Origin of the sequence: Shouchella rhizosphaerae (assembly GCF_900142675.1) — a bacterium.
GTDB classification, from domain to species: Bacteria; Bacillota; Bacilli; order Bacillales; family Bacillaceae_D; genus Shouchella; species Shouchella rhizosphaerae.
In genome coordinates this window covers 403,345-461,015 of record NZ_FRBS01000005.1, presented here as the reverse complement: position 1 = coordinate 461,015, position 57,671 = coordinate 403,345, and the positions used below count along the sequence as shown (strand labels likewise).

The window sequence follows — 57,671 nt, the reverse complement described above, 5'->3', positions numbered from 1 at the left end:
TTGAAAAATGTTGATCAAAGCAGGCTTTCTTATATTTGTTTTATATAGCAATATGTCCAGAGGGAGAAGAATGACCCCTCAGCCTTGAAGGGGAAGCAGGAATAGCAGAAAGCTAATGTATGCTATTTGTTTAATTGACTCATAGGGAAGGGGTTTTGAAGCAGAGAAGCCTCGGTAAGGAATAGTTAAGTAGAGTCACTTGTCGTCCGTAGGTCTTTAGTAGCATAACAAAAACCGACATAGAGCCTCTTGCAGGAAACAGGGCACACTTATATCCTAACAATAAGAAATATAAAAATAGACAAATAATTTGTGTTTATACATAAGCAAAACCCTGATTCGACAGAAAGGGGAAACGACAGTGAAAAAGTGGCTTACCATAAGTACACTGTGCGCAGTGTTTCTAATTGGAGGGTGCAATACAGCCAATGACCAACAAGAGCCAGAAGAAGTGAACGGAGAAGAGACACAGGAAGATCCCGGTACTGAACAAACGCCAGAAGACGATGACACTGAACAGGAAGGGGAGGACGAAGGAGTGGAGAATAACGAAGATTTTCTAGCGGTTGAAGATGAATTTACAAAAGAGTTTTTAGTGTCCACCGATGTGGAACCAGGTTTTCACCAAATGAGAGGGAAACTTGATGGTTTTGAGATGCTGATTCCGGAAAATGGGATTATTTCCGATCTGCTTCATGATATTGAAAACGATGATGCTGAAACGGTCATTTATACGTTTAATAATTATCGTGAAAAAAAACTATACGATGTTCAAGTTATGTACCAAAGCCATTACCCTGAAGAATTAAAACAAAGTTATTTAAATGTATTTAAACGTGCAAATAATTTCGAAGGAGAATATAAGTATGTGGAAGCAAATGGTTTAGAAATGTATTACGGGAGCTTTGAAGATAAGGATGAGTACGGCCCGTACGTGCAATATTTTAGTTACCTTTTTGCCAAGGATAGGAACCAGGCGATTTCATACTCGTATACGGCGATGTGCCAGGGAGAAGAAGAATGCACTCTTAGTTTTGAAGAGGATATCGCGATGGCGGAGAAGCTAATGCATTCCATTCGTTTGTTAGATCAATAGGAAAGGAGATTTGGGATGAGCAGTGTTTTCGATAATGAAATGGTGCAAATGAGAATTACCAATCTTGAGTATAAATTCCCGAAGATGACCGATGAGGCGATCATTGAAGCAGTTGGACGGATTTACCTGGAGGAAATGGGGGAGCCGCTTGAGGCGAAGATTCACATTGAACGAATGGAGAATTATTCTTTTACCGCAGATGCGAAAGGGACAGCGATTGTCTTGGCAGATAAAGAAGATCCTGATGAAGTGAATGAAGTGGTGTTTATCTCCCGAGGCAGTGTTTCTCCTGAAGATTGGATCGACAATTTGTTTGGTGTTGGTGTCGGCACCGGAGGCGCTCAATATGCAGAAAACACGGAAGCTTTTCTTGAGGAAGTAGGCGAAAAAAATAACATTGATGAAGAGGTCCCCATTTATGCTCTTGCCCATTCCAAAGGCCACAATACCGTATCTGCAATTCAACTTAATAAATCGTACTTCTCAGAAGTGCACACGTTTAATGGCGCACAGGCTAATGCTGTCCAACAAATACGTTATGACAGAGACTTTAGAAGAGCGGTAGAAAGGGAATTTAACCTCTCACGATTAAATGCGGAATCTGTCCACTCCATCCCCGCCGCAGAACTCGAAGCGTTTGCCCAGGAGTATTACAAAGACAAAGGGGTTGATATCCATCAAACTCGCTCCAAGAGTGATTTTTTGTATGCGCTGGATTCCTTTCCAGGGATGTTTGTTGTGGGCAATGTGGCAACGTACCGTACGGACCATGAGAACAAAGGATTCGTCGAAGCTGTGGAAGCGATTCCTCAAGAAGAGTTGCAGGCGTTGCTTCATTTTCTAGCCCCGTATGGCAATGTTTATGGGGAGGAAGGGGTTGCCGGTGTTATGGAAGAGGCGTTTGGTGATGCATTGGCTTATTACAAAGACCACCCAAACGCTGAGCCGCTTGATATTGGGGCGATGAAAACGACAGTTGCTGTACTCGTCGATGAGTTGGGGGAAGCGGGGTATTTGTCTGAGGAAGATGCCCGGCAGCTGAAATGGCATTTGCAAATGGTGCTGACGGAAGTAGGGGCGATCTATGAGCGGATTCATGAAGGAGAAGGACTGTCGATTGGCAGGATGATAGAAGATGGCCTGTTTGCTGGATTATTGTATAAGTTGTCGATGGAGGATCGGATCGCAACGATCAATAAACTGTTTGACGGAATCGCGAAAGCGGCGGAAGAACATCATAGCCTTGAAGCGCTCATGAATGAAATCGCTGAAGGCAAGTCTTATCAAAATGGCGATTTGTATTTGGAAGGTTTTGCTGGTGGGGACGAAATTAAGCTGAATTTGAGCAAAACGTTAGACGCGTATGAAGCCGTAAAAAAGGTTCTTGATCAACAAGATACACTGCTGGAGCGCTATTTGGCAGTGGTTGAGCATGAGTACATGGACTTTTACAATCATAAGAAGAAACAACTGGCTGCCAAAATGAGCGTTATGGAGAGCAACTACCGGGCTTACCAGCATTTGTTGCCTAGTTCTTATGGCGGGCTCATCACCAATTTGCGTTTTCGTGAATCGTTTTTGCCGCTTGAAGGCGCGCCACTTGAAGGCGTTGCTTGGTTGGTCAAGCAAAACCGGGAGTCAATCGGAGAGAAAGCGGAGGCGATGCGCCAAGCAGTAGAAGAGATGTTTGATGTCGAACACAATGTGGCCGGCATGTTTGCTTATTTATCAGGATAAGGGAAGTGGGATTGATGAATACATTTGGTTTTAGCGGAACATATACGCTTGAACAGGCACGAACACACGACGAGAAACGAAACCTCGTGGTGGAATTGTTGCAAACGAAAATGGACATGCTTGGTGAATTGAAGCAGGAAGTGAAAGGCATTCTTGACTCGAGCAAAGGGGAAATCATCTTGGCGTCGATTGAAGCGTTGGAGTCTGAGGCGGTAAAAGGACAGGAACGGCTGCAAACGGCGGTTGATGAATTGATTCGCTTTCATTGGAAGTTTGAAGACGTAATCGATCATGCGAAAACGCAGCCGTTTACGATGACGTATGCAGAAGTTCCTAAGGATTAGCGATTGGCTTTAAATAGCTGTTGGCTTGTTGGGACATCTAGTTTAAGTGCCATTCTTCTATAAAGTTAGCCGCTTTCGTCTTTGAAGACGCATAAAGGAGAAGCGTTTTGCCATTTCCTCGGTACGTCTATTCCTATAGGCTCATTCGTTTGTCCGAGTCCACTGCTCCAAAGACAAAAAGCCTACCCTAACAAGGTGCAGTCTATCACAGGCAGGCCTTGGCCACAGCTTCCAATTCTTTTTCTAACCCCTCCAATATAGCAGCCCGCTCTGTTGGCTTTTGTTCGTCAAACAGCAGTTGTTCAAGAAATTCCCAAATATCTTCGAGCTTCCGTCTGCCTTGATAAAAGGCCAAGCATTCTTGGTCAATGACATAGTCGAGATGGCGCTTGCGATAGTGATCCATAAACGCATTGTTGTAACATTCATCGACGACAAACATCATGTCCGCTTCTACTGGCGCGAGCTTCAGCCCTTCCCAGTCAATCAAAACCAGTTCTCCTTGTGACGTCATCAAGTTCCAATGATGCAAGTCGGTGTGGCATAATGCATAGCGGAGCGGCCGCTGTTTAAGTGTGTTAGCCCGTTTTTCGGTCGACTCAATCAATGACAGAAGCGGTTGTGAAAAAGGCGCAATGGTTGTTTGAATGTCATCAGGCAACGTCGCAAGCTGCTCTGTCAGCAGTTTGTATAAGGAGACGGCAAAAGGCAATGAGAAGTCTTCCTTTAGCTGTGCAGTCGCAATAGGCGCTGTTTCCTCTCCGATGGCATGGAGTGCGGCGATGATTGTAGCCAATTGCTCCACTTGGCCGTTTGTTAGTTGTTGTGGACCGATTGTTTCGCCTTCGATGTGCTCGTAAAGTAGAAAAATGCCTTTGTCGTTTTCGCATTTGCATTGGCCATTTTTGGTAAGGATCGGCACTGGCACTTTGCCGTTTAAATCGTTTTGCTCGTTGAGCCAAATGAGGGCGGGCACGTATTCATCAATGAGTGCTGTCCATTTTGGCGTGGATGTTCTGCTCTTTTCGTACATTTTTAAGAAATAGGTATGTTTCTTTGTTTCGACTCGATACGCAAGTGCTGCCCAGCCGCCCTTTTGCGGAGAAATCGTTTGTGCCTGTAATTGGTACTGTTCCTGCAATAGTTGTTTTAAGCTGTCCATTGGGTACTCCTTGTCACGATTTGACTTTCTTTGTTCATCATAAAAGGAAGTGGCTCGTTGTAGCAAGGCCAGCGGTGCTGAATGCCTACGGTTCAATTCGCACTCTCGTTCCGATCGGGACAGTGGCGGCGAGTTCTTCGACATCTTCATTGTGCATGCGAATGCAGCCATGGGAGACAGACTTGCCGATTGAGGAAGGATCATTTGTGCCATGGATGCCATAATGCAGTTTGGAAAGCGACATCCACATTGTTCCAAATGGACCTCCTGGGTTGGGCGCTTTGTTGACGATGACAAAATTTCCGGTTGGTGTTTGCGTCAGCATTTTTCCGACCGCAATGGGATAGATTTTTACGACAGAGCCATTGTGGAGCAAAGTCAACTGATGCTGGGAAAGGGAGACATGAATTTCATACGGGATCGTGTTTGGATTCGGAAGGCCAGGGATGACAATCGATTGGCCAACGAATAGTTGATTCGGGTTGATCGTTGGATTGGCTTGAATAAGATGGGACAAAGAAATTCGATAGTCAGCGGCAATGGACGATAACGTTTCGCCTTGCTGGACGCTATGAAAAAACATTGCTTATCCTCCAGTCGGTTTTATGTTGCTTCTCTATGAGTGTACGCATTCGATCCTGTCCTCTTGCATGCCCTTGTTTGGTTATGGAAAGGATCACGTTGTTCGTTCGTAAGGAAGGCAGAAATCATTAGAACGGCTGTACACTGTTCGAAAGGAAAAGGTGATGGTTAACAAATTTGCAGATAGACGCCCGGATTGGATAGAACAAATCAATGAGCAACTCATCCCTTTGGATGAAGGGGAATGGAAGCAGTTAGATCGGTTTTTAGAAGGGAAGCAGATCGTATTACTCGGTGAAAATTCACATTGGGTGAGCGAATATTATACAAATAAAATAAAGCTCGTTCAATATTTACATGAGAAGCATGGCTTTCGTGTGCTCGTGCTTGAAAGTGGTCTTGTCGAAGCGAGCACAACTGAATTTTTTGGAAATACAAACCTTGAATCCGCGATGAAAAACGGATTATTGGGGATTTATCATAATGAGGAAATGGCCGCTCTTTTTACGAATGAGGGCTTAAAGGATTTGACGATTGCGGGAATGGATGTACAGCCGATTAGCAACGACTGTTCGCAGCGTATCCTTTCGTATGTGGAAAAAGAAATAGGCGGCCATGTGGCCAATAAACTAAAAGACGTCGAAGCGACGTTCTTTGAATTAGAACCACAAATAAGAAATGAGGTCAAGTTGGCGAAAGACACGAAGAAGCAGCTGAAACAATTGGCCGAGGGGTACGAAGAGGTGATCTCGTTGATGGAGAATGAGATGCAAGCAGGAGTGTACTCTAAAAGGCTGCAATTGATTTATCGGGGGATCGTGAACCGAAAGCAGTGGTTGTTCGTTAACTTAAAAGGACGTTTTCGTTCAGGAAGCTTGAGAGATGTGTTTATGTATGAAAACCTTATGTGGTTGCTTGACTACTATAAAGGCGAGAAAATCATTGTTTGGTCACACAACTATCATATTCGCAAAAACCGATCCCTTTTATTAAAAGGATTGGGAATAAAGACGGTAGGGCATTTGCTTGCGAAACAATATTCTCATGTTCTTCTTTCAATCGGCTTTTATGCGGGCAGCGGTACGTGTTTGTCCCCTTACAAGCAACCATACGACATTTCCGTCAAAAATCAATACCATCTTGAAAAACTGCTAATGGAATTTAATCGCGACGTGCTGTTTTTGCCAGTGAATATTGATGCAATCGGCAAAAAACGTCCTTGGTCCAAACAAAACTGGTGGCTGCTCGAAATGAAATGGCTAGGAATGGCCCCGCTCGTTATCAAGCCATACAAGTTTTATAATGCGATTTTTTTTGTTAAGTGTGTAAATCCACCAAGATATTGGGAGGATCAGGACTAAAGCTTGCTTCCATCTGCTAAAGAGCTGTTTTTCTTTCGCCAGCGTTGATAGAACGCTTGTTTTTATTTTGCTGTGGCTGCTCGTTTTTGTGCATGTTCTTGTTTCATTATCGTGTGAAAACGAGCGATGGAAGCAATTTTGACGTAGTACTAAATTCTTAAGCCATTCGATTCATTTCTGCCTTTTCCCGTCCGATAAGAAAAGAGAACTAGCCATGTATTGGCGTGTAGCTAGCCAATTTTAACAACTTAGGAGGGAACAGGAAATGGAGAGGATTTCTCAACTGTCTTTACGGCACAAATTAGCGATTCCGATTGTCGCTTTAGTCATAATTTGTTTTGTGATTCTGACATGGATGAGCCAAAGTACGTTAAGCGATCAGTTGCACCGCGACTTGGAGCGTGAATTGAGAAGTGTTGGCCTGTTAACAGCATCTTCGCTTGATCCAAGTGACGTAGAGGCGGTTATGGGCGTTACCGATGAGACGGATGAAGCATTTGTCCACTTGCAAAACCAGCTAGAGACGATTATGGAAAAGCAAGGCATTATGTACTGGAGTTACATTTGGCAAATGGAGGGGGACAGCGTTATCCCACTCGGCTTTACGAAAAATCTAGAGGACGTTTATAACGTTGGCGAATCGTTTGATAACTTGGCATCAATTCATATTGAAGGCGGGCATCAAGCGATTGAATCAGGGGAACCTGTCGTCACCGATGTCTTTGAAGATGACTTCGGTACGTGGAGCACTGTCTTTAGCCCAATTGAAAACGAACATGGCGAAACAGTTGCTGTCATTGGCATCGACTACTCAGCTGAGTACATTGACAGCATTCTCGGCGAGCTACAACTTAGCCAATGGTTGACAGCAATTATGGGAACGCTCATCGTTGCCTGTTTCGTTTATTTTGTCGTGAATGGCCTCTTAAAACCATTAAAACAAGTCGTTCAAGTGACAAATAAAGTGGCTGATGGAGACTTGGCTGTTCCATCTTTAGAGGTACGCAGCAAAGACGAAGTGGGGCAAATGGCTACGGCGTTAAACCAAATGGTGCAAAGTTTGCGTGGCTTGATCCAGAATATGGCTTATGCGTCTGAACAAGTAGCAGCGTCATCGCAACAAGTGGCAGCGGCCTCGAACCAAACAGAGCAAGCTGCAAATGAAGTGGTCGCAGTAATGGGCGACATGGCGGAAGGGGCACGGGTTTCCCAGCAAGCAGCAGAAGATACGGCTAAAGCTACGGAAGAAAACGCCCAAGGGATTCAGCGTATCGCTCAATCGTCAGCAGTCGTTGCCGAGTCTGCCCAAAAGACAGCGGCAGAAGCGAGCCAAGGCAATGACATTATCCAAAATGTCGTAAAACAAATGCAGTCTGTCAGTTCGTCGGTCAATCAAGCAGGAAAAGAAGTGCAAGAACTTGGCGAACGGTCTAGTGAAATCGGAAAAATTGTTGAGCTTATTACGAACATCGCCAACCAAACGAATTTGCTTGCACTGAATGCGTCGATTGAAGCAGCGAGAGCAGGAGAGAATGGCCGTGGCTTTGCAGTCGTGGCAGGAGAAGTCGGCAAATTGGCTGAACAATCCGCAGCCTCTGCTAAACAAATTACTGATATTATCGCTGAAATCCAAACGGTCACTGAGCGTTCGGTTGAATCGATGGCTACGGGGACAAAAGATGCGGAAGAAGGGCTTGCCAGCGTTAATGAAGCAGGAGAGGTATTCCAACGGATTTTAGGAGCAGCCCAACAAGTCGCGGCCCAAGTAGAGGAAGTGTCTTCTGTATCTGAACAATTATCGGCTAATTCAGAGGAGGTTGCCGCCTCTGTCCAAGAATTAACCGGATTTGCAGAGGAAACGACCAACCGAACAGACAATGTTACGACCGTTTCTAAGGAACAGCTCGCTGCGATGAAGGAAATCGCCGCAAGTTCTGATTCACTGACACAAATGGCGGAACAACTGCAAGAATCGATGAATCAATTTAAGCTTGAGCAGCAAAAGGACGTGTTGGAATGAACGCCCTAAAAGGCAAAACAGCCGTTGTTACAGGAGCGAGCAAAGGCATTGGCCGGGCTGTGGCGTTGGAGCTGGCTAAAGCTGGTGCGGACGTGCTCGTTAATTTTATTGGCAATCCGGAGGAAGCAGAAGAAGTGTGCGCGATCGCCGCTTCCTATGGCGTACGTGCGATGAAGTGGCACGCAGACGTCAGTGATCCCCAGCAAGTGAGGGATATGTATGCCCTCGTTGATCGGGAATTTGGCAAAATCGACATCCTTGTCAACAATGCAGGAATTGCGGAAGAGGCGCCTATCATAGATATGACGGATGAAGGCTGGGACCGAATGATCCGTGTCCATCTGTATGGGACCTTTCACAATTGCCGCGAAGCCGCAAAACGGATGACGGAAGCGAAAGCTGGAAAGATCATTAACATTTCCTCTGATCTGGGGCATCTAGGTTGTGAAAATTTCTCCCATTATTCAGCGGCAAAGGGAGCCATCAACGCGTTCACAAAATCATTAGCACGTGAATTGGCTCCTCATGTGTTAGTCAATGCTGTGGCCCCTGGCGGCACATGGACCGATATTCTTGCTTCGTTTGGCGACGATTATGCAGAAGAGGAAGCGCAAAAATACCCATTAAAACGGCTTGCGAAACCAGAGGAAATTGCCAAAAGTGTGCTGTTTTTAGCTTCTGATGACGGCAATTTTTACACGGGGCAAATACTTGGGCCAAACGGTGGGGCTGTCATGCCATGATAGGAGAGGACACGCAATGGAAGGAATAATCATTTTTCTCATTTACTTAGTTTTTATTTACTATATGGGCTATAAAGGTTACCAACGTGTGAAAACAGCAGAGGATTTAATCGTCGCTGGTTGGAGTATGCCCCTTTATGTCGTAACCGGCAGCTTAGTCGCAGCTTTGCTCGCTGCCCCATTCTTTTTTGCCGCAGTCGGCTCTGGCTACACAAGCGGCGGCTTCGAGGGAACCGCGACAATGGCTGGTTTAGGGACATGTATGATTCTTGGCGCCCTTATTTGGACGAGACCGCTCAGGCGCTTGCGCGGTTGGACGATTGCAGACTATTATGGTTTGCGGTTTGCCAGCAAAAAACTTGGCGCTTATACAGGCTCCGTTATGGCCGTTGCATTTGGCTTTTTTAATGCAGGCGCACTGACCGTTGGCGGAACATATGTCATTCAAACGATTTTTGCGATCGATTTTATTCCGGCCGCTTGTCTGTTTGTGTTGTTAACCGTTGTTTATTCAGCAATTGGCGGTCTATGGGCCGTTGCTTATACGGAAATTGTGCAAGGGGTTGTCGCCTTAATCGGCATTTTAGGAATTGCAGGCGTGGTCCTGTTTACGCACGGCGATTTAACCTTTCAGCCAGACTGGTGGAATGTAAGCAATTTGTTTGAAAAAGGCGGCGTTGAATTTTGGGCGCTCTATTTGGTGCTCGCCCTCGGAGACATTCCCGCTGCGGACCTTGGCCAACGTGTTGCCGGCGCCAAGAGCCCACGTGTTGCCTACTTGAGCATGATTATTGCTGGAGTGATTGTCATTAGCATCAGTTGGATACCAGGCATGTTAGGCGAAGCCTTTAAAACGATCTTTCCAAACAGCGACAATCCAGAAATGCTCATGATTATGTTCGCTGATGGCTATTTCCCGCCAATCATTTCAGCGATCTTTCTTACATCGTTGGCGGCGATGGGCATGTCAACGCTGGCTGCTTGTTATGTGGCATCGGCTGGTATTTGGACGAAGAACATTTATCTTGATTTAATCAACGACCAGCCTGATCCGAAAAAGTTGCTGCTCTTTTCTCGCATTGCCATTTGTGTGAGTGCGGCGCTGGGGCTTCTACTCGCATTAGGTTTCCAAAAAGTCATTGATCTCGCCTATTTAGCTTGGGATGTCGTGTTTGTGACATTGTTTTGGCCGATTGTCCTTGCGCCATTTTGGGGGCGTGTTAGCACAAAAGCGGTTTGGGCCAGTGTGACGCTTGGGCTCCTTTCTTACGGGGTGACGACGTTTACCGGCGTTCCCGGTCCTGAAGTAGCCTCAACAGGTATTATCGGTCTGTTAGTGGAACTGTGGCATTTGCCAGTCTTTTTCGGTGTTGTCATCTCAGGCTTGACGATCGTTATCACAAGTTTGGTTTCCCCAGCAACACCTGAAGTGCGGAACATGCATGAACTTGAAAAGATACCGACGGCAGATGAGTAGCGGTAATCGCGCCCTACACACTGTCATCAATAGAAGGCTTGTTGCTTTTTTGGCAACAAGCTTATTTTTTCCTATTTAGGTTGTCTCTCCACTCTGCTATTGCCCTCTGACTAAAGGCAGCGCTGCACAATGGATGCCGCCGCCAATTTTGCGGATTTCCGTCGTGTCAATCGTCTTTGTGCGAATGCCTGCCTGTTGTAGTTGTTTAATCGTACCTGGATATTCAGAAGCAATCAAGACATGGCCAGGTGCTAAGGTGAGGCAGTTGGCGGCACGGTCTGGATCATTGGGGTCTGTATAAATCAGGCGATAGCCCCGTGATCGTAGCTCTTTCAAAAACCAATAAGGAAGCCGCTTTGGCTCGACTAGAGCGGTTTTTGTGTCGACAAGCATAAACAGCTCATCTAAGTGGATGCGGTCAGCAGGCAAGTCGACGACGATCAACTCCATTTCTTGCCATGCTAAAATGGTACGGAGCTGGTCAATGCCTGCTTGGTTCACGCGGACCGAGCGGCCAACGACAGCAGATCGTTCATCTAGCATGGTAAAGCTGCCGCCTTCGATAAAACCGTTGCCTTGAATCGTGGCCAAGACTGGCATGCCCAATTTGGCAAAAGTGCGGTAAGCCGCTTGTTCTTCGCCTTGACGGATGCCTAAAGCGAACCTTGGCAAGATGACGCCACCAGGAACAACAAGGCCTAAATCATGAACATAGATTGACTTCGGGTGATTTGGTGAAACAAAATCCAAGTCTATAACTTCTGCACCGCTATCCAGCAAAGCTTGGCGCAACTGATCATGTTGGCGATGCAATAGCGCCACATCAATCGGATCTGTTCCAGTTAAATCGTTGCCGATGACACCTTGATTGTCTTGTAAAATTTGGTCGTCTATATACGTTTCATAGCTTTTGTTGTCTAGTTGTCGCAATTCATTACCGGGACGGTGAATCAGCACTTTTTGAATGGGGCCAACTGGAGAGAAGGCTCCCCATAGGCCGCCCCACACCGCTTGTTGTGCGTCTATGTCGTAAAAGGAATCGACAACCAATCGTTGTCCAGGCAAATGGTTTGAAGGCAATGGCAAGTAACATCTCTCCTTAATGTTTAAGCTTCTTTTCCTAGTGTCGACAAACGAGAATGCAGTAATACGTAAAATAAACGGAAGAGAGATGGCCCAAGCTTGCGCAATTTGGATCAAAAAAAAGAAAAGACGGTTTGCTATGATAAAAGGGCGAGAGGGGGGAGGACGATCGATTACAACAAAAGCATCCAAACGAGCATTGCCTACATTGAGAGCCATTTACAGGACCCCATTTCGGTTGCGGATGTGGCAAAAAAGGCGGGCTATTCGCCGTATCATTTCCACCGTGTTTTTTTACAGGAAGTTGGGCTGAGCTTGTCTGAATATATAAAGCGACGCCGCCTTTGTTTTGCAGCGAAAACGTTATTGCATACAGACACACCTGTTATTGAAGTGGCATTTTCCTGTGGCTTCGAAAGCCAAGAAGCGTTTACACGCGCGTTTAAACGGCTATATGGCTTGCCGCCTGCCCGTTATCGCACTCGATTTCAACCACATCAATTCATTCAGGCAAATGGAGGGAACATGATGGATTTGCAAACATCTCCGATAAAACACTGGTTTTTAAGCGGCAGTCAGCCTGCCGAATACGAGTATGGATTGGACACCGAAACCGTTCACCAAGGCAGCGTATCGGCTTATTTGAAATCGTACGCCCTTCAAGAAGAGGACGATTTTGCAACGCTGATGCAGCAATTCAATGCCAAGAACTATGTAGGCAAACGTGTCCGTTTTTCCGGTTTCGTCAAAACCAAAAATGTCACCAATTATTGTGGCTTATGGATGCGAGTCGATAACAATATGAACGATGCGCTCCAATTCGACAACATGTCAAACCGCAAGATTGTAGGAACGACCAACTGGAACCGCTATGCGATTGTGTTAGATGTCCCTGAAAACAGTGCCGTTATTTCCTTTGGCCTTTTGTTGTCAGGCAAAGGGCAAGCATGGCTCGATAGCTGCTCCTTTGAAGTCGTTGACAAAAAGGTGCCGTCGACAAACATAGAGATGAATTTTACGATGTATGATGAACCATTAAATTTGTCTTTTCAAGAGTAAGGAGTAATAAAAAAGGAGCCTTTGCACACCGCAAAGGCCCCTTTTTCGTGTGTGGAAAAATGGGCATTGACAAAATCGTTATTTTTGTATATATATGATATATACAATATGAACAAAGTATACATTGAGATGTCGGTTATTTCAATGTATCAACGGGTAAAAAAATGGCGGGCGTTGGCACAAGTGCTTATCGGTTGGCCAACGCAAACTCAAGCTAATCGATTTGCGCAGCGGATTGACTATCATCTTACAATCAAGAAGGAGAATGGATATGTCGTTTATTTTAGAAGTAGACCATTTGAGAAAACAATATTCCGATTCGGCTTTTGCCTTAAAGGGTGTGTCTTTTTCGATACCGTACGGCTCGATTGTTGGATTTATCGGAGAAAACGGGGCAGGGAAGTCGACTACGATGGGGTCGATTTTAGGAACACTCCAGAAAGACAGTGGCACCATTCACATTTTTGGAGAAGAGATGGCGCCAGACAAACTACATCTAAAAGAAAATATCGGCGTTGTGTTTGATGACATCAAACTGCCTGGAGACTTAAACATTGTGAAACTAGGAAATGTCTTTCAGCGGATTTACAAGCAATGGAATCAAAAAACGTTTGACCACTATGTTGATTTCTTTTCCTTGCCAAGAAACAAGAAAATTAGAGGGTTTTCACGGGGAATGTCGATGAAACTCTCCGCTGCCGTTGCCTTGTCCCACGATGCCAAATTGTTAATATTGGATGAAGCGACAGCAGGCCTTGACCCGACGGGAAGGGATGAACTGTTAGATGTATTAAAAGGATTTGTTCAAGACGGAAAGCGGGGGATTTTGTTGTCGTCCCATATTACGAGCGACATTGAAAAAATCGCCGACTCTCTCGTTTTCATTAAGAACGGAAAAATTTTGTTAAACGTTAAAAAAGCCGAATTGCGGGAGAAATACGCGATTTTGCAATGCAGGCAAAATGAGTTTGATCTTATTCAGCAAAAGTTGATTCTCACATATAAAAAAAATGAAGACACCGTCGATGTGCTTGTGTCTGATCGGGAACAAGTGCCTTCTTCGATCACGAAAAAAGACTTTACTATTGATGATATGACGCTTTTGTTAATGAGAGGTGAAACAGCATGAAAGGCCTAGTCTTAAATCAATACTACTCTGTAGGAAAAAGCTTCTGGAATTATATCGCGTTAAGTGTGGTCATCACCGCGATTTTGCTGTTTACTCAAAATGAGATGCTGATGCAGTTTGCAGCATGGTTGCCGCTCTTTTTTATGGTTACGCCAGCCCTAGAAGTTTTAAAGCATGAGTCGATGTCAGGCTGGAGCAAATTTGTGCTTACGCTGCCTTTAAAAAGGAGGGAAGTCGTACAAAGCCACTATCTTTTTTACTCAATGATGATTGTCATTGGCATAGTCATAACGGTTGCTCTATTTATGGTTGCCGATTCCTTGATTGGCCAAGTCATGACCGATTCCGCGGTGAATAAGATAATGAATGGTGTCGGCATCGTTCTTATTTCAGGCTTGCTTAACTATCCATTGACGTACCTGCTAGGGACTGAAAAATCGGATGGCATCCTTGTTTTTAGCATCATGGCTGCAGTCGGGTTGTTTTTACTAAGTTCTTGGCTATTTGAAATTTTTCTAGGCGCTGTTTCCTTTGATGCACTACAAGGGATGAATCTAGATAAGCTGTTCTCTGGAAGTTTTTTAGCGGTCACGTTTGTGCTATTCATGGCCTCCTACGTAATTGCACTGCAAGTGTATAAAAGGAAAGAATTCTAAGCGAGTAGGTGCGAACCCCAAGCGCACATGAAATCCCAGGGAGGTTCGCACCAAAATTCACTTTTAATATGTAATAATGTGTGTAAAAATGAATTAATGTGAGTGGGACCACATGGTAAAATAGGAGAGAAAAACGAAATTCACGCTTTTTTGGATGTTTCATTCCATAAATTCGTTGAAATTCGCTGTCGCACTCTTTGTGAGTGCGTGGATTGAAATCTTTCTTTCTCTCCATCACTAGTAAGATCAAAAGTCGCACTCTTTGTGAGTGCGTGGATTGAAATAAGACTGGTTCGAGCGGGTGGGTTGCAACTTCAACGTCGCACTCTTTGTGAGTGCGTGGATATGAATCGCGCTCTTCTCAGCTGCCAAACGTTGGTAGTCGCACTCTTCATGCGTGCACACATGAAGAGAAGAACGCCCGGTTAGACTGAATCACCACCATCTATACAGCAGCCAAAACCCTTATTTTACAGCGTTTTGGTTTGTTTTGTTGGGCTGCTTGACAAGGTATGGCTATGTTCTGTAAAGTAGTTATCACACTAACTACTTAGAGGTGCTGATATGGAAGAGGCAGTCATTCAGGAGCTGCAAAAGCACGGTTTTTCCAAATATGAGTCAAAAGCGTATATTGGGTTATTAAAGGCGCCAGCGATTACAGGTTATGAATTAAGCAAGCGCTCAGGCGTGCCTCGGTCGATGATTTATGAAGTGCTTGGCAAGTTGCTCGATAAAGGGGCTGTGCATACCGTGCCCGCTGACCCAATTGTCTATAAGCCAGTGGATCCGCGGCAGCTATTGACGAAAATGAGGGAAGATCTTGATGCTTCTTTGACCTCATTAGAGGATTCGTTAACCACTTTAGAAAGCGACCAAAAAATCGATGTGGTGACAAGGATTGTCCAGTATGACCATATCATTAGCGAGATGCGCTCCATGATTCGGGCGGCGAAAAAAGAGTTATGGTTGTCAATTTGGTCGCCAACGGTGGCAAGCATTGAGGACGTGTTAAAGGAAAAAGAAACGGACATTCCAATTTTTACCGTGTTGTTTGGCGATGAAAGCAAGTCATTTGGGCATACGTACCACCATAACTATATGGCGCCCAACATTGTCAGTGAACGAATGGGTGGCTATTTGACCATTGTCATTCGTGATGAAGAAGAAGCGTTGATTGCAAAATTTAGCGATAAGGGTTCAGAATGGGCTGTTAAATCAATGGACCCTGCTTTAGTGCTCATTGCTACAGAATACATTCGCCATGACATTATGGTAGAAGAAGTGACCAACGCATTTGGACCAGAGAAGCTCGATGCTTTATGGAGAAAACGTGAAGATTTGATTCACGTTATGACCGGAAAAAGCAGCTTGTGATAAGCGTAATGCTCAAAGCAAGCTGTTTATTTTGGAGGAATTTTTAGTAGTTAGTAGTATAACTTCTAGGAGATGTACGATGAATGCACATGTGAAATTTAGTTTGGCTATGGCGATTTTCGGTTCAATTGGATTGTTTTCCGTAAAGGCTGGTTTACCATCGTTAGAGCTTGTATTTGTTCGCTGTTTGTGTGCGAGTGTGATGCTAGGCGCAGTACTATTGTTAACGAATAGGAAAGGAAGAGAGGAACGGCCGCCGAAAAGCGAGTATGGAAAGGTTTTATTATGTGGCTTGTTTCTTGTGCTTAATTGGCTCTTCTTTTTCCGTTCATTCGAAGTCATGCCGATTACGGTAGCAGTGTCGATCTATCATCTAGCGCCACTTCTTATCTTACTTTTAGGTTCATTGTTGTTTAAAGAAAAGTTGACTTGGGCAGGCATCGCCTCGATTGTGATTTGTTTTGTCGGTGCATTGCTCGTCGGCAAAGCGTATAGCCACGGCCATGTTTCGGACTTTTTGCAGACAGGTATTGGTTGGGCTTTTGCTGCTGCGTTCTTCTATGCATTAACGTCGCTTGCAGGAAAAAGCATCACTGTTTTATCACCAACTAAAACAACACTAATACAAACAATGCTTGGTGCTGTATTATTGGCGCCATTAGTCGATTGGCACTTATTTTCGGGACTTTCCGCCGAGAACTGGCTGTTTATTCTTATAACAGGATTTATCCATACAGGTGTTGTCTTTTATTTTTTCTTTTCCAGTTTAAGAGAATTGCCTGCTTCGACGATTGCTATATTGGTTTTCATCGACCCGATTGTTGCAATTTTGTTAGATGTCGCCGTTCTTCACTATCGCCCCGATATCCTGCAACTTGTAGGGATTTTGCTAATTTTTTTGGCTATGGGGTACCGCCCGAAAAAATACGAACAGAAAAAGGCATGAGCCCCGTTGTTATACTGTGAACTGTACTTTAGTGAATTGAAAATAAAAGGATGGCTAGCTAATAGTGTTGGAGAGCTAAACATCAGTGTAAGTTTCCGAACGAGTTTTTGAATTAGATGGGGGCGTATGAGGGGGAAGCAGGGTTTGCCAAATGAGTTTACGAGCTGAAAAGAGGGCCTGTGATGGCAGGCCCTGTTTATTAGGAAAGGGAACCGATTAAATAAACCCATTTTCAGCTAAACATTCTAGGTAAAACTGATAGTCAGTGTCGGTCATGTCGCCTTCCTTCATGCCCTCAATCCCGATTCGGGCAACTAAGTACGTAACTAGATGATGGGCAAAGCCATATACCTTAAAATTTGTTACGTAATCTGTTTCGTCTTTTTCTAAGACCACAGAAACCCGTTTTCCATGGTTATGCTCATGGATAAGTTGATTATACGATACAGACTGCCCATCATTCTTCGATTTTGTTTGCGAAACGATATAGCTGGCTTTTTCGTAAATTGTAGACAGAAAAGGCTCTTTTATCGCATCGATATCATCCTTATTTTGAATTTGTTTAAGCACTTGTTTATTGGTTATTGTGTAAAGTTTATAGATTCTTTTTTCATCTACTTCTTCATCATTTTCGTAATCTTTACGAGGAATTGTGAATAGGGGCAATTCTTTCGCCTCATATTTCCTCTCTAACGTATGTTCAATCTGAAATCGATTTAATTTTACTGGTTTCAAATGTTTGGATCGTGCATCCAGTTCCTTATAATTCATGGTTATCTATTCCTACCTTTACTGTGCTTGCCCATCAAATGTGTTTATTTTTGGATCTTTTATCGGTTTTTTTAATGGTATTTCCATTAAAGCTTAAGAGAGGTTAAACGTTCAAGCCTAGATTATTCGTAAATATTAAACAGCTACTTGCTAGATAGCGTAATGATTTCTCTAGGTATAGCTTCATACGTTGTCAAATAGACTCATATTCATTGCTTATCTCCATGAACGCGAGCAAACCAAGCAAAAATAGTTGAAAGATCGTTGTTTTTAAAAAGTAGCGCTACCCTTGGCAGAGCAGCGCTTGGCCCGTCTTTTACCGATTGGTATGAATGGCCTCCATTTCTTGATCGTAGGCGGTGCGGCAAATGTCGATGACGCCTGGGCTAATGTTGCAAAAGGCTTGAGCGCCTTGTATGACTTTTTTTACACGGGGCTCTGAAATCACTGAAGCAGGGAAGGCAAGAATTTGTGAAATGGTGATCGCCAAGTTTTGTGTCAGCTTCATGCCGTTGCTTGTCGTCATTTCTCCGTCTACGCCTTCCCAAATCGCTAAGGCAATCGAGAAAGCACAGCTGATCGCCCCTAAAAGCGTTTCGCCTAAATCAAGAAGGAGCTCGTAGGCCAGTTTGGCAATGCCTTTGTTTTTAATCTGGTTGCCCAAAGCGAGTCCGTCTTTAAGGTTAAAACCAATTTGAAACAAAGCATAAAACATTTCAAACCCAAGTCGTTTTTCGTACGGTTTGTACGCCAAATCAAGCGACAATGTCGTAACGGAGGTAGCCGTTCCGACGCTGTAAGACAAAAACACGACAGCGCAACCAATTGTGGTCGTTTCTGTGAAAGACATTGTCGTGCTTGCCGTGCCAGCAATAATTGAGGCGATGCCGCCAATAAAGCCGAATGCATAACTGGCTTTTCTTGCCGCAATGGGAACCTCGGGTTCAGCGGCGGCTTGCAACAGAACAGGGGACTGCTCTTGGTCAAGGGCAAGATGAGGTTGCTTGCCGCCAAGCTTTGCGAGAAAATCGCCATAGGATTGGGAATTGACCAATTGCGTTGTTGTTTCTTCCTCAAAAGGAACGTCGCCAGTTGTGGCTTTATAAAGTACAGTAGCGGGAATTGCTGTTAGCAAACTAATAAAGTCAATTAACGTCAATTTGCTGCCAGGCGCGACTATTTCTTCATAAAGAGGGGTAAGGAGCGGCACATTCCAATGGATATGCAACAAGTCGTCAACCATTTGCGTGATTTGCTCAGCCGCTGTAAACAATCCATCAGCGAGAAGTTTAACCCCCTCTAATACGGCGTCTTCCAACAAGGAGATGATCTTTTGGAACAGAGTTGCAAATGACCATGACTCGAATTGGCTGGCAAGTTCAGTGCCAAATTGCTCAAACTGTTGCTTGACGCTTTCCAGTCCGGCTCCCCATGATTCGTCATAGGCAAGTGTGTCTACTTCAGGTAGGTTTCCGCCAGGTTTCAGCAAATGACCGCTCATAACGTAATTCATCGACCAATTCGCTTCAGGTGCTTCAAATAATAGCTGTTGTCCGTATTCTTGCTCGGTTAAGGTGCGGCTACCAAAGGCACCAATGTTTTCTTGCAAGGCTGGGTCAGCGATGTTCCTTTGGACATGTTCAATCAAACGGTCAACAAACGCCTTCCCTTGATCCAACTTTTGCACGGTTTCTTTTATTCCTAGTTCAACGGTTGTCCGAATAACCTCATGCGTCCGCAAAATGTCTTTCCATTTAAATAAATAGCCGAGCCAACGGACAAAGTCATCCAGCAGAATGTCAATTTCGGCAAACACATATTCGATCACGTCCCACAATTGTTCTGCGTAACGAAGAACAACACGGTACGCTTTTTCGGCGCTGTTAATTACTAGTTCAATGCCTTCTTTTACTTTGCTGAAAACGAAGTGTGTAACGGTGATAAAACCTTGTTTTATTGCATGCCAAATATCCCCAAACCAATCGCTCAGTATGTGTGCCGTGTCTTTTGTTTGGTTCAACAGATGGGCTCTTGGATTGAAGTGTTGGTCAATATGGCCCTTGTTTTCCGTATAGACAGGGTGCTTTCCTGTTAAGTCGAGTCCCCAATGCATGCTGTCTTCGACGTGGGCCAGTGACAAAGTATTAGCCAAAGGGATATGTTTAGAAGAAGTTTGAAATGGCCCTTGCTTATGACTTGGTAAGGTTTGTGCCATCGTTAGCAAACGTTGAACGGCTTGGTGCGTATCGGCGATGTCTTGTTTTGATTTGCCTTTTAAAAGTGGTTCGGTAACGCCATCTTGGTCGGTTTGCATTTCCGCGTTGATCCATTCATCTACCGTCATGCCTGTCAGCTTTTGCTTTACTTGTGCAAGCGGTTCGATATCAATGGTTTCGTTTAAGGCTGGTATGGTAATTCGTAGGGCAGCTGCAGCCACGCTTTTGACGTACTGTGTAATCATCACATTCCCGAGAGAATCCGTGTTTGCTTCGATATAGCCAGGGCGGTCAGTAGCAAAATATGTTTTTCCGTTAATGGTCAGTTGCACCAATTCAGAGGCTTGCACCCAGATGGTTTCGTTGACCGCAGGTGCTCCTTTGTCGTCGACTAATTGAATCACGGTACTGTATCCGTCTTTCTCTTCAATTGTGCCAAGGGATTCAAACAGGATTTGTTCGCTATGCCAACGCGTTGTCGAAACATCTTGGAAGTATCGATATAACTGATTATCTAAATCGACGACAACTAAATGATTTTCCCCGGTAGTGCGGTTGACCCATAATGCCGATTCTCCAACTTGTTCTTGAAAAAGCAAGGGCTCCGTCCAACTCGTTTCGTCAAAATGGGAGCGAGAAAGTTTCCCGTCGTCTGTAAGCAGCCAAATGTCTGTGCCTGAGTTTGTTCGTGCTGCCAAAATTTGTTTATAGGGGCGTTTGGAGGGATTGCCATCGATTTTGCGCAAACCTGCCTTTACCGTTTTCGCGTCTTTTGCGAGTTGGACAGCAGGGCTTGCGTAGTATACCGATGTATCGCCAAGCCAACATTCAGAGTTTGAACCAGGAGCAGTTACAAGCGCAAAGCTAGTTGGGCTGAAATCCAGCGGCACCGGATGGTTGTAATAATGAAAATCGGGCAAAGACGTAATGACAAGCTGTGTTTGTTTGTCGCTTGTTTGGTACAAGGCATATAACAGCCCGTCGACGCCATTGATTGATTCCAATTTGTTATGGTGGCCAATAGCAGTCTGGATGACGTGTTTGCTGTTCAACGGGGCGGGAACTTCTCGCCATAACCATGTCGTGTCGGTCAGGTTAGGGTTAATAAGATGGTTTGATGAGCGATCCTTGTCTTGCGTTGTGACAACAATGAATACTTGGCCTTGTTTTCCGTATCCGGTAGCAATGTTTGACACCGTTCCGCCGCTGTATTGTCCCCGGAATAGCCAACGATCCTTTGTGTGGTCAGAAAAGTCTTTAGTCATGTACACTGTATAGGTTTGTTCCTTTAAGACAACGGCGGTAAGGAGAGGAGCGCCGTCAGCGTCTTGAATCGCTTCAATAAAGACCGCTTCACTGTGCTCGGGCAGGCCACCGCTTAAATAGCGGGTGTTCCAGCCTTTATCTGTACCGTTTTCTTTGCTATACAAATAAATAAGGCCATCACTGCCAATTGAAAACAACCATAATTGCCCATCTGTGCCTGTTGTCGTTGTTAATGCCTTATCGTATTGCAACGGAGTACCAGATACATAGCTTTTCATTAATGTTGATTGAATCGAATAACGGGAAACACCCATTTCGTTGACCCCCTACATGTGAGCTAATTTTTAACAGTTGTTGCGACAATCATCGAACCATTCTCGTAAAACTGGGCATCTTTAAACATGATTTCTGAGCCGCCGGGCAAGATTGCACGTGCTTTCATGCTGTTTATTTGTGTACTATATCCTGTGTTAATCGTTTTTTGCCAATCCTTGCGAATGAGGTCCTGAAAGACGTCGTCCACTTGGCCAAATGTAAAAACTGTGATGATAAAGTCAGCAAAAACAGCAAGGGCATGTTCAAACTTTCCAAGCGCATTTGGATGGTCTTTTTTTGTCGTAATGACTTCTGAATTTTTTGCAGATACATTGACGCTGCTTTTGATCGTGTCGACTTCAAAGGTGAGTGTTGTTGTCCATTTGATCGTGCCGTCGACGTAACCGATATATGAGCCGGCCAGGTCATGCATGTCTGTGTTGTAGTCAATGTTAAAATAAACAGCCATTTGCTTGGTACCTACAAGGGGAACAAGCGTGCAAGTGGTTTTTCCTTTGGTATTCTTATCCAAACGGCTTTCAAACGAGACAAAAAATTGGTTGTTGTTTGTGGGGGAAAATTGCGTTTTATCTATAGACAGCATGTTTGCCAATGATTGGAGCAATGGGTCCATCACAAGGGCTTGTGATAGCACAAAACTGCCTTCTACCTGATCGCTCATTACCCAATTATGTTGAAACATTCCTGCGCCGCTTCCTGGGACGGTTTTATGGTCTGTTACGAGCAAGTAGTTAATGCTGCTGCGAGATGCAAAATGGGCGTCTGAGTAAATCGAGTACGTACAACCTGTAGGCTGCCAAGTCGCTTGCGATGGCTCACTGATTTTGTCAACTGCATAGTAACCGAAAATATAAGGGTTGTCGTTTCCTTTAATCGTGTCTATAAAGGCTTCCACCAGGTTTCGGATTTGGCCAGTCAATTCTGGCTGGTCAGTGGGAATAGCGCCATTTGTTTGAAAATCAAATGACTTTAATAGATTAGCGTCCTCGAAATTAAGAAACAAATGCTGAATGCTGAACATGCTCGTATCAAATTGTTCAAGCTGCCGTTTCACTTCGTCCGGAATCGAATCTTGGTTTTGATACGTGGAAGCTAGTTCTGCTAAACTCATATTGACAAAAAAGGATAAGCTGCTGCCACTAATCTCTTTTGTTGTTTGCACAACGGTAGGCTTTCCGTCCTCTATAACAATTTTGGCATAATGAAAGCTTGCTTTCGTTAACGGCATCGTAAGTTTTGCTGTTCGGCTCGAGCTGTCCCCTGTGTTAAAGTCAACAACAGGGCAGCCTAACTCAGCATCAATTGAATAGAGTCCCTCTGCTGCTTCCGCTTTCCATGTTGTTGGCAACATGTCCATTGCCCAAAGTAACTGCAGTTGAGCATTAATCGTTTGTTGGGAGACGGCATAGACCATGTCAAACCCGTTCAAATTTTGATACGTTAGCAAGATCATCATCCTCTCTTTTATGTGCCTTTTGGCCCATGCAAATACACATGTCTATAAGCACAACTTAATCGTATTCACTAGCAATGCCTGTTATTCTAAAAAAAGAAAGAGCCAAGTAGTGCAAATGACTGAAGAGGATGGTCACTATCCCCGTATAAAAACGTTTTCGCTAAGGAGAAAGCCCTATTATCAAATGAATGGCACCAACGAAAACACGAAACAAATAGGCGTGTTGCCAGGCGCTCCATCCAAGCAGAAATTGCTTCTCCATGATAGACTCTCTATACTAGACGGTAGAAATGATCAATAGAGAGAGGGAAGCCCATTGGCTACGATAAAGGAGATTGCTGAAAAAGCAGGTGTCTCTATTACGACAGTTTCGCGAGTGCTCAAGCAAGACCCCACTTTATCTGTGACGCAAGAGACGAGGGAAAAGGTGTATGAAACCGCGCAACGGTTAGGCTATACAAAGAAACGATTTAAACATTCGTTAAAGAAAATTGCTTTCTTGTATTGGATTACGGAAAAAGAAGATTTGCAGGACGTTTATTTTCAAACAGTGAAGAAAGGCGTTGAGGAGGAGGCAAACGAACGGCAGCTTAACTTAACAACGTATTCGATCGGTGATGGAATTGAGGCGATCGACCCGCAAACAAAAGGCGTTATTTGCCTTGGGCGCTTTAGCAAGCGTGAGCTAGATTATATCCGTACGTTAACAAACGACGTGGTGTTTATTGATACCTCGCCTGATGAAGACCATTTCGATTCTGTACGGCCCCATCTCCGCAGGATGATTGAACGGATGATTGATTACTACTTGGAAAATGGTCATACAGCGATTGGTTATATTGGCGGCAATGATTTTGATGCCGATTGTGGCGGTTATATTCCCGATCGCAGAGAGCGTGCTTTTAAAGAATATATGGAGAAAAAAGGGCTTTTCGATGAACGGTTTTTGTTTGTTGGCGACCAATATGCTGTAAATGAAGGCTATGCTTTGATGAAACGAGCGATCCACTCCCTTGGCGACCAGTTGCCGACAGCATTTTGTGTAGCAAGCGACTCTCTTGCCGTTGGCTGTTTGCAAGCCTTAAATGAGGAACGGATTGCGTTGCCGGAGCGGGTAAATGTTTTTAGTATAAATGACGCCAGCATTGCCCAATATGTTTCTCCGCCGTTGACAACTTTTCGGATTGATGTAAAGCTTTTGTGCCAAACGGCGATTGACTTGTTATTAGAACGGCTCGTCGATAAAAGGACTTCTCCAAAAACGGTGCTCATGTCATGTAACCCCATCTTTCGAAAAAGTACTGGCTAAAGTGTTTCTCTATAAGCCTGAGTGTAGTAATCGACTTTGTCGACAACCTCTAGAGTCCTAAAGGGCTCTTTTTTTTTGTTATTAAGTAAAATATTTTACTAAATATAGATATACAAATAAGTTTACTTTTTTCGTGAATGTTGTTATTTTATAAGAAAGCGGTTACTTTTTTGATTGAGGGGATGACAAATGAAAACGAATTGGCGAATGGTGTTGCTTAGTGGAGCAGTTCTGACCGTTGTCGCTTGTGGACCACAAGAGGACGGCGATGCTGGGGAAAGTGCTAGTGGGACATCTGCTGATAAATTGGTGATTTGGGAAGACGCTGAAAAAGCAATTGGCATTGAAAAGGCTGTTGCTGCTTTTGAAGACATGCATGGAATTGAAATTGAAGTGATCGAAAAAGAGTATGGCGGGCAGTTAGAAGATTTGCGTTTAGATGGCCCTGCTGGTTCTGGGCCGGATGTATTGACGATTCCCCATGACCAAATCGGCACTGCTGTCGTCGAAGGGCTTCTCGCTCCTTTAGAGGTCGATGATGAAGTGACAGGCCGTTTTACGGAAGAGTCGCTGCTTTCGCAAACAGTTGATGGAGAAGTTTATGGATTGCCAAAAGCAGTAGAGACAACGATTCTTTTCTATAACAAAGAACTGGTAGACGAGCCGCCGCAGACGCTTGATGAATGGTATGAGCTATCGAAAGAGAGGGTCGCTGAAGACGAATATGGGTTTGTGGCAAAGTGGGATGAAATTTATTATGCCATGAGCGTCATCGGTGGAGGTGGCGGCTATATTTTCCCGCAAAATGAAGATGGGCAGTATGATGTGAACGATATCGGGCTTGCCAATGAAGGGGCAATTGAAGGCGGCACGTACATACAAACGTTTTTTGAAGAAGGGCTGTTTCCTGCTGGCATTGTTGGCGAGCAAGGGATTAACGTGCTTGACTCCTTGTTTACTGAAGGAAAGGCAGCAGCGGTCATTTCTGGACCTTGGTCGTTTGAGCCGTATGCGCGAGCTGGCATCGATTACGGTGTATTGCCGTTGCCTGCTTTGGCGGATGGCGAGCCGATGAGTTCCTTTTTAGGAGTAAAAAGCTATAATGTCTCTTCTTATTCTCAAAATGCAGAACTGGCACAAGAGTTTGTAGAGTTTTTGACAAATGAAGAGAATTCACTGGACCGTTTTGAACAAACGCGGGAAATACCGCCGCTCACCTCACTAGTGGAACACCCGGCCATTGCTGAAGACGAGCATGCGGCAGCCGTTTCTGAACAAAGCCTTTACGCGACAATGACACCGAACAATCCAGAAATGGCCGAAGTGTGGACGCCAATTGACAATGCGCTAGGATTGATTGCGACAGGACGGACAGATGTACAGGAAGCATTAGAAGAAGCAGTTCAAACAATCGAGTCGCAAATCGAAGCGAACCATAGCCAAAACTAGGAGCGAACGCCTCTATTAAAAGAGAAGGTGAAGCACGTGAAACTTGACGAGCAACATAAGATGAAGCCTGCCACGAACCATGCGCTCGTGGCGGGAATGCTCGCCATTATCCCCGGAATGGGGCAGATGTACAATAAGCAATTTGCAAAAGGAACGCTTTTCTTCCTTTTTGTCGCAGCGTTTCTGTTTGTATTTAAAGACATTTTTAATATGGGGTTTTGGGGATTAGCAACGCTAGGCGTGCAAACGCCAAGAGACAACTCCGTCTTTTTGTTAGCAGAAGGAATTATTGCGGTCATTGTGGCAGCGTTTGGGCTTGCATTTTACTATTTCATGATTAAAGATGCGGCGAAGAACGGAAAACGCCGCGACTTAGGGCTTGAGCTTCATTCGATCCGCCGCCAGTACCATCATTTGCTCGATGCGAGCTTTCCCTATTTGATGAGTTCACCTGCCTTTTTTCTGCTAATCTTTACGGTGATTTTTCCGATTTTGTTCAGTTTGGCGATTGCCTTTACCAATTATGATTTATACCATTCTCCGCCCGCCAACTTGTTCGACTGGGTGGGGTTGAAAAATTTCCGTGATATCTTTTCTGTCCCGATTTGGCGTTCGACCTTTTTGGATGTGCTTGGCTGGACAGTTGTATGGACGCTTGTTGCGACAACGCTCCAATGCGCGTTGGGCATTTTTTTGGCGATTTTATTAAATCAGCGCGATGTACGGGGGAAAGCGTTTTTCCGAACGTTTTTTATTCTCCCTTGGGCGGTGCCGGGGTTTGTAACGATTCTTGTGTTTGCTGGCTTGTTTAATGATTCGTTTGGGGCGATTAACAACCATATTCTCACGTTTTTTGGCGTTGATGGCCTGCCTTGGCTAAATGACCCGTTTTGGAGTCGTGTGGCGTTAATCGTTATGCAAATGTGGCTAGGGTTTCCGTTTGTGTTCATTATGACGACAGGCGTCTTGCAAGCGATTCCTAATGATCTTTATGAAGCGGCGACGATTGATGGGGCCGGCTTTATCCAGAAATTCCGCTTGATTACATTGCCGCTTGTGCTCTATTCGATTGCACCGATTTTAATTACACAGTATACGTTTAATTTTAACAATTTCAACATCATTTATTTGTTTAATGGCGGAGGCCCACCTATGCCAGGCTCAACAGCAGGGGGAACCGATATTCTTGTGTCGTGGATCTACAAACTGACGATGCAGTCATCCCAGTATGCATTGGCCGCGGCGATCACGATGTTGCTGTCAATTTTTGTTATTTCGATTGCCCTTTGGCAATTTAAGCGTACGAACTCCTTTAAAGAGGAGGATATGATGTGATGACGGTTTATACGAAAAGGCGCATTCGCTTATTTGTGACTTATAGCATTTTGGTTAGCGTTGTCCTTGTAATTGCTTATCCCCTTGTGTGGACAATCGGGGCTTCCTTTAATCCTGGCAATAGTTTGATGAGCACGTCCATGATCCCAGAGAATCCAACGCTGGCCCATTATATCCATTTGCTTGGGGAGGGGTCGCATCCTTACGTTCAATGGTACCTCAACTCACTAAAAATTAGCCTCCTTACTATGGGCATAACGCTTGTGCTTGTTAGCTTTTCTGGTTATGCGTTTTCTCGATTTCGTTTCAAGGGAAGAAAAAATGGCTTGATGCTGTTTTTGCTTTTGCAGATGATCCCGCAATTCTCTGCCTTGATCGCGATCTTTGTGCTGGCGCAAATGCTCGGCTTGATTAATAGCCACTGGGCATTAGTGTTGATTTATGCAGGCGGGCAAATTCCGATGAATACGTTTTTGTTAAAAGGCTATCTTGATTCGATTCCCCGTGACTTGGACGAATCGGCACGGATGGACGGCGCAAGCCATTTTCGCATTTATGGGCAAATCATTATGCCCCTTGCGAAGCCGATACTTGCTGTGGTCGCGATCAATTCATTCACAGGCCCACTAGGTGACTTTATTTTAGCAAGCGTCATTGTCCGTTCGCCGGAAATGTATACTCTCCCGATTGGCCTTTATAATTTAGTGTCCAATCCAATGGGAGCCAGCTATACGATGTTTGCGGCAGGGGCGTTGTTGATTTCGATACCTGTTGCGCTCATGTTCTTGTTGTTGCAAAAGCAGTTTGTCTCTGGATTGACACAAGGAGGCGTCAAAGGATAAACGAAGGAGATGATCGGAAGTTGAGCTTGCGTGGCAAATGGCCGTTTGTCGTATTGCTAGTTTGTATCGTTTTATTTGGAGGTGCGGATGTGAAAGCAGCGGTTACAGTTGAACCCATTGCTGGATTGGATGATCGCTTTATTAAAGGAGCCGATATCTCGATGTTGCCAGAAATCGAGGAAAACGGCGGGCGCTATTATGCCGATGGAGAACAAATTGATCCACTCGTGTTGTTAAAGGAAAAGGGCGTAAATGCTGTCCGTATCCGCATTTGGGTAGATCCTTACGATGAAAACGGCAACCCGTATGGCGGCGGGACTGTGGGTGAACAGCGCGCCGTCGATCTGGCAAAGCGTGCCCATAACCATGGTTTTCAACTGCTGCTTGATTTTCACTACAGTGATTTTTGGACAGACCCAGGGAAGCAGTTTAAGCCAAAAAGCTGGGAACATTACAGTTTTGAGGAATTAAAGAGCGCTATTTATCACCATACATCCAATGTGCTTGGCCAGTTAAAGGATGCAGGGATCATTCCGGAAATGGTCCAAGTTGGCAATGAAATCAATGCCGGAATGCTATGGCCTGACGGCAAAAGCTGGGGAGAAGGCGGCGGTGAATTTGATAGGCTCGCCGCATTGTTGAAAGCAGGGCTCACTGCCGTGAGAGACTGCGACCCGGGCATTCGCACGATGCTTCATTTAGCAGAAGGCGGAGATATCGATATGGCCCAGTGGTGGCTTGACGAGATCGTGAATCGGGACGTTGATTTTGATGTCGTTGGGTTGTCTTACTATCCTTACTGGGATGGGAATTTCAGTAAGCTCAAACAAGTAATGGAGCTTGTTACTAACGATTATGGCAAAGGCGTCAATGTTGTCGAAACAGCATATGGCTTTACGACGGATAATGGCGACAACTTAGATAATATTTTTTCAAATGAATACGCACAGCTAGTCGGTTATCCAGCATCACCGCAAGGTCAAGCGTCTTACTTGCGTGATTTGATGGAGACGATCCATACGGCAGGCGGAGAAGGCTTCTATTATTGGGAACCACTTTGGATTCCAGTGTCTGGCGCCTCTTGGGCGAACGAAGCCGGAATGCGCTATATCCAAACAGAAGGAGAAGTGGGCAATGCCTGGGACAATCAAGCGATGTTTGATTTTAATGGCGAAGCGTTGCCTTCGTTAGATGTGTTCCATTTAGTAAACCAATCGAGATGATGAGCAGAGAAGGAGTAGGAGAATGAAATATCCACCAGTACACCCAACAGTGGAAGGGATGATGCATGGCGGCGATTATAATCCGGACCAATGGCTACACATGCCAGAAATCATTGAGGAAGATTTCCGTTTAATGCCCCTTGCTCATTGCAACACGTTTTCGATTAATATTTTCGGCTGGAGTGCTATTGAGCCAGAGGAAGGAGTCTATACATTTGCATGGTTAGATGACATTATGGACTGTCTTGCCGAAAAAGGTTACCATGCGATCCTGGCTACGCCAAGTGGAGCGAGGCCGGCATGGCTGTCAAAAGCCTATCCGGAAGTGCTCCGTGTCGAAGCGGACAGACGGCGGAATTTGCATGGACAGCGTCACAATCACTGTTTGACTTCCCCTGTGTACCGTCAGAAAGTCAAGCAAATAAACCGCAAATTAGCAGAGCGCTACAAAGGCCATCCGGCTTTGAAAATGTGGCATATTTCGAATGAGTATGGCGGCGCTTGCCATTGTGACTATTGCCAAGACGCATTTCGAACTTGGCTAAAGCACCGTTACGACAATCGTTTGGATAAGCTAAACGAAGCTTGGTGGACTGGTTTTTGGAGCCATACGTATACAGACTGGGAACAAATCGAGTCGCCTGCCCCCCATGGGGAATCGATGATCCATGGCCATAATTTAGACTGGAAGCGATTTGTTACTGACCAGACGATTGATTTTTATCGAAATGAAATCGAGCCGCTCCGCGAGTTGACGCCTGAAATCAAGATCACAACGAATTTTATGGGCAATTACCCCCATATGCGACCATTTCTTGGGCTGAATTACCGAAAATTTGCTGATGAATTAGATGTGATTAGCTGGGACAGTTATCCGGGCTGGCACGGAGAAAGGCAATCGACCGAAGCACTTGCCTCAGATGTCGCCTTTGTCCATGATATCTACCGCTCTTTAAAAGGCGGGCAGCCGTTTTTGTTAATGGAAAGCACGCCAAGCCTTGTTAACTGGCATGATGTGAACCGCGCCAAGAAGCCAGGCATGCATGAGTTATCATCATTGCAGGCCGTTGCCCACGGGGCAGATGCGATTCTCTACTTTCAATGGCGCAAAAGCAGAGGCTCTTCTGAAAAATTTCATGGCGCCGTCGTAGACCATGTCGGCCATGAACATACACGCGTTTTTCAAGAAGTCGCTCAACTGGGGCGAACGCTCGAACAGTTGGCTCCCGTTGCAGGTTCGACCGTAGAAGCAGATGTCGCAATCATTTATGACTGGGAAAACCAGTGGGCGATTGATGATGCCCAAGCAACGAACAATATTGATAAAGGCTATGCGTCCCAAGTTCAGAGCCATTATCGAAGCTTTTGGAAACACGGTGTTCCAGTCGATGTCGTCTCAATGAACGATGACATTTCCACTTACAAAATTGTCGTTGCCCCGATGCTTTACATGCTCAAACCGGGAGTGGCTGAGCAAATCGAAGCATATGTCAAAAACGGCGGTACGTTTATTGCTACGTACTGGAGCGGCATTGTAGATGAAACCGATCTATGTTTCCTTGGCGGTTTTCCTGGCCCATTAAAGCCCGTGCTTGGCGTTTGGGCTGAAGAAATTGACAGTTTGTACAAACATGAAACCGTACCGTTCACGTGGAATGGCGATACGTACGAGGCTCATTCATTTATTGAACGAATCCATCTAAAAGGCGCTGAAACAATCGCTGCCTTTCAAGGCGGCAGCTCGCCAACACCGGCTGTCACGAAAAACCGGCTAGGCAAGGGAACGGCTTATTATATGGCGTCGGCTAACGAACAACGCTTCTATGATGCTTTTTACGAGCTGCTCATTAACGAACACGGGCTTGCCTCTCCTATCGCAGCTTCTATTCCGACAGGGGTCAGTGTGCAAACAAGGACGAACGGCGAATATGCGTATACGTTTTTCATGAACTTTAGCGAAGACGAAAAGCGTCTTACACTAAATGGAGAAAAGAAGACGATCCACGGGGAAACGATCAATCAAGTCACGCTCCGTCCATATGGGTGGGAAGTCGTGGTCGAAGCCATCTAATTGTTAACAAGGTCGACACCCATTCGCGGCTTTTGAGCGTAATACGGCGTGTACTACACCAGAGTACAAAGAACCGCTTGACATGATGCTTTCAGAACGTGTGGCTCATTTCAAGTAAACCGGAAAAACATACATTCAGGATCGGTAGCCCTCCACGGCTGCCGGTTTTTTTTCCTTTTGTATACAAATAGGCAATTACGGTTTGGGTCTGAAATCTAAATTGGGACATTGATTATTTAATGTTGGGAAATATCCAACATCGTCTATACTAGTAGTATTATATATTGGTAGAGGTGATACAATGTCAATAATGACTGCTGAAAAAGCTGGGGCGAAAATTGTTGAGTGGTATAGTTGTGTAATTGCTAAGTCTCATGATCAAGCTATTTTGCTTAAAGAAGAAGTCAAGCAACTCCTAAGTGAGATGAAAGACAATGATAAGATATTGGCCTACTATTCTTTAGTTGAATTTAGGCATGACATGCTGATAAATAGATACAACAAAAATGAATTACAGGATGATTTTCAGAATATTGAACACATAGCTAAAATTGACAACATGCTAAAGTACCTCTATTACTTTGTTAGTGGTCAAAGCGAGTATGTCAATGAACGCTATAGATCAGCTATTAAGCTTTTTAACAAAGCTCAGCGCTTGTTAGAGTATGTGAACGATGAGGCTGAAGAAGCTGAGTTTTATCAATATAGCGGACTTGTTTATTACAGATTAAACCAATACCTTGTAGCTGCTTCTCATATTGAACATGCAAAGGTTATCTTTGATCGTCTTGAATATACTGAGCCATCATTAAATTGCCAAATTGTACTGGCGGGTATTTACCAAGAGTTGCATAACCCTAAAAAAGCAGAGGACATCTTACTAGATGGCTTGGAAAAGGCCACGGACAATGACGTAATGCTTGGGTTAATCAATCGATCCTTAGGGCTAAATAAACTTGGCATTAAAGATTACAACCAAGCAGAATTTTATTTTAGACAAGCTTTATCTTTTAAGGTGCACAAGGATGCAGCGGTTGGAGCTAAAACAACATACAATCTTAGTAACGTTCTTTTCAACCAAGGCAAACATGAAGAGGCAATGAAGCAGTTTAAAGCGGCTCATGCAGGCGCTAAATACTACAAAAATCATGAATACATGGCAAGATGTCTGGCAACAGAAGGATTGCATATCAAAAAAGATTACAGTTTAGTTGATACAGCAATCGATGACCTCAACAAATTAGGCTTGGACTTTGAAGTGGCTGAGGTGGCGGAAGAAGCAGCTAATTTTGCAGAAAAAGAAGGAAATGACAAATTGACATTGAAATATTTAAAGACAGCTTACAAAGCCCGGCTATTCCAAAATACGTTAGGAGATGACCAACAATGAAAAAGTTTCTAGCACTTAGCGTACTGGTTCTAACTCTTTTAGCAGGAGTAAATAGCTTTGCAACAGGAGAATTTGAGCCGAATGATAAAGTAGAAATTAGTTAAGAAACCTGCCTTTAGTAGCAGGTCTTTTTTTAATTTCAAAATATCGTAGTGTTATTTTTCTCTTACGTTAGTAATACAGGAAGTATAAGTGATGTTGTGGAGAAACTGGAACGGAAGAGTTTTAATCATGGTACAATCCAGAGGAACAGTAACACACAAAAAAATAGGTGGGTTTCAGTAAGGTAGGATACATTGCAATAGCGGTAGGAATCATCTTATTGATAAAGGGATCTGAAACTACAAAAATGATTTGGAAACAAGCTTTATTTCTATGATTGTTTAAGTATTCTCTTAATCATTTCAGAAAATGTATGTATTCGTAATAAGCTCACCGTGTAGAGATACAGTTATATATAAATTTAATGTAGATTCGTTCTGTCCATCTTTCCTACTTAACTAGATACATGTTGTGAACGAAACTTAGAAATGTCCTCACTCGTATATATAAACCACTGTTTTGCCAGGCACAAATTCTGGTTCGCAATAGACTGAAATGGGGGGATCGGTTTGAATTTTAAGGTCGAAGAGGCGATCGAGATACTTGAGCGTACGCCGGACACACTTGCTCATTATCTAGCGGGTTTGTCAGAAGGGTGGCTGCACTGCGATGAAGGGGAAGGTACATGGAATGCTGTAGAAGTAGTAGAGCATCTTATTGAGGCGGAAAAGCATAATTGGCTGCCAAGATTAGCTTTTATTATTCGTGAAGGGGAAAGCAAGCCGTTTCCTGAGTTTGATCGTTTTTCTCACTTGCATCATGAAGGCAAACGTCCAGCAGCGCAAGCGTTGGCCGATTTTAAAAACGTGCGGCTCAACAATGTGAACACATTGAAAACATGGATTGCCGACGGTTTCGATTATGAAAGGGCAGGTTTTCATCCTGCATTTGGCCGCGTCAAAACAAGGGAATTGCTGTCGACGTGGGTCGTCCATGATTTTACGCATATTGCCCAAATAGCGCGCGTAATGGCGGAACGATATAGGGATGATGTAGGGCCTTGGCATGCGTATTTAGGTATTTTAAATAGAAAGTAGCAAGCAGCGTTGTGCTGCTTGCTCAACCTTCAAATAAACCGCTCGCCGTTGCTGTTACTACACAAAGTCAGATTGGCCGTTTTTTAGGAAATCGATCAAAACAGCTTGGTACTGCCTAACTGAATCTGTATACACCATTTCATTGTCGCCATGCCAGTCATAGCCAACGGGGCCGAATTCAACGGCATTTCCGCCGTACTTCGTAAAAAATTGCCCATCGTTGGAGCCGTGTTGCCCGTAAAGTGTCGCCTTTTCCAATTGTGTTTGTGCCACTAACGAATCCGCGAGCGCTTGGACAAATGGATTGTCTGCTTTTGTTTTGACAGGGCTATTGCAAATATGTGTGCGTACGACGCCGTCCGTGATTCCTTTAATTTGCCGCAAAATCTCGCTAGGCGATTGGTCTGGCAAATAGCGGATGTCCAGTGACATGTCGCATCGGTCAGGTACTTTGTTGTAGACGGTGCCTCCCTGTAACTTTGCAAGGTTAATAGACGGTTCTTTGAACATGGGAGGCGCTACCTCTTGGGCGAACGGCAATTCAAGAATGGCTTCATAGAGTGCATGTGCTTTTAATATGGCGTTATTGCCTTCCCAAGGACGGCTGCCGTGCGCAGGTTCTCCCTTGATGTGAATATCAACCTGCAAGACGCCCTTTGACTGAATGGCGATTCCCATGTTTGTGGGTTCGCCGCAGATGATGAAATCGCCTCGGTGCCCTTGTTCTACTAAATAGTTGGTGCCGTAAAGGCCTCCTGTTTCTTCATCAGGGACGATTTGAAGTTGGACGCGCCAAGGGAGAGGCACGCCGTTTAACTCTGCCATTGTTTCCATCATCGCGGCTAAACCGGCTTTCATATCCGCCGAGCCGCGTCCATATATTTTTCCTTCCTTTGTGTATGGTGTAAACTGGGATCGGCTGCCTTCAATCACGTCAATATGGCCATTGAGCACAATGGTGTTGCTCCCACTTCCAATGCTAGAGACAAGCATAGAATAACCGTTGTTAACAAGCCGTTCGACTGGCAGCCCTTTGTCGTTCAGCCACTCTTCGCAAAAAGCCATCGCTTTGTTGACTCCGGCTTTGGTTGAACTATCTATGCGAATTAAATCCTTTAGCAACGGGATTGGGTCCCCCATGTTTTTCCTCCTAACTTTGCAAATAGTATGATACTCGATCACCGACTTGGATGCAGTTCAGAAAATGTCTTCTCAATTGGGACAACGATGTCATGGCGAGCAAGTTCAAGATTGGGCCGTGTTGTCAGCCACTCCTCTTTGACAGCCTTCCCTGCTGTAAGGGCAATAATGGCGGATGGAACATCAGCACCAGCGTGGTGAGAAAACGCATAACCTCCGCCAAATCGAGGGTTGATGTCAATGACATAGTAATCATCGCCATTGAAAAACACATCGGCATTCATATAGCCAGCGTGACCTAAATGCTCGCCCATTTTGCGGGCAATCTCGACCAACTCAGGTTGATGGACGGTTATGCACCGGTCTACATCGCCGCCTCTCATTTGCAGTTGTTTGCGAATAAACGACGCGCAGAAACGACCTTCTAAGTCATTGAATATGTCCAGGCTGTATTTATCGCCTTCGATAATTTCCTCAATTAAAATGTTATTCTCTGCTTCTTTCGCGGTCGCATCGTCTAATGGCGACTCTTTCACCGTATTGACGGCGTGTTGGTATGCATGTTCAATGTCTTCGATTTTATGTGCCGTTTCCACTCCGATTGAAGCAGAGCCGTTGCGGGGCTTGATCATTAGTGGAAACGCTATCTGATCGTTAGCAAGGGCAGCTTTCACGGTTGCGATCGAGCAATATGATTTTGGTGCTTTCACACCAATAGGGCTCAACAATTGCCGGTAGTTGCCTTTATCGCGGACGCTGTCTACGACTGATTGGTCAGGGGCAAAAACAGCGACTCCCTGTTCTTGAAGTTCCTTTTTGTGTGCAGCTATTTTTGGCACTTCCCAATCATTTAATGGCACAAGACAATCAACGTTGTGTTTTTGGCAAATGGTAAGAATTGCTTCTATATAATGCTCGTCCGTTTGGTGGGGAATCACATAGTTTTCGTCTCCTGCTTGTAAAGAAGGAGCGTTGTAATCTGGATCGGCAACAATTACTTTCCCTTCTATGTTTGCTTTCTTTAAAGCCTCGTGAAAGAAGCCCACAAAATCAATTCGTCTAGCACCTGATGTCAATAATATATTCATGGCGATTGCCTCCTTCTTGAACGTTTGAAAGTTTTATACCCCGGATTTCATATTTAAATCATATTGATATCAACTCGTTCTTTGATCATGGGATTCGTTGTGACTTTGGGACTTTGTTATTGCAAATAAATGGATTGTTGGTGATTCAATCATTTTTATGTATTCAGCGAAAAAGGAAGTTTGCATGAAGGATGCTCGCCAAGGTTTAAAGAGGGGCCATTTGTGTTAATCTTGACCTTGGACGTTACTCCAATGTTATCGTTGTACTAGAGGGAAGGGTGGTTCGTATGCAAATCAAAGATTTTGCGGACAAATATCAAATGCAAGCTGATACAATTCGTTATTATGAGAAACAGAACTTACTAAAACCAAAGAGACGAGAAAATGGGTATCGGGAATACGATGAAGAATGTGAAAAACAACTACAGCTTATTGTTGTATTAAAGCAACTAGGATTTACGATAAAAGAGATTCAACAATTGCTGATATTAAAGGGTAAAGCAATATCGGCGGAATGTAACCTTTCAACCACATCGTTATTAGAACAAAAAGTAAGCGACATTGAGGAAAAAATTCAGTTTTACCAACACGCATTAAAAGTATTACAAACAATTAAAGAACTAATAGAGGGAGAGAAATATGCAGAAAATAAAGCGATCATTGAAGAATTGATCGTCGCGTTCTTTGAAAGCATGCAAAAAAGGGGGATATCATGACTGTTCATCAAATCGTCCGTCTTGAAAACGGAATGGCCTTTGCCCTTTGTTTTTATATTTATATACAGCTAGGCTTTCCCATTTGGTTGTTTTTTGTCCTTCTTCTCGTTCCTGATATGACAATGATTGGTTATGCGCTGAATGAAAAAATAGGGGCAATCGTTTACAATGTCGGCCACAGTTTTACTCTCCCGCTACTGTTCACACTCTTTTCGTTCTATTTTTCAAACGATTATCTACTACTTATCTCTATCATCTGGATTGCTCATATATTTATGGATAGACTATTTGGCTTTGGATTAAAGTATCAAGAGTCGTTTAAAAACACTCACATACAAAGACTGTGAACTACCCACCACTTATCACCCTTGCAGGTCGCTTGAAGTGGGGGCTTCTTGGGTAATCGCCCCTTTTGGTAGCTGACGAAATGGAATAAGCTAACCCTCTTGTTCCAAGAGTTTATTTATTCATTAGGCAGTGGCTAATAAGCGAATTCCTTCTTTTTTGATGTTGACTGCTGAATTGTAGTCTCGATCAAGGCTTCGATGTTCTTACCATACCGTATGAAAAGCTTTTCGGCAATCACCCAACCGATAGTCATCTCCCTTACCGCCCAGCTACGCCCTACACGCTTAAAGAGGAAGACTTCTTTCGAAAATATGTTAAATGGAGACAAATTGTGAATGGAGTGCTTCAGGAATGGCCAAAAGCTTGCTCCTCTGACGAAAATTACGTTGACTTTTTCGAATTATTCATGTATGGTTTATGAGTAATCAAGTCAAAATAACTGGAGGATTGTTAAAAATATGTATTTCATAAGATTGCGTTTTCTCGTTTTGAACAAGTAATTTTATATGTTCAAAGCTCTGCTTGCTCGCAGAGTAAACGGGAGCAGTCTGCCCATTTTTAATAATTCTTCATGGAACAAATATGCAATAGTGAAATGTGAAGAAAGGGGACTCGTTCTGCCTTTCTTTTTTGTGTGCCTAAACGTTCGTTTTAGGCGTATTTTGGCAAACGTTTGTTTGCGAAATACGCTTCGGGCGTATTCTTGTTCTCGTTTACTTTAAGCCGCAGACGCTTTCGTCTGCGGCTTTTTTTGTGCAGGTAGGGCTAAAAAAATGAAAAAGGGGCGAGTAGCCATGACGAAAAAAATGAACAAGTATAATGGGAAAAAACTTAGCCGTGGAGAACCTCCCAATTTTAGCGGCCAGCATTTTATGCACAATAAACGGCTGCTAAAGGAAATTGTTGATAAAGCTGACGTCTCTGTTCGTGATACGGTATTAGAGTTGGGGGCAGGAAAAGGCGCGTTGACGACGATTTTAAGCGAACGCGCGGACCGGGTTCTAGCCGTCGAGTATGACCAAAAGTGTGTTGAAGCGCTGCAATGGAAACTAGTTGGGTCAAAAAACGTGTCCATTCTTCATCAAGATATCATGAAGGTGACGTTGCCAACGGAACCGTTTGTTGTTGTTTCCAACATCCCTTATGCGATTACAACGGCGATCATGAAAATGCTGTTAAACAATCCAAAAAACAAACTACAACGGGGGGCAATTGTAATGGAGAAAGGAGCGGCAAAGCGGTTTACAAGCGTTTCGCCGAAAGACGCTTATGTGATGGCTTGGCACATGTGGTTTGACATCCATTACGAAAGGGGAATTTCCAGAAGTGCATTTTCGCCGCCGCCGAAAGTCGATTCTGCCCTTGTCCGCATTGTCCGCAAACAGCACCCGCTTTTTCCTTATAAGGAGGCGAAAGCGATGCATGGCTTTTTATCGTACGCACTAAACAACCCTAAAGCCCCTCTTGATCAGGTATTACGCGGAATTTTCACCGCCCCTCAAGCAAAAAAAGTGCGGCAAGCAATCGGCGTCAAACCTGAGACGCCAGTAGCCATGCTTCATGCTAGGCAGTGGGCGATTGTTTGTGACGCGATGGTTCGGCATGTTCCAAAAATGTATTGGCCAAGGAGAAAAAAGTAGGAGAGCATGTAAAAACGAATGAAAAATTTGTGAGGACATATAGACGCTGACCACGGGGATTTGCTACAATAAGATCAATAAACGGGCACGGAACAGGGTAAAAGCACGAAAAGAGAGGCGGCCACCTCTCTTTTCCATTCGCTTATGAGTTGCTGCTGTTCCGTTGTCCGCCTTTTTGACCAATCTCTTGGTAGAATTCTTTGTCATGGTTTTGGCTAGTCGTTTGTCCACCTTTTTTGCCAATTTCTTGGTAGAATTCTTTGTCGTGGTTGTTGCTAGTAGCTTCTCCGCCTTTTTCGCCAATTTCTTGGTAGAATTCTTTATCGTGGTTGCGGCTAGTGGCTTCTCCGCCTTTTTCGCCAATTTCTTGATAGAATTCTTTGTCGTGGTTGCGGCTAGTAGCTTCTCCGCCTTTTTCGCCAATTTCTTGATAGAATTCTTTGTCATGGTTGCGGCTTGTAGTTTCTCCGCCTTTTCTTCCTGCTTCCTCATAGCTCATTTTTCCGTTGTTTCCATTATTGTTGCGGTTATTGTTTTGTGCCATTTTTAATTCCTCCTTTAAGTAGTGTGGTATTTGTATACCTCAAAGAAATCAATTAAAACCCCCTTGTTTCATTTTGCTCTAATTATCCTAATAAAGTATCTTTCATTTCTATTATTGTATATTTTTGGGTTTTGTGTAAGTCTGTCGTTTTAAATATCGGGCAGAAGAATGGTAGGATCCTACATAGCTGGCTGTTTTGTCTGTCATAACTAACGATTCATTCTGCTGTAAACCTGTCTCATTAGGAAGGAAATCGCTTCTTGTTTCGCGAAAGGGTAATCGCTAAGACACTATGTAAAGAGGGTGGCCGTGTTTTGGTGTGTTTTCCATGTGGAAGACAAAAAACGGATGAAAAATTAACGAAAGTGAGTGTGTGAACAAATGGCTAAAATGCTCATTTTGACAGGGGACGCCGTAGAGGCGCTTGAAGTGTTTTATCCGTATTACCGTTTTCTTGAAGAAGGATTTGAGGTTGATATCGCCTCTCCTGCTGTGAAAAAGCTCTATACGGTAAACCATGATTTCGTTGAAGGGTACGAGACATTTGTAGAGAAGCCGTCTTATCAATTAGACAGCCACATTGCCTTTGAAAATGTGCGGCCTGATGAATATGCGGGTTTAATCATTCCTGGGGGACGGGCGCCAGAGTACATTCGTATCCACGAGCACACGGCAGCAATTGTCAATCATTTTCTTGATAATAATAAGCCAGTAGGAGCTATTTGTCACGCTGTACAAGTGCTAGCAGCAGTTGCAGGCGACCGCCTTAAAGGCAGAGCCCTGACAGCGTATACCGCTTGTGAGCCAGACGTGAAAGCACTAGGCGCCGAGTTCCGCAAAGAAACTGTTTATGTCGACGGCAACCTCGTCTCTGGCCACGCCTGGGATGATCTGCCACAGTTTATGCGCGAGTTTCTTAAGCTGACGCGGTAAAGTCATCGCGTTAACAGTAGTTTGAGGCCATCTCTGTGCGGAGATAGCCTCATCCCTTTCCTATTTAAGCATGAAGACTTGTTTTAGACCGAAGCTTTTTCCAGTGCGAAAACCGCCATTTTCGCTTTGATCACTTGTTTGATTTGTTCATTGCAAGGAATTAAATGGTTACGCAATGAGTCTGTCAAATCGGCTTTTGCAAATTGGTGTTTGGCTGTGCGCGTCCAAGCGATTAGCAATTCAGTGCCGACGTTAATCTTTACAATCCCTCTCGTTACACATTTTTGGATATCTTCATCCTTGACGCCTGTGCCGCCATGGAGAACTAAAGGGCGTGCATGGTTGTTGGCGATCGTCTCTAGCAAATCAAACTGCAAATTGGCTTTTGATTTGTATTGGCCGTGTGTTGTCCCAATAGACAAAGCGAGTGCATCGACAGTCACGTGTTGTAAGAACTGGCTGACCTCTTCTGGTTGAGTGAAGCTTACTTGCGTAGAATCGATCATGACTCCGTCTTCGGCACCGCCGATTATGCCGAGTTCCGCTTCGACGGAGACGTTGCGAGGGTGGGCATAGGCACTAACTTCTAATGTTTTTTCAATATTTTCTGCTATCGGGAGCGTTGAACCGTCGAACATCACAGATGAATAGCCTGCATCGACTGCCTGTTTGATTTTCGCAAAATCTGTTGCATGGTCAAGATGCAATGTAACCGGTACAGGAAGTTGCTCAGCAAGGGTTTTGACAACGGCGACAAATACGTCATAGCCTACATAATCGGCTGTGCCCGCTGTTGTTTGGATAATGATCGGCAAGTTTGTTTCCTTTGCTGCATGGAGCATAGCTGGAACCATTTCTAGACAATGGGCATTAAAGGCGCCGACAGCAATGCCTCGTTCTTTCGCGTAAGCAAGCGTTTCTTTTAAATTCGCATACATGATATTTCCACTCCTTTATTAATTAAACCATTCCAACACATACCCAAGCAAAATGCCAATCGTAATGACATCGGAGTCACTAAACGTGACATTTTCAAGGCCGAATGACCCGAGAACAGGGATTAATAGAGCTGGAAGCAATGTGATAAACAGACCGTGGACAATTCCGCCAATCGCTGCACCGCGGAAACCACCTATTGCATTGCCAAATATGCCAGCTGTGCCGCCGGCGAAAAAGTTGGTCAGCATTCCTGGCAAAATCATTGCTAGGCCAATGACCGGGAAGAACAGCATGCCGATGACCGTGCCAATGGTCGTGAAAATAAAGCCGACGATCACCGCATTCGGCGCATATGGGAATAACACAGGGCAGTCCAGCGCTGGAACAGAATTAGGTACAACGCGCTGGGCAATCCCTTTAAAAGCTGGAACAATTTCGCCAAGGAAGAGGCGGACGCCAGCGAGAAGTACGTAAACGCCGACAACAAATTGGATTGCTTGCATAAACGCGAAGACTAAATAGTGCATCCCGCCGGTATACGTTTCCATAAAGGCTGGTCCTGCAAAAACGGTTGGAATGAGGTAAATCGGAATCATGACAACCATCATCGATAGATATGTGTCTTGCAGAAATTCCAAGCTTTTTGGCAAGTTGATGTCTTCCGTGGACTTTTCTTTGTTGCCGACAAGTTTTGCCGTGCCTGCCTGGACAAGGTAGCCGAGTGTACAATAGTGACCTAATGCGATGTCATTTGAGCCTGTAATTTTGCGTACAAACGGTTGGGCGATCGCTGGCATAAGCACTGCCATTGAGCCAGCAATAACACCGCCGAGTATAATCAGCGTCAGGCCGCGGAGACCGCCCATGTAGCCGACGACGGAGCAAACAGTCGCCATCCACAATGAACCTTGCCCGGTTAAAAAGATGTATTTTATTGGCGTGAAGCGGGCAATTAAAAGGTTGACAGCAAACGCTAGGACCATAATCAAAGCCGTTTCTCGGCCAAGTGTTTGCTGGGCGATGCCGGCAATAGCGCCTACATCGGTGACAATGCCTCTCATCGCAAACGCTTCTTGGAAGACGTCGCCTAAAAACTGCAAAGTGCCTACAATAATTTGTGTACCTGCCAAAAGGACAAGAAAACCGAGCATTGTTTTCATTGTGCCTGAAACGATTTGGCCAATTGATTTTTTGAGGGCGATGAGGCCAATACAAGCAATGAGTGAGACTAGAATGGGTGCTTGTGATAAGATATCGTTTACTAAAAAATGCAAAATCTCCATTGGGGCGCCTCCCTTTTCATGATTGTCTCGTTATAGGGCTTGTTTTGCTTTTAGGACGGGAACAAGCTTTTCTTCAATTTCTTTTTGATCGACAAGCCGTTTTAAATAGAGAATTTCTGCTTCAATTTGGTAGTGTTTTAATTGCGATTCAAAATTTTGACCAGTAATTAAAATGTCTGCCCGTTGACTGCTTGCGGAAGAGATATCGCAGTGGTTCAGTTTTGCCTCAACTCCTAGTTTTTCGAGCACGGATTCCACCGCCATCTCACAGGCAAAACTGCTTCCAAGCCCTGCCCCGCACACCATTAAAATCGATAGTTTCTTTGCCATAATTATCCCTCCAATTGGATCAGTTGGTTTTCTTTAAAAGCCAATTGCAGAAGCTCTTTCGCCAAAGTAGGCGCTTGTTCAATTGCTGTAAGGGGAATGGCTTTGACGCGCCCTTCCTTTAACGCCACAAGCATCGCCTTTTCACCGTTAAGCAACGCATCGACCGCACATTGGCCCATCTGCTTGGCCATCAGGCAGTCATAGCTTGTCGGGTCACCTGCCCGTTGTGTGTAGCCAAGTATTGAGAGGCGCACTCGCTTTCCTGTTGATTCCTCAAGCGCTCGGGCAAGTGCAAACGACACGCCCTGGTCGCCAGCAGAAAAACGCTTGTTCAAATAGATGCCTTCAGATACGACAATAATGACGCTCTTTCCTCGTGCTGAGCGGGCATTTACTTCTGTAATGAACTTGTCTATATTGAGCTCATATTCAGGAAGGAGCACGATATCTGCGCTGGCAGCAACAGCAGCAGCAAGTGGAAGTTGGCCGCAGCGCCCACCAAAGGTTTCGACCATAAAAATCCGGCCTGGCAAGTTGGCTGCTGTTTGGCGGAGCCGGTGGAGCGACTCGGCAATCGCATTGACTGCTGTGTCATGGCCAATCGTGTATTCACTTCCGCCAATGTCGTTGTCGATCGTCATTGGCACAACGGCAACTGGCAAGCCTGCGCTTAACGATCTTGCCCCTTGTGCCGAGCCGTTGCCACCGCACACAATCAGGGCGTCGATGCAGTCTTGCTTTAATTTTTCGAGGACACGCTTTTGTCCCGCCTCATGGAGCATATGTGTGCTGCGGCCAGAAAAACATAACAACTCTCCCTGTTGCACAGCCTCCCTCGCTGTTGTTGGTGATATGGCGATAGGGTCCTGCTCAATGATCCCGTCAAATCCGCCATGATAGAAATAAAGGTTAACATCCGTCGTTTGGGCAATCGCCGCAATGGCACCATTTAGCCCTGGCGCATCGCCGCCGCTTGTAATTAAAGCAATGTTACGGACCGTCGACATAGGCTTTCTCCCCTTCTTCGTTGAGAACGATTCTGGTTAACGATTGCTTGGAGGTGGCGGCTTTTATTGCGTCTAGTCGCTGTTCGTCATTGATTAGTTTCACAATTGAACGAAACGCTTTTAAGTGTGAAAAACTGTCAGAAGCGGCCAAGCAAATCACAAGAAATACCGGGTCGTTATCTGGATTGCCGAATGGTATCGGCTCTGCTAGCTGGATAAAACTAACACTTAGCTCATTTACGCCGTCTTCTGGCCGAGCATGGGCGATCGCAACCCCTGGAGCAAGGACAATATAAGGCCCGTATTCATGCACAGAGGCGATCATCGCTTCTGCGTAATTTTTTGTAATGGCGCCGCTTCTTTCTAAAGGTTTAGCTGCCGCATAAATGGCTTCTTGCCAATTGGCGGCGCGAACGTTTAGTTCAATATGGTCTTCGCTCATTAGCTCGGCTAACAATGGCTGGATCACTCCTTCGTAGACTGGCAACTGATGTTTTTTAAATAGAGACGCTAATTCTTCCATAAACGGTTTAAGCATGAACGATTTGCTGTTTGCTTTTGCAATTTCTACAATCGAACGGAAGAAGTCTTCGTTCGTTGCTCCGTGCTTCTGCCGTTGCCTTTGTTTTGATTTCGCTATTTGCGCAATCGTTGTTTGGATTAAGGCTGTGTCCTCATCCTTGAAAAACGGGGACACTTGCAAGCAAGGCACACCTTTGATGGAAAGGGGCAATGTCGTTAAGACAAAGTCGACTTGCAATTTTTGGATGACATCGACTTCATAACGGGATAATGTGCCTAATACTTCAATGGAAGAAAAGCGCGCGTACAAGCTTTCTTCAATTAAACGGGCATTTGTAATGCCATGACCGCAAATAATGACCGTCCGGTACACAAGCGTTTGCCGTTTCAGTCGTTCAGAGGCGACGCAAGTATGCATCGTTAAATAGGCAATTTCATCGATTGGAATCGTTAGTTGCAGCGTTCGTTCCAATTCATTTCCTGCCAAGCGGCATGCAGCAAATAAATCAGGGTATTGTTTGACAATGACGTCGGCAATCGGGTTTTCAATCGGCAGCTCGTTTTTAAGTCGTCTTGCCATTGTTTGGATATGGGCATAAATACTTGAAAAATATTCTTGGTCGTTTACAAATGGTAGTCCTGTCTGCTTTGTGATGGAGTGCACAAAGTCCATAACAGCGACTTGGATTTGCCCCCAATTTCCTTCCATTTTGAATAAGAATTGCTCTTCCTTAGCAGTCGAAAGAAATAGCGATAATACGTAAATTTCGGTGTTCAGCTCTGTTACCGGTTTTTGAAAATCAAATGTTTGGGCAAGGGCAAATGCTTGTTTGTCCAACTGTTCTGGGACCATTACCTTCTCTGTCAATAAGTAGCCCATTTTGATGCGCTTTAGCGCTAGCAATGCATACAAGCCAATTTCTAAATGGGTTTCGTACGTAAAACGGCCATTCTTTTGCTGTTCGATTGTCCGAATCCATGCCAAAGTCTGTTCCAACGCAGTGGCTTCCACCAATTTACAGCAATAATCTTCAAAGAATGTGGCTGCTTCGCTTTGTTTCAACATGTCCAAGCCTCTATTACGGCAGGCCCGTTTCAAAAACCGGAAAAGCCAGCGCCGCTTCGCGAACTCTGAGCCGACGACGGCAAATCCTTCTTTAGGCAAACTGTCTATTCGCAAGTTGTCAGCAAGAAGCTCCGTCCGCAGCCGCTGAATGTCTTTGTCTACTGTGCTTTTACTCACTAGCAAGTGCTCGCAAATAGAAGGGACAGTCACTTTCTCCTCGGCGTAAAAGAAAGCGAATACGAGAAAAGCTTCGCGGTCGGCAGCATCGGGAAAATGGAGTGTGTCAGAACCAAGAAGCTTGTGGAGCACCTCTTGATCGCAGTCATAATAAACGCCTTTTTTCCGATTGCGCTTAAGCGGCGGCTGCTGATGATCCCTTAAATAATCATCGATTTCCTCGAGGGCATAACGGATTGTTCGCGCAGAGACTTGGAATGTTTCGGAAAGCGATTTAACGGGCACGTAGCCCTTATGCCTGACAATTTCTTGGAAGATTTCTGCATGTTTGCGTTTCATTCGCCACCCTCCTTTGGCTTAATCATATGTTACCGCTTTCACGATTTGAAGCTTAAAGTTCTTCCATTTTAAGCGGAAAAGAAGTAGGCGGCTAAGGCGGTCAGAGAAGGAAATGTAGGTGTTTTTTGTATGAATCTGAGAGTGTGATGATCAGTTTGTTAAAAGGAGAAGGGGAAATTTACGTTATTTATTAAAGAAGAAAAAGCGAAAGGGTTTAAGCTTATTAAAGAAACGGCCTCCCCGGATAGGGATAAAGCCGTTTTAACTAGCAAAATGCAAATTAAAGGTTGTCTGGATACTTCTATTCTCCGTGGTTGAGTAAATAAGTAGTTGTTAATAGTGATAGCCAGAATTAATACTCACACACTTCTAAACAATTGCCGTCCAAATCATAGAAGGCAAAATAACGGGCTCCATATTCTTTAAGTTCTTCTACTTGAACGCCATTGTTTTTTAAATGCACATACGCGCTTTCGGCATCGGCGACATAGAAATTGAAGGCGCTCCGTCTTGGCTGAAAATAAACGTCCTCGTCTGTAAGAAATAACGTAATCGATGTATCGCCAAACTTAACCGATTGGTATTCCCCTTCGTCTCCTTTCCAACCTGGGACGCCGCCTAGAATGTCGGTATACCATTTAAACGCTTGATCGATATTGCGAGTAGGCACAAAAACGGTGTCAATTCGTTGGAAAATGGCTGTCATGGCTAAGCCTCCTTTAATCGATGTGCGTATTTGTTCTACAGTCGCTAGAAAAACCCCTCTTTTTAATGAAAATAATTGCTTTCTACTATTAGAAACGTCTCCTGCCTTATTTGTAGTGGCAACTAAGCGCTGTTTACTAGCGATTTTACTAATATGATAAAATGGAAGCGTGCTTTATATAATTAAAAGAAACAAGAAAGGATTAGGATTTTGAGGTTATTGGAATTGATTCTTGTGGTGTTGGCAATCGCCGTGTTTTTATGGTTTGTTGTCAGCAAAACGAAGAAGCAGAAAATGATTGTTATTGGATTAGCAGCCCTCTATATAGTGGCCGTGCTGCATGTGATGGTTGAAGGGCCAAGGTGGCAAATGGCGTTCGCCTACTTGGTTCCGTTTTTGTTGACGATTGGAATGTTGTTTAGGAAACAAGGAAGAAGGCAAAAGCGTCTTTTGCACTGGGGCGGATATGGGCTCGCTGCTGTCTATGGGCTGGTGATGGTGGCAACCCCTTTGCTGTTGCCTGTCTTTTCATTTGAAAAGCCGACGGGCAAGTACCCAGTTGGAACAGAAACATTTTATCTAAAAGATGAGAACAGAGAAGATGCACCTACGATTGCAGGCGGGCGAGAACTGATGGTGCAAGTTTGGTATCCGAGCGAGAGCCAACAAGGAAAACGGGCTCCCTATACGAAAGACGTTGGCCCGATTACGGAAGGATTGGAACAAGCACTGTCAATCCCTGCCTGGGTGTTAAGCCATCTTCGTTATGTAAATACTTACGCTACAGAAGGCAGCCAAGTTTCCGAAAAGGCTGATACGTATCCCGTGATTGTTTTCTCCCATGGCATGACAGGGTTTCGCAACCAAAATACATTTCAGGTTGAAGAGTTGGCAAGCCATGGCTATATTGTTGTAGGCATTGACCACGCTTTTGATGCTGCTGCGACAGTCTATCCAGACGGACGCAGCGTTTTGCTGAGTGAAAACCAATTGACTGGGTTCGAACAGTTGGATGCCCATATGGACATTTGGGTAAAGGATATTTCGTTTGTTTTAGATGAACTTGAAAAATGGAATCGCTCAGGTATTGAAGGCGATTTTGAAGGCAAACTCGATTTAGAAAAAATCGGCATGTTTGGCCACTCTTATGGCGGGGCGGCAGCGGCGCAAATGCTTGCTCGCGATTCTCGAGTAAAAGTAGCTTTAAATATGGATGGGACATTATATGGAAGCGAGCCTCCGGCAAATGGATTTGCCAAGCCTTATTTGCAAATGAATGGCGAGAAAAGCATTGATAAAGCCGCCTTTGACGCTAAATTGGACCAAGCTGTGGCGCAAACCGGAAAGTCACGGGCTTCCTATGAAGCCTTTTGGGCCGAAAGCCAAACACGGCGGGAAACAGCGCTCCATGGCGGTGGGTATACAATGACGATTCCGCACACATCCCATATGAGCTTTACAGACTTTCACTTGTTTTCGCCGTTGCTTGAAAATAAAGGGGAACAGATTGAAGAAGTCCACCATCTTATCAATGACGTGAGCATTGCCTTTTTTGACGAGTATTTAGCAGGAAAAGCAACAGGGTTGTTGCAGGAACAAGCGAACAAACATCCTGAAGTCGGCCTTGAAGCCCCGTTTGCTCCTTGACAGAGGGAAGTAGGTAGGAGGAAAGCCAGTTGAGAGAAACTCAACTGGCTATTTAACTGCCCCACGCGTTACGTTGCTAATAATCCAACGCTGGGCGATTAAGTAGACGATAACTAATGGCAGCATCGCCAGCAAATAAGAAGCGAACGCCAAATTGTAATTTGTGCTAAATTCCGATTGGAAAATGTACTGTGTTAATGGCAACGTGGCGTCGGCTGGATTTGTCAGGATCACGAGCGGCAACAAAAAATCATTCCACGCGTATAAAGCAGTCAAAATCGCGACTGTTGCATTCATCGGCGCCAGCAACGGAAAAATCACTTTCCAAAAAGTTCCCCAAGCGCTGGCGCCATCCATAATTGCAGCCTCCTCAAGCTCAACAGGAATTGATTTAATATAGCCAACGTATATAAATACGTTGAAAGACAGTTGAAACACGATGTATAGGCAGATTAGCCCGAATACATTATCCATGTTCCAAATCGCGGTCTGCCGTACAAGAGGAAGCATAATGATCGGGAACGGCACGAACATCGCACTAACAAAGTAATAAAACAAAGCTTTAAAAAACCGTTTGTGCATATTACGGGCGATGGCGTACGAAACAAGGGAATTGCTGAGCACCGTTAGCACGACAACGGCTGCTGTTACCGTAAAGCTATTCGACAGGGCGTTAAAAAAGTTTGTTAATTCGATTGCATCTAGAAAGTTTTGAAAGCGCCATTCCTTTGGCATCGATAACAACGGTTCGCCCATTTCTGCTGGCGTCTTTAAAGCAATGTTGATCGTTAAGTAAAGCGGCAAGAGAATAAACAGTGAACCGAGCAAAAGCAGCCCTGTTACAAGCCAGTTTGTTTTGTTTTTTTTCATTACTGCTGCACCTCCCGTTTCTGCAAGATCCGGAGCTGGAAGAGAGACAAAGCGACAATGATAATGAAATAAATCACAGCGTTGGCCGATTGGTAGCCAAACTGGCCCCCTTGGAAGCCGCCGCGGTAGATGAGCACCGAAATCGATTCGGTTGCATAGCCAGGGCCGCCGCCTGTTAAGGCGATAATATGGTCAAATACCATGAGAAAGTTTTTGAGTGCAAGCACCATATTAATCGTAAAAAAAGGAGCAATGATCGGAAAGGTAATGCTCCAAAAGCGACGCCATGCTTTGGCGCCATCAATTGCAGCCGCTTCATATACATCTTCTGGAACCGTCTGCAACCCTGCTAAGTAAAGAATCGTATTAAACGCAGTTGCTTGCCAAACGGCCATCACGACGATGCCAATCCATGCGTAATCAGGGCTGCCAAGAATGTTAGTAGACAGCGTGCTTATGCCAAGCATGTCTGCCAATTGAGGCAAAAATAGTGTAAATATAAATTGAAAAATGAATCCGACGATTAAAACGCTTAGAATGTTAGGCATGAAATAGATGGCGCGCAATGTTTGTTTACATTTGATTTTTGCATGTAAGCCCAAGGCAATTGCCAGGCTAAGAATATTGACCAGGATCGTTGAAACAATCGCAAATTGGAATGTAAACCCGTACGCGCTCCAAGCACGCATATCGTTAAAGACATTTATATAATTGGACAGGCCGACAAAGTCCCAATCGCCATAGCCTTTCCAATTGGTAAAACTGTAAAACACGCCTTGCAAAAGCGGAAAGGTATGGAACAAGAAAAAGAGAAGCACAGCGGGAAGGGTCATAAGCAAAAACACCCGTTGTTTTGTTTTCATTGGTGGCTCCTTTCTAGTACCGCAGTTGGGTTTGGTCCCATTCCCGGTCCATTCGTTTCAAGAAATCTTGTTCATTTCCTCTGTACATAAACTCCTGTATCATATTTTCAACGCCCATTCCCGGCAAATAAAAATGGTCAGGAAAACTCGCAATATTCCCTTGTGCAAAATGTTCACGAATTCCCTCCATATAAGGATCGTCAGTGAGAACGCCTTCCAACACAGAAAACGCTGATTGTTCAGCCATATATTGCTCTGCCGGGGCTTCTTCTAGCATGAATGAGATAAACGCTTTTGCTTCTTCTGGGTGATTGGTGTCTTTAAGCGTTGCAAACAGGACATCGACGCCAGAAACGAGTTTGTTTTGCTCAGTGTCATCGGTGACGGGGAGTGGGAAGACGCCTAAATCCAGGTTAGGATTGGTTGTCAACAATTCAGGTACAGCCCAGTTGCCTTGGAAATAGAAGAGGCCGTTTTCTTGAGCAAACGCACGGTTCCCATCATCGTAACCAATCCCGTACATGCGGTCGTGGCCATAGTCAAGCAATGTTTGAATCTTACTAGTTACTTCCGTATGTGTAGCTTGGAATGTGAGGGAGCCTGCTGTTTTTTGAGCAGCAAATTCGTCAGGCTGGAGAACACCGGCAACAGCATTCCAAAGGGGCAGTGCAGTCCAAGCATCTTGTAACGTATAGTAAATTGGAATTTCGCCAGCCTCTTTTGCTATTTGTAAAGCGGCAATAAACTCCTCCCACGTTGTTGGCACATCAAGGCCAAGTTCCTCCAATTTCGTTTTGTTGTAAATGACCGTATTGGCGTTCGCGGCAAACGGCACGCCGTAGATACCGGTTTGTTTTGGCCCTTGCAGCTCTTTTACCATTTCTAAATAGGCTGGCTGGATACCCTCCAACAGAGACGTCTCTTCATAATCAACGAGCAAATTGGCTTGCGCCAGTTCGCCATATAGGGCATTTCCGCCAATCGCCAACATGTCGGGCATGTCATTTTTGACAAGCCGTGTACGCAGCAACGTCTCAGCGTCAGGAGGAGCATAAAGGTTAATGCGAATGCCTTCGTGCTCGGCTTCGAATTGGTCAATTAGCTTTTGATACGTGTTGATGTTTTCCGTTTTGTTCGAAAACAATTCGAGTTCAACAACCCCATCGCTAGAAGACTCGCCGTTGCAGCTGGCCATAAACAGGAGAGACGTGAACGCCAAGAATATGGTCAGGATTTGTTTCATGGAAAACGACTCCTTTCCTAATAAAAAACAATAGATCGATCCTTTTCGCGGGCGAGTTAATATCTTTCTCCGCAAATTATAGTAAACGTTTACGTTAGCGTCCTGCGTGGGAGTAAACGTTTTCGTATTCATTATCATTTCCGCAGGTCAGATTGTCAAGTATGTTCTGAAAGTTGTAGAACATGCAAAACAAGCACGCTTGCTTTTGACAAGAAGAAATCAACGATCGGTGCGTTTGCTAACTCTTACAATTTTGTCATGTACGCTATTTCGTTTGTCATCTAAATCAAAGGCAAGTGTGCAGCTTCCTCAGTAAAATGAAGGTACTTAAGAAGGAGGAAGCAGTCCATGGTTGTACTTGAAGCAGCAAATATTTGCAAACAATACGGAAACAAATGGAATAAGCAAGAAGTGTTGAAAGGACTTGACTTAACGATTGAAAAGGGCGAGTTTGTGAGCATTATGGGGGCTTCAGGCTCAGGGAAAACAACATTTTTGAATGTACTGTCGTCAATTGACCAAGTGACAAGTGGAACGATCATTATAGATGGGAAAGACATTACCACTATGAAAGAGCGGGAACTTGCTTGGTTTCGCCAAAGGCATTTAGGGTTTGTTTTCCAAGAATACCACTTGCTTGAGACGCTTACCGTCAAAGAGAATATTCTGTTGCCATTGTCGGTTATGGGGGCAGGCAAAAAAGAAGCAGACGAAGCGTTTCGGTCTGTTGCGGCAGAATTAGGCATTTACGAATTAAAAGACAAGTACCCTAATGAGCTGTCTGGTGGTCAGAAACAACGGACTTCAGCCGCCCGGGCATTTATTCACCAACCAAGTATGATTTTTGCCGATGAACCGACGGGGGCGCTTGATTCTAAATCGGCAACGGACTTGCTTAATAAACTCACTGAATTTAATCAAAAATACGAAGCAACGATTTTAATGGTGACGCATGATGCAGCAGCAGCCAGTTTTAGCAGCCGTGTTGTCTTTATTAAAGATGGACAAAAGTTTACAGAAGTGATGCAGCAAGACCGGACGAGAGAAGACCATTACGAAGAAATTATGAAAACCCAGGCCATTCTTGGGGGGATCAAGGCATGAATACAGGCCAACTGATCATGCGCAATTTGCGGAAAAACAGCAAAACGTACGGATTATACATTTTCTCATTAACTTTTAGTGCGGCACTCTATTTTGCCTTTGTGACGTTGCAATATGATCCGGCTCTTGACGAGGCGGCTGCATCGGTAAAAGGAGCTGCTGCCATTCGGTCCGCATCGGTTTTGCTTATCGCAATCATTGCGATCTTTTTGCTCTATGCCAATCGTTTGTTTTTAAAAAGGAGAAGCAAAGAAATCGGTTTATTTCAGTTGGTTGGCATGCGGAAAGGCCGGATTTTTTGGGTGCTGTCAGGGGAAAACGTGCTCGTTTACTTTGGCGCGCTAGCTATCGGCATTTTCATTGGCTTTTATTTGTCAAAGCTGGCAATGGTAAGCCTGTATCGCATTATTGGCGTTGAAACCGCTGCGAAACTACATTTCTCAGGCGCTGCTCTAACCCAGACGCTGCTTGTCTTTGCGGCTATTTGCATGCTAATGATGGCATTCACGTATGTCTATATCCGCAAGCAAACGATTCTGTCCTTGTTCCAAATCAAAGGCAAAACAGAGATGGTCGCACAAGGATTGCGTGCATTTGAGATTGCAATTGGCGTACTCGGCATTGTGTTGATTGGATTTGGCTATTGGTTATCCTCTAAATTGTTTGAAGGACAATTCGTCACACAGAATGAATTGTTTTTGGCGATGACGACCATTTTGGCCGCTTGTATTATCGGCACATGGTTGTTTTATAAAGGAACGGTTAGCTTTGTTGCGAAAGTGATTCGCCGCAAAAAGGATGGTTATTTGAACATTCGCGAAGTGATGTCCTTGTCGGCGCTCATGTTTCGAATGAAATCAAACGCTGTGTTGCTAACTGTCATTACAACCGTTTCGGCACTAGCGATTGGATTGCTGTCATTAAGTTATATTACCTATTATTCAGCAGAAAAATCTGCCAAACAATGGGTGCCGACTGACTTTGCTTTTACGAGTGTGGAAGATGCAGAAGCATTTAAAAACAAACTCGATCAAACCGGAGTTGACTATCAAGAACGTACGACTGAATTTATACAAGGGAATGTCAATGTAGAAGGGATTATTGCTTCGTCGACGGAAATGATGACCGGGACAGCACAAGAAATGGCGATCACAAGCGCTGCCTATATGACAGATGTCGATATCTCCCCTGACGAAGCGGTGTTAACTGGTTACAACGACTTGCTACAGCGGTTCGTCACGTTTAAAGAGGAAGGCGAAATCGTGATTGAACTTGGGGAAGAGACATTAAGCCAACACTATCGAGGCTTAAAGAAGGAATTTGTTCTCCCTTCTTTCTATAAAGTAGCGGGAGGAATGCCGACTGTTGTTGTCAATGAAGAGACGTTTGTTTCACTGAAAAAGCAACAAGAAGCAGAGACATCTTATGGCATTGATATTGTAAAAGAATCAGAAGTAGTTGAGGCGAATTCAGCTTATCAAGAAATGGATTTTCAAGAACAAAGTGAGTCACAATGGGCCATGGCTACAAATCAAAAAGCCCATATGGGTTTATACATGTTCATTGTTGCTTTCTTAGGGCTAACGTTTTTAATTACTTCAGGCTGTATTCTTTATTTTAAGCAAGTGGATGAAACAGAAGGAGAAAAGCACAATTATACGATTTTACGCAAGCTCGGTTTTAACCGTCGTCAGCTGGAAAAAGGCAGCTATGCCAAACAATTATTTGCGTTTGGTATTCCACTCCTTTTAGGCTTGTCCCATAGCTACTTTGCTGTACAATCAGGCTGGTTCTTTTTTGGCGGTGAATTGTGGACGCCGATGCTGCTGGTCATGGCTGTTTATACAGTACTCTATTCGATCTTTGCTTTGCTGTCTGTATCGCATACGAAAAAAGTCATAAAGGAATCGTTGTAACCAACACGAAGCGGACAACGCGGGCGTTCGTCAGAGCGCTCGCGTTGTCCGCTATCTTTAGTAGTGAAACACCTTTTTAATAGCCATTTACATATATGTCGGATATGTTTGGCGCCGATCATTAGTTGACAATGCCATGGTAAAGAATTTCCGTGTCCAGGTTAACCGAAATCGGTATTTGCGGATATAATTCTTTCCAATCGGTGTTTTGCCAATCGCGGTAATAAAAAGCACGCATATGTTTGCCAATCCCGTAATAATCGCAGTTTGCTGCTTGAATGATTTGGATCACTTCTTCGCACTCTTTTGTTAATTGCGCGGTAATGCGGTTATTCAAATCTTCGACATTCTCTTGAATGTAAAGTGAGTCTTTCGGGTATTCAATGACATTTAAAGTCAATTTCACATCAAATCCGACTTGGAATTGGCCAGCGCTGTTTTTCGTTAATTTCATGTTCGATTTGCGGTCCTCTATATCTACCGTTGCATAATTGTTCGCTTTTATCGCATTGTCATTGCTTACTTTGATATTTAAGCGCGGTTCTTTGTCTTGTTTTGGATTTAATAACAACAAGCGCAATGTTTGGTCCGCGCTTAATTCACCTGACATTTTGTTTTGATTAAACAAAGCCACCCCGTGCAACTCAATATTATGGTGGTCCATTACATGAAGAAGTGGCAAAACAAAATCGGTGCCTTTATCAAAGAGTAAGGAAAGGATATCTTCTAGCGAAGTTGTTGGAATATTCCCTGTGTTTTCTAAGCCGTAGAGCAGGTCCCCTAAGTAATTGCTAATAAGCGGTGTTTCTGCCGTTTTTACATGGAGGGCGTCTTTAGCTGGCCCATTGACAATACTGATGCGTGCATTGGTCGTGCTAACAGGAGAGCGGTAGTGCACATCAAGCATTGAGTAAATATTTTGTTCGGCCAGTCCTCTGCTTAATAACGTGACCCGGTTTTTGGAGGCAAACAAATCGCCTGACACTTTCCTATTCAATTGGATGCGGCTGTCCCGTGGAGTCGTCCCAACGGCTGAGATAATCGCGGGCATCGTCGAAGTGCCTACCGTAGCTCCAGACTGGTTTTGTGTGCCAGCACCGATTGTTACAATCGTTGTTTCAATTTTTCCATCATGCGTTTGGTCGAGTGCTTGGCTATAAATTAAATTAATATCTTTGACGAGCCGCTGGTCCCAACAGCCCGTTAACAGGATTAGCATAAGGACTGCTTGAATCGCTTTCACACTTTCGACCTCCTTTTAAAGACGATAGCAATTAGAAGCATAAGCAAAGGAATGGCAGCGTTCATTATTGTACCAAACTCGTCTGTTCTTGTTATCATTTGTCTGACTTGATACATGCTATCAGGCATGAGATTCACTAGAAAGGTGATGAGGAAAGCTAGGACAATATACAAATGGTAACGCTGAGAGCGGAACAATGTCATCGTACCGATCACCCCACAATAAACGTAAATCCCATAAGTCGTAATCACAATGACCGACCAAAGGCATAGAAAAATCAAATCGATCCGCTCTACAATTGGAAATGAAAACGACTTGATTAAATAGAGAAACGGTTCCGGCAACAGCTTCAGTTCTCCAGCGCTAAATGACGTGTAACAGGCAACGACAACAATTAAATAAATAAATGTAACGACCCAATGAGCTAGTGAAACAACCTTTATTTTCTCGGCGGCAGTCGCTTTCACGTATGGAAAAATCAAGCTCATGACAATATAGCCATTAATGGCGAAAGAAGCAGCCAACGTCCCTTTCATAAGCCCCTTCGGTTCAGTAACGCCGATCGGCAGCAAATTTAAAAAATCGGCATTATGAAAAAAACCACCAATCATGACGATTGGGATAAGGAGAATGAGCGGAGCAGTCAAGACAAACATCCGCGCTTTTTGATCAAGCGTACTTAATAAAAGTGGCAAACATGTAATGATAATCAAGGCCATAAAAACAGGCTCAGGCGTTTTGGTTAAAATCCAAATAACAAGGAGTTGCGTGAAGTTTTTCAACACAAGCGCTGCCGTATAAATAAAATAAGCAATGTAGATAAGAGTGAGGACTTTTCCAGCAAAAACGCCCAATATTTTTTCGCAAATTGAAAATAAATGGTCATTGGGGAAGCGTTTATGGAGCAGCCATAGGACAAAAATGGCGATTTGCACTAGAATGGCCGAAATCAGCAAAGAAATCCACCCATCTGTTTGCGCTTCCTTGTAAAGGGAGTATGGCAATGAAAGAATGCCAATTCCAATTTGTGCTTGTACATAAAACCAAAACAACTGTGTTTTCCCTAAACGTTTGTTGGTTTCCATTGCGTATCATCCCCCCTTTCGTGACTCCCGTTTTGAATGGGGAGACGCATAACGGGTATGCTGTTGGATCAACCAAGTTGGGAACCGCAGCAAACCATCTTTGACGCCTTTAAGACGAAAAGGCGCAAGCGGCGAAAAGTAAGGCACCCCATATGAATCAAGTTTGACAAGATGCATGAGAATAGCAAAGAAAGACAAGATGACCCCGATCAAACCGAAAGCAGCGCTTGCGAGCATGAGCGGGAAGCGAATGAGGCGAACGACTGAACTCATTTCCGTGTTCGGAATGACATAAGAAGCAATCGCGGTAATAGCGACGACAATAATCATCATATTGGACACAAGCCCGGCATTGACAACGGCTTCGCCTATAACAAGGCCTCCAACAATGCCAATCGTTTGACCAATTGGCGCCGGCAGCCTTACACCTGCTTCACGGATGAGCTCGATCGTGAGTTCCATAATGAGCGCTTCAACGAGCGGTGGGTATGGAATATTTTGCAAGGAGCTTTTGACAGAAATAATCAACGGTTGCGGAATGATTTCAAAATGAAACGCAACTAAGGAAATATACAAAGATGGCACAAAGACAGCAATGCAAAGCGCTAGCAAACGAACTGAGCGCAAAAAGCTTCCCAGGAAAAAATGAAAATTGTAGTCATCAACAGACTGCAAAAAACTAAAAAATGAAACAGGCAAAATCAAAGCAGTCGGATTGCCTTCCATTAAAACCGCAATCCGTCCTTCTGCCATATTTCCAGCGACGACATCTGGCCGTTCTGAATAAAGAACTTGTGGGAAAATCGACCGTTTTGACTGTTGCAGCAGCTCGTTTAAAACACCAGGCGAAATGGTGATATCTTGGTTAATCGCTTCTAGCTTTTTCATCAATTCTGCTAGTACAGTAGCAGAAGCTCTGTCGTGCATATAGACAACAGCGACGTCTTTTTTAATCGTTTTTCCTATCTTTTTTTTGCGGACGATCACCTTATCCGTCGCAGCTTGCCTGCGGATAAGATGAAGATTGACTAGAAGGCTTTCAATAAAGCCCTCATGTGTTCCCTGGAGGGCGCGCTCATTTGTCGGTTCCTCTATGCTACGGTTTATCGATAAGGCTGCCTCTACCATAAAAAAAGACGGGCCTTGGTCATAGAGAACAATAGCAGCTTGCCCCTTATAAAGAAGAGGCACACATTCTGCAACAGTCGCTTTTTTTTTCAAGGAAGCAGAAGCGAGCGCTTCTTGGAGAGACCGCTTTGAGGCAGGGGCCTGATTCAATTGTTTAAAAATAATATTCTCTAGCCATTTCTCATCAACTAATGAATCTAAAAACAAGACAAACCCGTGCAA

At 44.4% G+C, this 57,671-nt stretch carries 48 protein-coding genes (1 of these 48 running past the window's edge); 27 read left to right on the top strand and 21 right to left on the bottom strand.

What is annotated here, in order from left to right:
• Positions 1-361: 361 nt before the first annotated feature.
• Genes BUC05_RS16360 through BUC05_RS16350 form a run of 3 tightly spaced genes read left to right on the top strand, consistent with a single transcriptional unit; the run spans position 362 to position 3,177 of the window.
• A complete protein-coding gene (locus BUC05_RS16360) occupies positions 362-1,096 on the top strand; it encodes a hypothetical protein (RefSeq protein WP_073305368.1) in 735 nt (244 codons plus the stop codon).
• A 15-nt stretch (positions 1,097-1,111) separates the two neighbouring features.
• On the top strand, positions 1,112-2,833 hold the full coding sequence (locus BUC05_RS16355) for a DUF6792 domain-containing protein (RefSeq protein WP_073305366.1): 1,722 nt from the start codon (positions 1,112-1,114) through the stop codon (positions 2,831-2,833).
• Positions 2,834-2,847: 14 nt separating this feature from the next.
• Positions 2,848-3,177 (top strand): hypothetical protein, encoded by a 330-nt coding sequence (locus BUC05_RS16350; protein ID WP_011248375.1) that lies wholly within the window; start codon positions 2,848-2,850, stop codon positions 3,175-3,177.
• 205 nt (positions 3,178-3,382) lie between these two features.
• Here the strand turns inward: BUC05_RS16350 and BUC05_RS16345 are convergent, their stop codons facing one another.
• Both BUC05_RS16345 and BUC05_RS16340 read right to left on the bottom strand, forming a co-directional pair.
• Positions 3,383-4,339: an aminoglycoside phosphotransferase family protein gene (locus BUC05_RS16345; RefSeq protein ID WP_063609191.1), complete on the bottom strand. Its 957-nt coding sequence runs from the start codon at positions 4,337-4,339 to the stop codon at positions 3,383-3,385.
• A gap of 85 nt (positions 4,340-4,424) precedes the next feature.
• The gene (locus BUC05_RS16340) at positions 4,425-4,922 is read right to left on the bottom strand and encodes a L,D-transpeptidase family protein (protein WP_035203383.1); all 498 of its coding nucleotides are present in this window, start codon (positions 4,920-4,922) and stop codon (positions 4,425-4,427) included.
• A gap of 163 nt (positions 4,923-5,085) precedes the next feature.
• On the opposite strand from BUC05_RS16340, the gene BUC05_RS16335 reads away from it, so the two are divergent.
• The 4 genes from BUC05_RS16335 (at position 5,086) to BUC05_RS16320 (ending at position 10,522) form a co-directional block, all read left to right on the top strand.
• Positions 5,086-6,282, top strand: coding sequence for an erythromycin esterase family protein (locus BUC05_RS16335; protein ID WP_063609192.1), 1,197 nt, complete (start codon positions 5,086-5,088; stop codon positions 6,280-6,282).
• 265 nt (positions 6,283-6,547) lie between these two features.
• Positions 6,548-8,302, top strand: coding sequence for a methyl-accepting chemotaxis protein (locus BUC05_RS16330; RefSeq protein ID WP_035203379.1), 1,755 nt, complete (start codon positions 6,548-6,550; stop codon positions 8,300-8,302).
• Complete coding sequence (locus tag BUC05_RS16325) at positions 8,299-9,045, top strand: SDR family NAD(P)-dependent oxidoreductase (RefSeq protein WP_035203376.1); 747 nt, start codon at positions 8,299-8,301, stop codon at positions 9,043-9,045. The genes BUC05_RS16330 and BUC05_RS16325 overlap by 4 nt, the downstream gene beginning before the upstream one ends.
• Before the next feature lie 16 nt (positions 9,046-9,061).
• Entirely contained in the window at positions 9,062-10,522 is a 1,461-nt protein-coding gene (locus BUC05_RS16320) for a sodium:solute symporter family protein (RefSeq protein ID WP_035203373.1), read from the top strand.
• A gap of 96 nt (positions 10,523-10,618) precedes the next feature.
• Here BUC05_RS16320 and BUC05_RS16315 read toward each other — a convergent pair whose 3' ends face one another.
• Entirely contained in the window at positions 10,619-11,608 is a 990-nt protein-coding gene (locus BUC05_RS16315) for a dimethylarginine dimethylaminohydrolase family protein (RefSeq protein ID WP_094978963.1), read from the bottom strand.
• 165 nt (positions 11,609-11,773) lie between these two features.
• Between BUC05_RS16315 and BUC05_RS16310 the strand changes: the two genes are divergently transcribed.
• The 5 genes from BUC05_RS16310 to BUC05_RS16290 all read left to right on the top strand — a co-directional run bounded on the left by BUC05_RS16310 (position 11,774) and on the right by BUC05_RS16290 (position 16,769).
• Positions 11,774-12,664 carry a helix-turn-helix transcriptional regulator gene (locus BUC05_RS16310; protein ID WP_035203700.1) on the top strand — a complete coding sequence of 297 codons (891 nt, stop codon included), beginning with the start codon at positions 11,774-11,776 and terminating at the stop codon, positions 12,662-12,664.
• A gap of 271 nt (positions 12,665-12,935) precedes the next feature.
• Complete coding sequence (locus BUC05_RS16305) at positions 12,936-13,793, top strand: ABC transporter ATP-binding protein (protein WP_073305364.1); 858 nt, start codon at positions 12,936-12,938, stop codon at positions 13,791-13,793.
• On the top strand, positions 13,790-14,449 hold the full coding sequence (locus tag BUC05_RS16300) for an ABC-2 transporter permease (protein WP_035203364.1): 660 nt from the start codon (positions 13,790-13,792) through the stop codon (positions 14,447-14,449). The genes BUC05_RS16305 and BUC05_RS16300 overlap by 4 nt, the downstream gene beginning before the upstream one ends.
• Before the next feature lie 564 nt (positions 14,450-15,013).
• On the top strand, positions 15,014-15,823 hold the full coding sequence (locus BUC05_RS16295) for a TrmB family transcriptional regulator (RefSeq protein ID WP_011248364.1): 810 nt from the start codon (positions 15,014-15,016) through the stop codon (positions 15,821-15,823).
• A gap of 79 nt (positions 15,824-15,902) precedes the next feature.
• Positions 15,903-16,769, top strand: coding sequence for a DMT family transporter (locus BUC05_RS16290; RefSeq protein ID WP_011248363.1), 867 nt, complete (start codon positions 15,903-15,905; stop codon positions 16,767-16,769).
• A 216-nt stretch (positions 16,770-16,985) separates the two neighbouring features.
• On the opposite strand, the gene BUC05_RS16285 is transcribed toward BUC05_RS16290, so the two are convergent.
• The 3 genes from BUC05_RS16285 to BUC05_RS16275 all read right to left on the bottom strand — a co-directional run bounded on the left by BUC05_RS16285 (position 16,986) and on the right by BUC05_RS16275 (position 22,805).
• Positions 16,986-17,540 (bottom strand): hypothetical protein, encoded by a 555-nt coding sequence (locus tag BUC05_RS16285; RefSeq protein ID WP_011248362.1) that lies wholly within the window; start codon positions 17,538-17,540, stop codon positions 16,986-16,988.
• A gap of 316 nt (positions 17,541-17,856) precedes the next feature.
• Positions 17,857-21,336: a haloacid dehalogenase-like hydrolase domain-containing 5 protein gene (locus BUC05_RS16280; protein WP_035203359.1), complete on the bottom strand. Its 3,480-nt coding sequence runs from the start codon at positions 21,334-21,336 to the stop codon at positions 17,857-17,859.
• Positions 21,337-21,359: 23 nt separating this feature from the next.
• Entirely contained in the window at positions 21,360-22,805 is a 1,446-nt protein-coding gene (locus BUC05_RS16275; protein WP_142237576.1) for a hypothetical protein, read from the bottom strand.
• Between the two features lie 325 nt (positions 22,806-23,130).
• On the opposite strand from BUC05_RS16275, the gene BUC05_RS16265 reads away from it, so the two are divergent.
• The 8 genes from BUC05_RS16265 (at position 23,131) to BUC05_RS16230 (ending at position 33,572) form a co-directional block, all read left to right on the top strand.
• Positions 23,131-24,123 (top strand): LacI family DNA-binding transcriptional regulator, encoded by a 993-nt coding sequence (locus tag BUC05_RS16265; protein ID WP_011248359.1) that lies wholly within the window; start codon positions 23,131-23,133, stop codon positions 24,121-24,123.
• Positions 24,124-24,312: 189 nt separating this feature from the next.
• Positions 24,313-25,572 (top strand): extracellular solute-binding protein, encoded by a 1,260-nt coding sequence (locus tag BUC05_RS16260; protein ID WP_011248358.1) that lies wholly within the window; start codon positions 24,313-24,315, stop codon positions 25,570-25,572.
• A 60-nt stretch (positions 25,573-25,632) separates the two neighbouring features.
• Positions 25,633-26,907: a carbohydrate ABC transporter permease gene (locus BUC05_RS16255; protein WP_073305390.1), complete on the top strand. Its 1,275-nt coding sequence runs from the start codon at positions 25,633-25,635 to the stop codon at positions 26,905-26,907.
• Entirely contained in the window at positions 26,907-27,749 is an 843-nt protein-coding gene (locus BUC05_RS16250) for a sugar ABC transporter permease (RefSeq protein WP_035203351.1), read from the top strand. Before BUC05_RS16255 ends, BUC05_RS16250 begins: the two co-directional genes overlap by 1 nt.
• A 20-nt stretch (positions 27,750-27,769) precedes the next feature.
• Complete coding sequence (locus BUC05_RS16245) at positions 27,770-28,972, top strand: glycoside hydrolase family 53 protein (RefSeq protein WP_035203349.1); 1,203 nt, start codon at positions 27,770-27,772, stop codon at positions 28,970-28,972.
• 22 nt (positions 28,973-28,994) lie between these two features.
• Positions 28,995-31,043: a beta-galactosidase gene (locus BUC05_RS16240; protein WP_035203346.1), complete on the top strand. Its 2,049-nt coding sequence runs from the start codon at positions 28,995-28,997 to the stop codon at positions 31,041-31,043.
• A gap of 301 nt (positions 31,044-31,344) precedes the next feature.
• Entirely contained in the window at positions 31,345-32,433 is a 1,089-nt protein-coding gene (locus BUC05_RS16235) for a response regulator aspartate phosphatase (protein WP_035203343.1), read from the top strand.
• 611 nt (positions 32,434-33,044) lie between these two features.
• The gene (locus BUC05_RS16230; RefSeq protein ID WP_035203340.1) at positions 33,045-33,572 is read left to right on the top strand and encodes a DinB family protein; all 528 of its coding nucleotides are present in this window, start codon (positions 33,045-33,047) and stop codon (positions 33,570-33,572) included.
• 57 nt (positions 33,573-33,629) lie between these two features.
• Here BUC05_RS16230 and BUC05_RS16225 read toward each other — a convergent pair whose 3' ends face one another.
• On the bottom strand, positions 33,630-34,712 hold the full coding sequence (locus BUC05_RS16225; RefSeq protein WP_035203335.1) for a M20 family metallopeptidase: 1,083 nt from the start codon (positions 34,710-34,712) through the stop codon (positions 33,630-33,632).
• Between the two features lie 38 nt (positions 34,713-34,750).
• Positions 34,751-35,800 carry an ATP-grasp domain-containing protein gene (locus tag BUC05_RS16220; RefSeq protein WP_011248349.1) on the bottom strand — a complete coding sequence of 350 codons (1,050 nt, stop codon included), beginning with the start codon at positions 35,798-35,800 and terminating at the stop codon, positions 34,751-34,753.
• Positions 35,801-36,087: 287 nt separating this feature from the next.
• Between BUC05_RS16220 and BUC05_RS16215 the strand changes: the two genes are divergently transcribed.
• From BUC05_RS16215 to erm, 3 genes are all read left to right on the top strand, one after another.
• A complete protein-coding gene (locus BUC05_RS16215) occupies positions 36,088-36,516 on the top strand; it encodes a MerR family transcriptional regulator (protein WP_035203332.1) in 429 nt (142 codons plus the stop codon).
• On the top strand, positions 36,513-36,863 hold the full coding sequence (locus BUC05_RS16210) for a DUF4260 domain-containing protein (RefSeq protein ID WP_011248347.1): 351 nt from the start codon (positions 36,513-36,515) through the stop codon (positions 36,861-36,863). The genes BUC05_RS16215 and BUC05_RS16210 overlap by 4 nt, the downstream gene beginning before the upstream one ends.
• Positions 36,864-37,658: 795 nt before the next feature.
• Positions 37,659-38,504 (top strand): 23S ribosomal RNA methyltransferase Erm, encoded by an 846-nt coding sequence (gene erm, locus BUC05_RS16205; RefSeq protein ID WP_035203329.1) that lies wholly within the window; start codon positions 37,659-37,661, stop codon positions 38,502-38,504.
• 142 nt (positions 38,505-38,646) lie between these two features.
• Here the strand turns inward: erm and gsiB are convergent, their stop codons facing one another.
• Positions 38,647-39,048: a glucose starvation-inducible protein GsiB gene (gsiB, locus tag BUC05_RS16200; RefSeq protein WP_011248345.1), complete on the bottom strand. Its 402-nt coding sequence runs from the start codon at positions 39,046-39,048 to the stop codon at positions 38,647-38,649.
• A 381-nt stretch (positions 39,049-39,429) separates the two neighbouring features.
• On the opposite strand from gsiB, the gene BUC05_RS16195 reads away from it, so the two are divergent.
• On the top strand, positions 39,430-39,981 hold the full coding sequence (locus BUC05_RS16195; protein WP_011248344.1) for a DJ-1/PfpI family protein: 552 nt from the start codon (positions 39,430-39,432) through the stop codon (positions 39,979-39,981).
• An 83-nt stretch (positions 39,982-40,064) separates the two neighbouring features.
• Here BUC05_RS16195 and BUC05_RS16190 read toward each other — a convergent pair whose 3' ends face one another.
• The 6 genes from BUC05_RS16190 to BUC05_RS16165 all read right to left on the bottom strand — a co-directional run bounded on the left by BUC05_RS16190 (position 40,065) and on the right by BUC05_RS16165 (position 46,350).
• Positions 40,065-40,919: a class II fructose-bisphosphate aldolase gene (locus BUC05_RS16190; protein ID WP_011248343.1), complete on the bottom strand. Its 855-nt coding sequence runs from the start codon at positions 40,917-40,919 to the stop codon at positions 40,065-40,067.
• An 18-nt stretch (positions 40,920-40,937) separates the two neighbouring features.
• Positions 40,938-42,203, bottom strand: coding sequence for a PTS sugar transporter subunit IIC (locus tag BUC05_RS16185; RefSeq protein ID WP_011248342.1), 1,266 nt, complete (start codon positions 42,201-42,203; stop codon positions 40,938-40,940).
• A 30-nt stretch (positions 42,204-42,233) separates the two neighbouring features.
• Positions 42,234-42,533 carry a PTS sugar transporter subunit IIB gene (locus BUC05_RS16180; protein ID WP_011248341.1) on the bottom strand — a complete coding sequence of 100 codons (300 nt, stop codon included), beginning with the start codon at positions 42,531-42,533 and terminating at the stop codon, positions 42,234-42,236.
• Between the two features lie 2 nt (positions 42,534-42,535).
• Positions 42,536-43,540: a 6-phosphofructokinase gene (locus tag BUC05_RS16175; RefSeq protein WP_073305362.1), complete on the bottom strand. Its 1,005-nt coding sequence runs from the start codon at positions 43,538-43,540 to the stop codon at positions 42,536-42,538.
• The gene (locus BUC05_RS16170; protein WP_073305360.1) at positions 43,524-45,644 is read right to left on the bottom strand and encodes a BglG family transcription antiterminator; all 2,121 of its coding nucleotides are present in this window, start codon (positions 45,642-45,644) and stop codon (positions 43,524-43,526) included. Before BUC05_RS16170 ends, BUC05_RS16175 begins: the two co-directional genes overlap by 17 nt.
• Before the next feature lie 352 nt (positions 45,645-45,996).
• Positions 45,997-46,350: a VOC family protein gene (locus BUC05_RS16165; protein ID WP_073305358.1), complete on the bottom strand. Its 354-nt coding sequence runs from the start codon at positions 46,348-46,350 to the stop codon at positions 45,997-45,999.
• A 210-nt stretch (positions 46,351-46,560) separates the two neighbouring features.
• Between BUC05_RS16165 and BUC05_RS16160 the strand changes: the two genes are divergently transcribed.
• A complete protein-coding gene (locus tag BUC05_RS16160) occupies positions 46,561-47,997 on the top strand; it encodes an alpha/beta hydrolase (protein ID WP_073305356.1) in 1,437 nt (478 codons plus the stop codon).
• Between the two features lie 48 nt (positions 47,998-48,045).
• On the opposite strand, the gene BUC05_RS16155 is transcribed toward BUC05_RS16160, so the two are convergent.
• Genes BUC05_RS16155 through BUC05_RS16145 form a run of 3 tightly spaced genes read right to left on the bottom strand, consistent with a single transcriptional unit; the run spans position 48,046 to position 50,973 of the window.
• The gene (locus tag BUC05_RS16155) at positions 48,046-48,867 is read right to left on the bottom strand and encodes a carbohydrate ABC transporter permease (protein ID WP_063609201.1); all 822 of its coding nucleotides are present in this window, start codon (positions 48,865-48,867) and stop codon (positions 48,046-48,048) included.
• Positions 48,867-49,730 carry a carbohydrate ABC transporter permease gene (locus BUC05_RS16150; protein WP_035203316.1) on the bottom strand — a complete coding sequence of 288 codons (864 nt, stop codon included), beginning with the start codon at positions 49,728-49,730 and terminating at the stop codon, positions 48,867-48,869. The genes BUC05_RS16155 and BUC05_RS16150 overlap by 1 nt, the downstream gene beginning before the upstream one ends.
• Positions 49,731-49,743: 13 nt before the next feature.
• Positions 49,744-50,973, bottom strand: coding sequence for an ABC transporter substrate-binding protein (locus BUC05_RS16145; RefSeq protein WP_073305355.1), 1,230 nt, complete (start codon positions 50,971-50,973; stop codon positions 49,744-49,746).
• A 348-nt stretch (positions 50,974-51,321) separates the two neighbouring features.
• Here BUC05_RS16145 and BUC05_RS16140 point away from each other — a divergent pair, with 348 nt between their 5' ends.
• Positions 51,322-52,077: an ABC transporter ATP-binding protein gene (locus tag BUC05_RS16140; RefSeq protein WP_073305353.1), complete on the top strand. Its 756-nt coding sequence runs from the start codon at positions 51,322-51,324 to the stop codon at positions 52,075-52,077.
• Entirely contained in the window at positions 52,074-53,993 is a 1,920-nt protein-coding gene (locus BUC05_RS16135) for an ABC transporter permease (protein ID WP_073305351.1), read from the top strand. Before BUC05_RS16140 ends, BUC05_RS16135 begins: the two co-directional genes overlap by 4 nt.
• A gap of 121 nt (positions 53,994-54,114) precedes the next feature.
• Here BUC05_RS16135 and BUC05_RS16130 read toward each other — a convergent pair whose 3' ends face one another.
• The 3 genes in view from BUC05_RS16130 to BUC05_RS16120 are tightly spaced (at most 6 nt apart) and all read right to left on the bottom strand, a layout consistent with a single transcriptional unit that may run on beyond the window.
• A complete protein-coding gene (locus tag BUC05_RS16130) occupies positions 54,115-55,236 on the bottom strand; it encodes a Ger(x)C family spore germination protein (RefSeq protein ID WP_073305349.1) in 1,122 nt (373 codons plus the stop codon).
• Positions 55,233-56,321: a GerAB/ArcD/ProY family transporter gene (locus tag BUC05_RS16125; RefSeq protein ID WP_073305346.1), complete on the bottom strand. Its 1,089-nt coding sequence runs from the start codon at positions 56,319-56,321 to the stop codon at positions 55,233-55,235. The genes BUC05_RS16130 and BUC05_RS16125 overlap by 4 nt, the downstream gene beginning before the upstream one ends.
• A 6-nt stretch (positions 56,322-56,327) precedes the next feature.
• Positions 56,328-57,671, bottom strand: partial view of a spore germination protein gene (locus tag BUC05_RS16120; RefSeq protein ID WP_051881177.1) — the 3' portion only. Its footprint extends 90 nt past the window's final position; only the last 1,344 of its 1,434 coding nucleotides appear in the window; its start codon lies beyond the right edge, outside the window; the stop codon is at positions 56,328-56,330.

Excerpts from the sequence above, each read along its gene's own strand:
- BUC05_RS16285 (WP_011248362.1), bottom strand. The coding sequence starts at position 17,540 with ATGAATTATAAGGAACTGGATGCACGATCCAAACATTTGAAACCAGTA.
- BUC05_RS16295 (WP_011248364.1), top strand. The coding sequence starts at position 15,014 with ATGGAAGAGGCAGTCATTCAGGAGCTGCAAAAGCACGGTTTTTCCAAA.
- BUC05_RS16240 (WP_035203346.1), top strand. The coding sequence starts at position 28,995 with ATGAAATATCCACCAGTACACCCAACAGTGGAAGGGATGATGCATGGC.
- BUC05_RS16250 (WP_035203351.1), top strand. The coding sequence starts at position 26,907 with ATGACGGTTTATACGAAAAGGCGCATTCGCTTATTTGTGACTTATAGC.
- BUC05_RS16180 (WP_011248341.1), bottom strand. The coding sequence starts at position 42,533 with ATGGCAAAGAAACTATCGATTTTAATGGTGTGCGGGGCAGGGCTTGGA.
- BUC05_RS16140 (WP_073305353.1), top strand. The coding sequence starts at position 51,322 with ATGGTTGTACTTGAAGCAGCAAATATTTGCAAACAATACGGAAACAAA.
- erm (WP_035203329.1), top strand. The coding sequence starts at position 37,659 with ATGACGAAAAAAATGAACAAGTATAATGGGAAAAAACTTAGCCGTGGA.
- BUC05_RS16300 (WP_035203364.1), top strand. The coding sequence starts at position 13,790 with ATGAAAGGCCTAGTCTTAAATCAATACTACTCTGTAGGAAAAAGCTTC.
- BUC05_RS16135 (WP_073305351.1), top strand. The coding sequence starts at position 52,074 with ATGAATACAGGCCAACTGATCATGCGCAATTTGCGGAAAAACAGCAAA.
- BUC05_RS16280 (WP_035203359.1), bottom strand. The coding sequence starts at position 21,336 with ATGGGTGTTTCCCGTTATTCGATTCAATCAACATTAATGAAAAGCTAT.
- BUC05_RS16255 (WP_073305390.1), top strand. The coding sequence starts at position 25,633 with ATGAAGCCTGCCACGAACCATGCGCTCGTGGCGGGAATGCTCGCCATT.
- BUC05_RS16195 (WP_011248344.1), top strand. The coding sequence starts at position 39,430 with ATGGCTAAAATGCTCATTTTGACAGGGGACGCCGTAGAGGCGCTTGAA.
- BUC05_RS16225 (WP_035203335.1), bottom strand. The coding sequence starts at position 34,712 with ATGGGGGACCCAATCCCGTTGCTAAAGGATTTAATTCGCATAGATAGT.
- BUC05_RS16165 (WP_073305358.1), bottom strand. The coding sequence starts at position 46,350 with ATGACAGCCATTTTCCAACGAATTGACACCGTTTTTGTGCCTACTCGC.
- BUC05_RS16330 (WP_035203379.1), top strand. The coding sequence starts at position 6,548 with ATGGAGAGGATTTCTCAACTGTCTTTACGGCACAAATTAGCGATTCCG.
- BUC05_RS16220 (WP_011248349.1), bottom strand. The coding sequence starts at position 35,800 with ATGAATATATTATTGACATCAGGTGCTAGACGAATTGATTTTGTGGGC.
- BUC05_RS16325 (WP_035203376.1), top strand. The coding sequence starts at position 8,299 with ATGAACGCCCTAAAAGGCAAAACAGCCGTTGTTACAGGAGCGAGCAAA.
- BUC05_RS16340 (WP_035203383.1), bottom strand. The coding sequence starts at position 4,922 with ATGTTTTTTCATAGCGTCCAGCAAGGCGAAACGTTATCGTCCATTGCC.
- BUC05_RS16235 (WP_035203343.1), top strand. The coding sequence starts at position 31,345 with ATGTCAATAATGACTGCTGAAAAAGCTGGGGCGAAAATTGTTGAGTGG.
- BUC05_RS16175 (WP_073305362.1), bottom strand. The coding sequence starts at position 43,540 with ATGTCGACGGTCCGTAACATTGCTTTAATTACAAGCGGCGGCGATGCG.
- BUC05_RS16125 (WP_073305346.1), bottom strand. The coding sequence starts at position 56,321 with ATGGAAACCAACAAACGTTTAGGGAAAACACAGTTGTTTTGGTTTTAT.
- BUC05_RS16345 (WP_063609191.1), bottom strand. The coding sequence starts at position 4,339 with ATGGACAGCTTAAAACAACTATTGCAGGAACAGTACCAATTACAGGCA.
- BUC05_RS16185 (WP_011248342.1), bottom strand. The coding sequence starts at position 42,203 with ATGGAGATTTTGCATTTTTTAGTAAACGATATCTTATCACAAGCACCC.
- BUC05_RS16355 (WP_073305366.1), top strand. The coding sequence starts at position 1,112 with ATGAGCAGTGTTTTCGATAATGAAATGGTGCAAATGAGAATTACCAAT.
- BUC05_RS16155 (WP_063609201.1), bottom strand. The coding sequence starts at position 48,867 with ATGAAAAAAAACAAAACAAACTGGCTTGTAACAGGGCTGCTTTTGCTC.
- BUC05_RS16335 (WP_063609192.1), top strand. The coding sequence starts at position 5,086 with ATGGTTAACAAATTTGCAGATAGACGCCCGGATTGGATAGAACAAATC.
- gsiB (WP_011248345.1), bottom strand. The coding sequence starts at position 39,048 with ATGGCACAAAACAATAACCGCAACAATAATGGAAACAACGGAAAAATG.
- BUC05_RS16215 (WP_035203332.1), top strand. The coding sequence starts at position 36,088 with ATGCAAATCAAAGATTTTGCGGACAAATATCAAATGCAAGCTGATACA.
- BUC05_RS16260 (WP_011248358.1), top strand. The coding sequence starts at position 24,313 with ATGAAAACGAATTGGCGAATGGTGTTGCTTAGTGGAGCAGTTCTGACC.
- BUC05_RS16305 (WP_073305364.1), top strand. The coding sequence starts at position 12,936 with ATGTCGTTTATTTTAGAAGTAGACCATTTGAGAAAACAATATTCCGAT.
- BUC05_RS16170 (WP_073305360.1), bottom strand. The coding sequence starts at position 45,644 with ATGAAACGCAAACATGCAGAAATCTTCCAAGAAATTGTCAGGCATAAG.
- BUC05_RS16210 (WP_011248347.1), top strand. The coding sequence starts at position 36,513 with ATGACTGTTCATCAAATCGTCCGTCTTGAAAACGGAATGGCCTTTGCC.
- BUC05_RS16145 (WP_073305355.1), bottom strand. The coding sequence starts at position 50,973 with ATGAAACAAATCCTGACCATATTCTTGGCGTTCACGTCTCTCCTGTTT.
- BUC05_RS16320 (WP_035203373.1), top strand. The coding sequence starts at position 9,062 with ATGGAAGGAATAATCATTTTTCTCATTTACTTAGTTTTTATTTACTAT.
- BUC05_RS16150 (WP_035203316.1), bottom strand. The coding sequence starts at position 49,730 with ATGAAAACAAAACAACGGGTGTTTTTGCTTATGACCCTTCCCGCTGTG.
- BUC05_RS16190 (WP_011248343.1), bottom strand. The coding sequence starts at position 40,919 with ATGTATGCGAATTTAAAAGAAACGCTTGCTTACGCGAAAGAACGAGGC.
- BUC05_RS16350 (WP_011248375.1), top strand. The coding sequence starts at position 2,848 with ATGAATACATTTGGTTTTAGCGGAACATATACGCTTGAACAGGCACGA.
- BUC05_RS16290 (WP_011248363.1), top strand. The coding sequence starts at position 15,903 with ATGAATGCACATGTGAAATTTAGTTTGGCTATGGCGATTTTCGGTTCA.